Genomic DNA, 57671 nt, shown 5'->3' with positions numbered 1-57671 from the left:
CACGCCGCGGCCGTCCTGCTGTGCAGCACCGGAGCCTCCCATCTCACCGAGGACTCCCTGGTGATGCCCGGCCGCCGCAGCGCGCTGCGGACCCGGCTGAACCACGCGGTCCTGCGCTCCACGCTGCCGCTCGGCCCGGTCACCCCGCTCGGCCTCCCCCTGCTGCGCCATGTCGCCCTCAGCCGGGCCGCCACCCGGCAGCAGGTCGAGGAGTGCGCCCGGATCGTGCACGCCTGCCCCCGGATCCACCGCGCCGCCTGGGCCCGGGTCCTGGCGACCCTGGACCTGACCGCGTCCGTGGCGGCCCTGGACCTGCCCGCGGTCGTCCTCGTCGGCAGTGCCGACCGGCTCAGCCCGCCCGTCCACGCGCACCGGATCGCCGCCCGGCTCCCCGACTGCCGGGGGCTGACCGTCCTGGACGGCGCCGGTCATATGACCCCCGTCGAACGGCCCGACGAGGTCACCGCACACCTGCGGGAGCTGGCCAGGACCCATCTGCGCCGGGGCCCGGACGCCCTTCCGGCGCCCGGCGGAAGCGGGCCGGGCGAGCGGGAGACCGCCGTATGAGCGGACGGCCGTCCGCGGGGGCGGCGCCCGGTCCGCATCCCCGCCCGCCCGGTCCGCATTCCGGCGCGCCCGGTCCGCAGCCGGGCCCGCATTCCGGACCGCGCCCTCGCCCGCACCTGGGGCGGGGTACCCGGCCCGGGCGGGGTGCCGGTCTCGACGGGCGGGGTGCCGGTCTCGACGGGCGGGTCGTCGTGGTCACGGGGGCCGCCCGCGGCATCGGTGAACTGCTGGCCCGCAAACTGTCGGCGCGCGGCGCCCGGGTCGCCCTGGTCGGCCTCGAACCCGACGGGCTCAGAGCCGTCTGCGACCGGCTGCCCACCGAAGGCGCCTGGTGGCACGCCGATGTCACCGACCCCGCGGCGATGGCCGACGTCGCCGCCGGGGTCGCCGAGCGTTTCGGCCGGGTCGACTGCGTCGTCGCCAACGCGGGGGTCGCGCTGGGCGGCACCTTCGCCGACGACGATCCGGCGCTGGCCGCCTGGCGGCGGGTCGTCGAGGTCAATCTGATCGGCAGCGCGATCACCTGCCGGGCCTTTCTGCCCGCCCTGCTGGCCGGCCGCGGCTACTTCCTCCAGATCGCGTCCCTGGCGGCCGTCGTCCCCGCCCCGCTGATGACCGCCTACTGCGCCGCGAAGTCCGGCGCCGAGGCGTTCACGCACAGCCTGCGGGCGGAGGTCGGCCACCGGGGGGTCCGGGTCGGCGTCGGTTATCTGTCGTGGACCGACACGGACATGGTCCGGGGCGCGGACCGGGACGAGGTCATGCGCGAGCTGCGGCAGCGCCTGCCCTGGCCAGCGAACCGCACCTATCCGCCGGACCCCGCGGTGGACCGTCTGGTCACCGGCATCGAGCGCCGGTCGGCCCGGGTGTACGGGCAGTGGTGGCTGCGCGGGATGCTGCCCGTCCGGGGGGTGCTCCCGGCGCTCACCGCCGTGGCCGCCGCACGCGAGATGCGACGGGTCGAGAGCCGCCTCGGGAGCGTGCCGCGGGGCCTCGTCGGCGCGGGCGGCGCCGCGGACGAAGCGGCCCGCGCGAAGCCGCCTGCCGCGGGCGGGGACGGGGATACAGGAGCCCCGTCCCCGGGGCCGACGGCCCTCTGACGCGGCCCGGGACGGGCCACCAGGCCCACGTCAGCTCAGTTCCAGGACCTCCGCCAGCCTGCGCCACTGCTCCCGCGGCAGGGAGCTCGGGGTGCCGGTCATCACGTTCAGCGCGACATGGTCGGCGCCCGCGTCCAGATACTCCGCGATCCGCTCCCTGGCCCGCTCCGGGCCGCCCAGCGCGAAGACCGCGTCCAGCAGCCGGTCGCTGCCGCCGTCCGCGAAGTCCGCCTCCGTGAAGCCGGACCGCTCGAAGCTCCGCAGATAGTTGGGGAATTCCAGATACATCGCGAGGCCGCCGCGGGCGATCTCCCGGGCCCGGTCGAGGTCGGGCTCCAGCACCACCTTCAGATCGGGCGCGAGCAGGGTGTCCGGGCCCAGCGCCTCCCGGGCCTCGGCGGTCTGCCCGGCGGTGACCAGATAGGGATGGGCGCCGCCGGCCCGGTCCGCCGACAGTCTGAGCATCTTCGGGCCCAGCGCGGCCAGCAGCCGCCGGTCGGCAGGGACCGGCACCGGGGCCGCGTCCAGCGCGTCCAGATAGTCGACCATTGCCGCGTACGGCTTGGCGTACTGAGGGGTCAACTTCTCGTGGCTGACACCGAGTCCGAGGAAGAACCGGCCCGGCGCGGACTCCTCGATTCCGGCCGTCCCGGCGGCGACGTCCGCCGCCGAGTGCTGCCAGATCGACAGAATGCCCGTCGCGACCCGGATCCGCCGCCCGGCGGCCACCACGGGAGCGGCCTCCGCCAGGGACGGGCTGCCGCCGATCCACAGGGTGCCGAAGCCGAGTTCTTCCAGCTCGGCGACGGCCTCCGCGACCTCGGCCGACAGCGCCGGTTCGCCGGGGGCGGCGCGCAGCAGCACGCTCCAGACTCCTACCCGGCCGAGCTTCCCGTGTTCCGCAGTGAAGGTCATGCGGGTTCCAACGGCCGTGCGGGGCAGGGCTATTCCGGACTTCCTCCCTCGTTCGGGTGAAGTCCCGCCCCGGGTTCCGTCCCCGGGGCCTGCTACGCCCCCGGCCTCGGCGGCAGCGGCGGGCGGCTGCGGTCCGGGACGTCGTCGTAGCCCGGCGGGTCCAGCGCCGGGCGCTTCTCCAGCATCTCCAGCGCCACCCGTACCGCGTCGTCCAGCCCCGGGAACCGGCCCTCGGCCCAGTCCAGCGGGGTGCGCAGCGCCTCCAGATCGGGTTCGACGCCGTGGTTCTCCACCGACCAGCCGTAGTTGTCGAACCAGGCCGCGTTCATGGGGACGGTGATCACGGTCCCGTCGCCCAGCCGGTGCCGTCCGGTGATCCCGACCACCCCGCCCCAGGTCCGGGTGCCCACCACCGGCCCGATGCCCAGCAGTTTGAAGGCCGCCGTGATCATGTCGCCGTCGGAGGACGTCGCCTCGTCCGCGAGCGCGACGACCGGACCGCGCGGCGCGTTGGAGGCGTACGAGACGGGCCGGGCGTCCCGGGTGAGGTCCCAGCCGATGATCCGGCGGGTCAGGTTCTCCACCACCAGTTCGCTGATATGCCCGCCCGCGTTGCCCCGGACATCCACGATCAGGGCCGGCCGCGACACCTCCAGCCGCAGGTCCCGGTTGAACTGGGCCCAGCCCGAACCGCCCATGTCGGGGATGTGGAGATAGCCGCAGCGCCCGTCGCTCAGCTCCCTCACGACCTCCCGCCGTTTGGCCACCCAGTCCTGGTAGCGCAGTGGCCGCTCGTCGATCAGCGGGACCACCGCGACCCGCCGGGCGGGGGCGGGCGCGCCGGGCGGGCCCGCGGCGCCGTCCGCCGTACGGAACGTCAGCTCCACCGTCGTACCGCCCGCCGCCGACAGCATCGGGAACGGGCCCGTCACCGGGTTCACCGGACGGCCGTCGACATGGGTGAGGACCGCGCCCTCGCGGATGCCCGTACCCGCGAGCGGCGAACGGGCCTTGGAGTCCGAGGAGTCGCCCGGCAGGATCCGCCCGACCACCCAGCCCTCGTCCCGGCGCACCAGATTCGCCCCCAGCAGGCCCATCGGGCGCTGGTAGTGCGGCGGGCCCTCGTTGCGGCGGGCGGGGGTGACGTACGCGTGCGAGGTCCCCAGCTCGCCGACGGCCTCCCGCAGCAGATCGGCGAACTCGTCGGGGGACGCCACCCGGTCCAGCAGCGGCCGGTACTGGTCGAGTACGCCGTCCCAGTCGACGCCGCTCATGCCCGGATCCCAGAAGTAGGCGCGGATCAGCCGCCCGGCCTCCGCGTACGCCTGGCGCCATTCGGCGGGCGGCTCCACCTCGTGGTGGATACGCCGCAGGTCGATGTAGACGGTCGAGTCGCCGTCGCCGGACTCGGCCGACGGCTGGGCCCGCAGCTCGCCCTCGTCGACGACGACCAGCCGGGTGCCGTCGCCGCTGACCGCGAACCAGTCGAGGTGGTCGACCAGTTCGGTGCGGCGGGCCTTGGTGATGTCGAAGTGTTCGAGGGTGGGGCGGCCGGAGGTGTCGGCGGGGTTCACGAAGGTCTCGCCCAGCGCGCCCGAGATCGGCCAGCGCAGCCAGACCAGCCCGCCGCCGGCCACCGGGTGGAGCGCCGAGTACTTGGAGGCGGCCACCGGGAAGGGCGTCACCCGGCTCTCCAGCCCCTCGGTCTCCACCACGACCGTATGCGCACCGGCGCCCGGCCCCGGCTCGGCGCCCGGTCCCGCGTCGTCGTCCGTGCCGTCGCCGCCCGCGGGCTGCGGCACCGGGTCCGGTTCGTTCAGCGGGTCGAGACCGCCGGCCGCCGGGCGTCCGTCGGGCAGCAGGGCGAAGGGCGACGGGGTCGCCGACGACAGCGGTACGAGATAGGGGCGGCAGCCGAGCGGGAAGGAGAGGTCGCCGGTGTGGACGTCGTACACCGGGTCGAAACCGCGCCAGGAGAGGAAGGCCAGATAGCGGCCGTCGCTGGTGAAGACGGGGTTCTCGTCCTCGAACCGGCCGTTGGTGACATCGATGATCGTCCGGTCCTTTATCCGCGCCATGCGGATCTGGCGCAGACTGCGGCCGACACCCGGCTGGGACCAGGCGAGCCAGGCGCCGTCGGGGGAGAAGGCGAGGTCGGCGACGGGGCCGTTGAGGGAGTGGACGAGCTGGACGACGTCCGTGGCGGCGGCCCCGGCCCCGGAGCCGGAGGCGGTGCCGTCCGGGGCGTCCGTAACGTCAGTGGCTCCCGCGGCTCCCGCGGCTCCCGTGGTCCCCGAGGTCCCCGTGCCGTCCGGGGTGCCTGAGCCCTCCGCCCCCGCCTCTGCCCCTGCCCCCGCTTCCGCTTCCGCTCCGGCACCCTCCGCCCCCGCACCCTCCGCTCCGGCGGAAGCGACCGCCCCCGCCTCCGGCGGCCCGCCCGCCGGATCCGGCTCCTCCGCGTCCAGCAGCAGCAGCCGGCCGTCGTGCGAGGCCACCGCGAGCCACTTGCCCTGCGGGTCCGACACCAGCTCCCGCACCACCCCCAGCTGCCCGGAGGCCAGCCGCCGGGGCTCCCGGTCCCCGGTCGCCCGGGGCAGATGGGCGATCTCCACCGCGTCCGCGCCGTCCGCGTCCGTCACATACGCCACCCGGCCGCCGGTCCCGGGCATCACCGGCATCCTGACCCGTACCCCCGGGGTGTCCGCGATGGTGCGGGCGGGGCCGTCGCGGTGCGTCAGCCAGTAGAGGCTGCCCCGTACCGAGACCGCGCTCGCCCGCCCGGTGGGGTCCACCGCGATCGCGTTCACATGGTCCGATGCCGGGATCTGGTACGACCGCCGGCCCGTGCGCGGCCCGCCGAGCCGGACCGCCGCCCGCCGCGGCACCGCGTCCGGCACCGTCAGATCGTCGACGATCCACAGCTCGCCCGCGCACTGGTAGATCACCCGCTCGCCGTCGCTGGAGGCGTGCCGGGCGTAGAAGGCGTCGTGGTCGCTGTGGCGCCGCAGGCCGGAGCCGTCGGGACGGCAGGAGTAGAGATTGCCGACGCCTTCGTGGTCGGAGAGGAAGGCGATCCGGCCGCGGACGAACATCGGACAGTCGAGATGGCCCTCCAGGCCTTCGAGCAGCCGCTTGCCGTGCAGCCAGAGGCGGCCCATGGCCCCGCCCCGGTAGCGCTTCCAGGCCGCGGGCTCGTGCGGCGGTTTGCCGGTGAGCAGCAGGGTGCGCCGCTCGCCGCCGACATCGGCGACGGCGATGTCCGCGACCGGTCCCCACGGCAGCCTGCCGCCGGGTTCGCCGTCCAGGGGGACGCTGTACGCCCAGGAGAAGTAGGAGAACGGCTGGCCGTGCGAGGAGACGGCGAGGACATGGCCGTCGGGGCCCCAGCCGCAGACCCGGGTGTCGAGGGAGCCCCAGTAGCTGAGCCGCCGCGACTCGCCGCCCGCCACCGGGACCACATGGATCTCCGGGTCCAGGCTCCGCCAGGTCGTATAGGCGATCAGCCGCCCGTCGGGGGAGAACCGGGGATGGCCCACCCGGGTCCGGTCCGCGGTGAGCCGCCAGGCACGGCCCGGTTCGGCGCCCGGCGCGGCCAGCGGGGCGACCCAGAGGTCGTCCTCGGCGGCGAAGCACACCAAGTCGTCGTGGAGGTGCGGGTATCGGAGGTACGCCACGTCGTCGCTCACCCCCCAATGCTTTCCACCCCGGGGGCCGGGGGCAACTCGTGGGCCGGGACGAACCCGTTCCGGAGGGGAAGGGTTGAGCCCGTACCGGGTGAGGAAGGCCACAAGCGAAACGGAGGCGTTTCGCTCCGGCCCTCGCTTATCCTCTTATCAGTACGAAACCGTTTCGTTTGGAACGGTCGTGGTGAGGGCCCGGAGAGGGCCTTGGCGGACCGCCGGAAGGGAGGGCGACCCGATGTCCCGCAGCCGGCTGACCCCCGAGCGCGAGGCCGAACTTTTCGAGGCAGTGCTCGAACTGGTACGCGAAGTCGGATACGACTCCCTGACGATGGACGCCGTGGCGGCCCGGACCCGCTCCAGCAAGGCCACGCTCTACCGGCAGTGGCACAGCAAGCCCGAGCTGGTGGCCACCGCGCTCCAGCACGGCCAGGGCCCCGGTGCCGACGAGGTCGACACCGGCAGCCTGCGCGGCGACTTCCACGAGATGCTCTCGAAGACCGACGCGGGCCAGATGGAGAAGGACTCCGCGCTGCTGCGGGCCCTGGTCCACGCGGTCCACACCAACCCCGATCTGTACGACGCGCTGCGCACGAAGGTGATCGCACCCGAGGAGGCGGCGCTGCGGACGGTGATCGACCGGGCCGTCGAGCGGGGTGAGATCAGCGCGGACAACCCGGCCAGGGAGTTCGTGCCGCATATGCTCTTCGGCCTGTTCTTCTCGGTCCAGATGATCGAGGACCGGGTCCCGACCGTGGATTTCATGACGCGGTACGTCGACGCGGTCGTCCTTCCGGCGCTGGAGGCCCGATGACCAGGCCCCTCGCTGCCCTTCCGCCCCCGGAGCCGGCGGCGGCACAACGATGTGCCGCACCCACCCGCCGACAACCCTGAGGCCATACACCGAGGCGTCCCCAGCCCCGAGAGGTTCCCCGCCTCGCCCGACTCCCGCCGGACCGGACTCCCACCCCGGGCCACCGCGGGGCCTTCCCCACCTCCCCGTACGTTCCCGCAAGACCAGCACGACCCGTTCCTGACGCGCGCCGCTCTCGTCGTCGGGCCGACTCCCCCTGCCCTGTTCGTCGTCTCACCAACGGGAGAACGCCCTCGTGGCCACGTTCCTCTACAAGCTCGGGCGGTTCGCCTTCCGGCGCCGCAAACTCGTCGCCCTGATCTGGGTGGCCCTTCTCGTCCTGGCCGGTGTGGCGGCGTCCTCCGCCGCCAAGCCCACGGACCCCGGCTTCGCCCTGCCCGGCACCGAGTCCCAGAAGGCCTTCGACCTTCTGGAGGAGCGGATCCCGGGCGGCAGCGCCGACGGAGCCACGGCGCGGATCGTCTTCAAGGCCCCGGCCGGCCAGAAGATGACCGACGCCAAGAACAAGACCGAGGTCAACGAGGTCATCGCCGCCCTGAAGAAGGGCTCCACCGAGATCTCCGAGGTCGCCGACCCGTACGGCGCGGACGCCGTCTCCGAGGACGGCGGCACGGCCTATGTCTCGGTCACCTACAAGGTCACCTCCATGGAGCTGACCGACAAGACCAAGGAGTCGCTGACCGAGGTCGCCAAGGAGGCCAGGTCCTCCGGGCTCACCGTCGAGCTGGGTGGTGACGCCACCATGGTCGAGCACGACGCGGCCTCCAGCGAGATGATCGGCATCCTGATCGCCGCGATCGTGCTGGTGATCACCTTCGGTTCGCTGGTCGCCGCCGGTCTGCCGCTGCTGACCGCCCTGATCGGCGTCGGCGTCGGCATCTCCACCATCACCGCCCTGGCCAATGTGCTCGACCTGGGCACCACCACCTCCATGCTGGCGATGATGATCGGCCTCGCGGTCGGTATCGACTACGCGCTGTTCATCGTCTCCCGCTACCGCTCCGAGCTGGCCGAGGGCCGGGAGCGTGAGGAGGCGATCGGCCGGGCCGTCGGCACCGCGGGCTCCGCGGTGGTCTTCGCCGGTCTGACCGTGGTCATCGCCCTCGCGGGCCTCGCGGTCGTCAATATCCCGATCCTCAGCAAGATGGGCTTCGCGGCCGCCGGCACCGTCGTCATCGCCGTCGTCATCGCGATCACCCTGATCCCGGCGCTGCTGGGCTTCGCGGGCGAGAAGATCCTCGGCCGCAAGATGCGCAAGGCCCGCAAGGCCGGTACCGACACCGCTCAGTCCGGCCGCGGCGCCGGAAAGCCGAAGGCGGGCGTCCGCTGGGCCCAGTTCGTCCTGCGCCGCCCGGTCGCCGTACTGATCACCGCGGTGATCGGTCTCGGTCTGATCGCCGTGCCCGCCGCCTCGCTCCAGGTCGGTCTGCCGGACGAGGGCTCGTCTTCCCCGGCGTCCACCCAGCGCAAGGCGTACGACCTGCTCTCCGACGGCTTCGGCCCCGGCTTCAACGGTCCGCTGACCATGGTGGTCGACGTCAAGGAGAGCAAGGACCCGAAGGGCGCCGTCCAGAAGGTCGCCGACACCGTCGGCAAGATGGACGGAGTGGTGAGCGCCGGATTCTCCGGCGAGCTGAACAAGGCGGGCGACACCGGCATCGTCAGCGTGGTGCCCGAGGACCGGCCGTCGTCCGTGAACACGGAGAAGCTGGTCGAGAAGATCCGCGGCGAGAGCAAGACGTTCAAGGCCGACACCGGCGCGGTGGTCCTGGTGACCGGTGCCACCGCCCTGAACATCGACTTCTCGCAGAAGATGAGCGACGCCCTGGTGCCGTATCTGACGCTCGTCGTCGGACTCGCGTTCCTGCTGCTGGTGCTGGTCTTCCGGTCCATCCTGGTCCCGCTGAAGGCGGCCCTCGGCTTCCTGCTCTCGGTCGTGGCGGCGCTCGGCGCGGTCGTCGCGGTCTACCAGTGGGGCTGGCTGTCCGGCCTGTTCAACGTCGAGCAGCCCGGCCCGATCATGTCGATGATGCCGATCTTCATGATCGGTGTGGTCTTCGGTCTGGCCATGGACTACGAGGTCTTCCTGGTCACCCGGATGCGCGAGGCGCATGTCCACGGCGAGCGTCCGGCCGAGGCGATCGTCACCGGCTTCCGGGACGGCGCCCGGGTGGTCACCGCCGCCGCGGTCATCATGATCGGCGTCTTCGCCGGCTTTATGAGCGCGGGCGAGCAGATGGTCATGATGATGGGCTTCGGCCTGGCGATCGCGGTCTTCTTCGACGCGTTCGTCGTCCGGATGGCGATCGTCCCGGCGGTCCTGGCGCTGCTGGGCGAGAAGGCCTGGTGGCTGCCGCGCTGGCTGGACAAGGCGCTGCCGAACGTGGACGTGGAGGGCGAGAAGCTCCAGCAGGAGCTGGCCCACCGTCCGCAGGACCCGGACGAGGACCGGCGCCTGGTCGGCGTCTGACCTCCGGCCGGACGTGATCCCGGGGGCACCGGCCGGTGCCCCCCGGGACCGGCCACCTGAAACGAGCGGCGACGGGCCGCATCCCCGAGCGGGGATGCGGCCCGTCGGCCGTTCCGTCCCGGTCCCGTGGCGGCGGACCGCAGTGCCTGCCGGTCCCGCAGGGCCTGCCGGTACGGGTCCGGGCCCACCCGGCCGCCCGGCCTTCGGATACACCGGGCAGGGGGTTACGCCGTTCGGGCGACGCCGCTGGAGCGGGCCGCCGCCGCCCGGGCCCGTACGCCGTCCCGCGGCCCGAGGCCGCACGCCGGTGTCCCGGGCCGCCGCCCGCGCCGCCGCCCGCGACGCTACGCCGGCTCCGGCTCCGCCCCGGCGCCGCCCACCGCCGCCGCGTAGGTGTGCCGGAGGAAGCGGTTCAGCACATTCGAGTCGAACTGCACCACCGAGACGCCGTCGGCGGAGTGGAACTCCACCACGGCCTGGGCCCGGCCGCAGGGCCAGACCTCCACATCACCGCTGCGCGCGGGCCCCCGCAGCCCGCTCTCCAGCAGCTCGCGCGGGAACGTCCAGCCGGTGCCCCCGGGGAAGGCGAACCGTACGGCCCGGGGATCCCCGTCGGGCTCGTACGACATCGAGACCCGGACCGGCCGGTACTGGGGAGCGTCGGTGACGATCCGGCCCCAGACGTGATCTTCGACGGTGGTGGCGGACATTGCTCGCTCCTCACAACGTCTTCTTTGTCATCTAATGTCCCATATTTTGCGCGCAGGCTCGATCGCGCTTTGCTCTTTCTTGAGCAGAAGGCGCTCTTGCAAGCCATGTGCAGAAGAGCACAATCGATGCTGCCCGTCGCAGTCCACGCGTCCGCTCCACCCGTCGCCTTTCCGATCCGGAGCCCGCCATGCATGTTCCCGACGGATTCATCAACGCCCCCGTGTCGGCCGCCGCCGGTGCCGTCGCCGTCGCCGCCGTCGCGGTCGCCCTGCGCGGGGCCCGCCGCGAGGCGGCCGCCCCCGGCACACCCACCGGCCTCACCGGCCCCGGCGGCGAACGCACCGCGCCGCTCGCCGGTCTCGTCGCCGCCTTCGTCTTCGCCGTACAGATGCTGAACTTCCCGGTCGCCGCCGGGACCAGCGGACATCTCCTCGGCGGCGCGCTGGCCGCGGTCCTGGTCGGCCCGTACACCGCCGTCCTCTGCCTCACCGTCGTCCTGCTGCTCCAGAGCGTCCTCTTCGCCGACGGCGGCCTCACCGCGCTCGGCATCAACATCACCCTCATCGGGGTGGTGACCACCGCCGTCGCCTACGGGCTCTTCCGCGCACTGCTCGCGCTGCTGCCGCGCCGCCGGAGCTCGGTCACCGCCGCCGCCTTCGCCGCAGCCCTGGTCTCGGTGCCCGCGTCGGCCGTCGTCTTCACCCTGATGTACGGGATCGGCGGCACCACCGACGTCCCCTTCGGCACGGTGCTGGCGGCCATGACCGGCGTCCATGTCCTGATCGGCATCGGCGAGGCGCTGATCACCGCGGCGACCGTCGGCGCGGTGCTCGCGGTCCGGCCCGACCTGGTGTACGGCGCCCGCGGACGGGCCGGCGCACCGCTGAAACTGCGGGTGGCCGGACAGCTCGTCGACCTTCCCGCCGCCGCGCCCGCCCCGCGGACCGGCGGGCGCCGGTCCCGCGGCCTGCTGATCAGCGGGCTGTCCCTCACCGCGGTGCTCGCCGGGCTGGTCTCCTACTACGCGTCGACCAGTCCCGACGGCCTGGAGCGGGTCGCCATCGACAAGGGTTTCGCGGAGTCCGCCGAGGACCCGGCGACCATCGACTGGCCGCTGGCGGACTACAGCTTCTCCGCCGTCGCCGACGATCGGCTCGCGGGCGGTATCGCCGGACTCGCCGGGGTCGGCGCGACGGTCGCCGCGGGCACCCTCCTCCTGCGGGCCGCCGCCGCGCGCCGACGCGGCGGTACGGCTGCTTCAGGTGCGGTGGCTGCCGGTGCGGTGGCCTCCGGGACAGCGGCACCGGGTACGTCGGCTCCCGGGGCGGACCGGACCGGCGGCACCGGGCAGTCGCCCGCCTCCCCCGCCGCCCCCGCCTCTCCGGGCTCTCCGGGCTCCCCCGCCTCCCCGGCCGGACAGGACTGAGCGCGGTATGGGCGCGGGCCACGGCCACCGGCTGTACGTCCCCCGCAGCTCACCCGTCCACGCCCTGCCCGCGCACTGCAAACTCGTCGCCGTCCTCTGCTTCGTCCTGGTCGTCGTCTCCACCCCGGGCCGGGCGGTCGGGGCCTTCGTCCTGTACGCGGCCCTGCTGGCCGCCGTCGCGGCGGCCGCCCGGATCCCGCCCGCGACCGTCCTCAAGCGGCTGCTCGTGGAGACGCCGTTCGTCGCCTTCGCGCTGCTGCTGCCGTTCACCGTGCCCGCCGGCCCGGGGGAGCGCACCACCCTCCTCGGCCTGACGCTCAGCGAACCGGGGCTGTGGGGTGCCTGGACCCTCCTGGCCAAGGCCACCCTCGGCGTCGCCGCGTCCGTCCTGCTCGCCGCCACCACCGAACTCCGCGCCCTGCTGCTGGGCCTGGAACGGCTCCGGCTGCCGCCGCTGCTGGTTCAGATCGCCTCCTTCATGATCCGTTACACCGATGTGGTCGCCGACGACCTCCGGCGGATGGCGGTCGCCCGCCGCTCGCGCGGCTTCGAGGCGCGCGGCGTCCGCCACTGGGGCGTGCTCGCCCGCACCGCGGGAGCCCTCTTCATCCGTACCTACGAACGCGGTGAGCGGGTGCATCTCGCCATGCTCAGCCGGGGCTATACGGGCACCATGCCCGCACTCGGCGAGGGCACGGCGGCGGGCCGGGGCCAGTGGACCCGGGCCGCCGCTCTGCCCGCCGCCGCGCTCGCCGTCCGCCTCCTGGGAGGGAGCCCCCTGTGACCTCCGCCGTACCGCCCCCGTCCCCGTCCCCGCCGCCCTCGCTGAGCGTCGCCGGGCTCGCCTACGCCTATCCCGACGGCCACCAGGCCCTCTTCGGCGTCGATCTGACCATCGGGCGCGGGGAACGCGTCGCCCTCCTCGGGCCCAACGGCGCCGGGAAGACCACCCTCGTCCTCCATCTCAACGGCATCCTCGGCGGCGGCGCGGGCACGGTGACCGTCGGCGGACTGCCCGTCGAAGGCCGCCATCTCGCCGAGATCAGACGGCGCGTCGGCATCGTCTTCCAGGACCCCGACGACCAGTTGTTCATGCCGACGGTCCGGGAGGACGTCGCCTTCGGCCCGGCCAACGCCGGGCTGCGCGGCCCCGAACTGGAGCGCCGGGTCACCGCCGCGCTGGACCGCGTCGGTATGGCGGACCACGCCGGACGGCCCCCGCACCACCTCTCCTTCGGACAGCGGCGGCGGGTGGCGGTGGCGACCGTCCTCGTCATGGAGCCGGAGATCCTGGTCCTCGACGAGCCCTCCTCCAATCTCGACCCGGCGTCCCGCCGCGAACTCGCCGAACTGCTCCGGTCGCTGGACACGACGGTGCTGATGGTCACCCACGACCTGCCCTACGCCCTGGAACTGTGCCCGCGCTCGGTGGTGCTGGGCGACGGGGTGATCGCCGCCGACGGGCCGACCCGGGAACTCCTGTCGGACACCGCGCTGCTGCAAGCGCACCGGCTGGAGCTGCCGTACGGCTTCGACCCGGCCGCCGCCGTACCGCTGCCGGCCGGTCCCGGCCGGGCCCGCCCCGACTGACCTGGAAGTCCGCCCCGCCGCCCGGCGTTGCACCATGGAGGGGAGCAGGTCAGGGGCAAGCGGAGGGGCGGGGTCATGACGGACGTACGCGGCACGGTGGCGGACGGCTTCGAGCCGGTACGGGACGCCTTCGTACGCAACTTCGAACAGCGCGGCGACCGGGGCGCGGCGGTCGCGGTCTACCGGGACGGCCACAAGGTGGTCGACCTCTGGGCCGGTACGCGGGATGTGAACGCCGCCGCCGCGGGCGGCGGTCCGGGACCGGGCACCCGGCCGGGCACGGGCCCGGTTCCGGTGGCCGCAGACGGCGTTACGGGTGCCGGAGGGCCCGGCTCCGCCCCGGCACCGGTATCCGGCGCCCACGGCCCCGCGGCCGCCGCCCCGTGGGCGGTCGACACCGCGCAGATCGTCCGCTCCGCCACCAAGGGCGTCGCGGCCGCCGTCGTCCTGCTGCTGCACCAGCGCGGCCAGATCGACCTGGACGCCCCCGTCGGCACCTACTGGCCCGAGTTCAAGGCGGCCGGGAAGGAGCGGGTCCTGGTCCGCCATCTCCTCGCCCACCGGGCCGGACTCCCCGCCCTGGACCGCCCGCTGACCCCCGCGCAGGCCATCGACGGCAGCAGCGGCCCGGCCGCCCTCGCCGCCCAGGCACCCGTCTGGCGGCCCGGCACGGACCACGGCTACCACGCCCAGACCTACGGCTGGCTGCTGGCCGAACTGGTGCCCAGGGTCACCGGCCGCAGCATCGGCCGCTGGGTCGCCGAGGAGATCGCCCGCCCCCTCGGCCTCGACTTCTGGATCGGTCTCCCCGCGGAGGAGGCCCACCGGGTGGGGCGGATCGGCCCGGTGGAGGAGCCCCCGCCGGTCCGCAGCGGCGGGCTCGCCCTGCGGCCCAAGCGGTCGGTGGCGGAGGCTTACCGAGACCCCGGTTCGCTGACCCGCCGCGCCTTCGGGGTGGTGGACCCGCTGCCGGACGAGAACGACCCTGCGTACCGGGCCGCCGAACTGCCCGCGTCCGGCGGGATCTCCACCGCCCGCGCACTGGCCCGGTTCTACGCCTCGACGATCGGCGCGGTCGACGGCGGGCCGCGGCTCTTCGCCCCCGCGACCCTGACGCTGGCCCGGACCGAGGAGTCCGCGGGCCCGGACCGGGTCCTGGTCGTCCCCACCCGCTTCGGTCTCGGCTTCATGCTCCACGGCCCGGCCGCCCCCCTGCTGGGCCCCGGCTCCTTCGGCCACCCCGGGCGCGGCGGCTCCCTGGGCTTCGCCGACCCCGAATCCGGGGTCGCCTTCGGCTATGTGACCAACGCGCTGCGCAGGGGAGTCACCGCAGATCCCCGTGCTCAGGCGCTGATCCGCGCGGTACGTTCGGCGCTATGAAACGCTTCGAGGGATACGGGGTTCTGATCACGGGCGCGGCCCGCGGCATCGGCGCGGCGACCGCCCGCAGGCTCGCGGACGAGGGCGCACGCGTCCTGCTCACCGACATCGACGGACCGGCGGTGGAGAAAACGGCCGCCGGGATACCGGGCGCGGCCCATCTGGTGTGCGACGTCGCCGACCAGGCCCAGGCGGACGCCGCGGTCGCCTTCGCCGCCGACACCTTCGGCCGGCTCGACGTCCTGGTCAACAACGCCTTCGCCTGCACCCCGGACCGGGACGCCTTCGAGGACGAACCGGACACCACCTGGCGGCTCGACCTCGACATCACCCTGATGGGCGCGGTCCGCTGCGCCCGGGCCGCCCTGCCCCGGCTGGCGGAGGCCGACGGCCGCGGCGCGATCGTCAACATCGGCTCCGTGAACGCCGAGGCGGACTTCGGCAACCACGCCTACAGCGCCGCCAAGGCGGGCCTGGCCTCACTGACCCGGACCCTGGCGGGCGATGTCGCCCCGCGCGGCGTCCGGGTCAACCAGGTCAACCCCGGTACGATCCGCACCCCCAACTGGGACGGCCGCGAGGCGGCCCTCTCCGCCCTCGGCAGCCGCGCCTACCCCCTGGGCCGGGTCGGCGAACCGGACGACATCGCGGCGGCGGTGGCGTTCCTGGCCTCGCGGGACGCGTCCTGGATCACCGGGACGGTGCTGCGGGTGGACGGCGGACTGCTCGCGGTGAACCGGATGTTCGCCGAGATCACGGCGGAAACGGAAGGCTAGCCTCTCGATTGTCGGACCGTCCGGCTACAACTGGCCGTATGAGCGCGACACATATCGAACCCGGTGAGCTGGAGTCCTTCGTGGTCCGGGCGAAGGCGGCGACGTACGCGGGCGGCGGCGGCAAAGTGCCCTCCGTCCGTGTCGCGTCGCACGATCTGGAGTACCGGGAGGGCGAGCTGGTCTACCGCGACAGCTATTTCGGCGGCACCGATTTCCTGGGCCAGGAGACGGTCCATCTGCAAGGCCGCCCGCTGTGGGGCATGAACTACTACGGATACGTCCTGGGCGGCGGCATCGACGCCGCGGTGGCGGGCCGCGTCGTCACCGCGGCCCTCTCCGCGCTCTATCGGGAGGGCCGGTTCCTCGGCGGCTTCCGGTACACGGTCGACGGACTGACCTACACGGACGAGTCGACGGGGGACGTCACCCGGTTCCGGGGGGTGGAGCACATCACGACGCCCTCGGGGATACGGGCGTACGAGCTGCGCTACCACGGGGGCCGGATCCTGGACTGACGGCGGACGGCCCGGGGCGCCGCCCGCCGGGCCCGGTCAGCCGCGGGTCAGGTCCGCCACCCGCGGGACCACCCGTCCGTACAGATCGCCGATGGTGGTCAGTGCCGCCGTCTGGAGGGCGGCAGCGGACAGGGGGGTCCCGTCGGGGGCGGCGAGGGCACGGGTGGCGGTGGCCTCGGCGACGACGGTGGGCCGGTAGCCGTGGTGGGCGGCGCCCTGGGCGGTGAACGCGACACACATATGGGTCATGAAACCGGCGAGTACCAGCTCGGGACCCGCATCCAGACCGCGCAACACCTTCTCCAGCTCCGTCTCGTGGAAGGAGTCGGGGCGCTGCTTGACCACCACCGGCTCCCCGTCGCGCGGGGCGACCTCGGGGCAGATGGCCCCGCTCTCGCCGCCGAGGTCGTACGGGGAGCCCGGGCCGCCGTCCTGGACGACGTGCACCACGTGCGCGCCCGCGGCCCGTGCGGCGGCGAGCAGTTCGGCCAGGGCGGTGAGGGCCTCCTCGGCACCCTCCAGAGCGAGGACTCCGGTGCGGTAGGTGTGCTGGACGTCGATCAGTACGAGGGTTGCGTCGGCGAGCCGCGGAAGGCTCTCGTCGACACCGAAAATCTGGCGCAGGGTGGGCGAAACGGGCATGGCTGAGCTCCTCATGGCGGTATGCCGGTATGCCGGTATGCCGGTATGCCGGTATGGCGGGTTGGCGGTATGACGGCGTGATGGTGCGGCGGTGGTGACCGATGACGGACGGGCGGCTCAGAGCACGGCGGAACCGGTGGTCCTCGCGGTGCGGAAACGCCGCCGGTAGGCCGCCGGGCCGGTGGAGATCCGCCGCCGGAAGGCGCGGTGCAGGGTCTCCACCGAGCGGAGGCCGGTCGCCAGCGCGATCTGCTCCAGCGGCCGGTCGGTGGTCTCCAGCAGCCTGCGGGCGGTCTCGACGCGCAGCGCCTCCACATAGGCGGCCGGGGTGGTCCCGGTCTCCCGGCCGAAGACCCGGGCGAAGTGCCGCTCGCTCAGACACATGCGTGCGGCCAGCGCGGCCGCCGAGAGGTCGGCGTCGAGGTGGTCCGCGATATGGCGGCACAGCTCGTCGATGTCCCGCCGCCCGGCGGCCGGCCTGCTGATCGGCACGCTGAACTGGCTCTGCCCGCCCTGCCGTTTGAGATAGACGACGAGCTGCCGGGCGATGTCCAGGGCCAGTTCCTCACCGTGGTCCTCGGCGACCAGGGCCAGGGCGAGGTCCAGACAGGTGCTGATGCCGGCGCCGGTCCACACCCGCCCCGAGCGGATGAAGATCGGATCGGGGTCGACGGTGACCTCGGGGTGGTCCGCGGCGAGCCGGGCCGCGGTGGACCAGTGCGTGGTCGCGGTCAGTCCGTCCAGCAGTCCGGCGGCGGCGAGCAGATGGGCACCGACACAGACGGAAGCGATCCGGCGGGCGTACGGCGCGGTCTCCCGGATCCACGCCACGATCTCCGGGTCCACCCTGGGCCGCAGCCCACCGCCCGGCTCGTCGTCCACGGCCCCGGGCACCAGGAGGGTGTCGACGGCGGACCCGATGTCACCGAATCCGGCGTCGGTGACGATCCGTACCCCGGCGGAGGTCGTCACCGTCTCGCCGCCCTGCCCGGGACCGGCCAGCCGCACCTCGTACCGGGCGCGCCCCCGGGACGCGCGGCGGGCGAGGGAGAAGACCTCGGCCGGCCCCGTGACATCGAGCAGGTCGACGCCGGGGAAGACCGCGATCACGACGCGGTGACTGATCTCGGGCATGCGTCCATCGTCGGCCGCGGACCGGACGGCCGCAATGACGGCGTTCTGTCAGATCCGGACACCGGGGCGCGGAGGCCGGCCGACGGCCTCCGCGCCCCGGTGTCCGGGGAGCCCGGCCGGTCCGGGGCCACTGCCGGATCCCCACCCCGGGCCCTGGCCGTAGCGGGTAACCGGTCAGGCCGGCCCGGTCCAGTACGCGTCGTCCCAGCTTCCGGCGTCCGGGCTGAACGAGACCTCGATCTCGTGGGCCGCCGCGGGCGGGACGGAGAAGGCGTAGCGGCCGACGGCCTGTTCGCCGGGCGGGACCCGGCCGAGGAGGATCTTCTGGCGGCCGCTGCCGTCGATCAGCAGCTCCACGGCGGTACCGGTGGCGTCGGTGACCTCGGGCAGGCCCGTTTCGACCGGGATCCGCGCCTTGGTGGTGTTGTGGACGGTGATGACCAGCTCGATCGCCTTGTTGCCCTTGGCATGGCCGTTGGCGAACGCGTCCGGAGTGAACTTCTTCGGCTTGTGGACCGTGACCTTCAGACCGTTCTCGAAGAGGAAGGGCTCGCCGAAGGACAGCTCCCGGGCCGCGGCGGTCGCGGCCGCCTCCTCGCGTTCCTGCTGGTCCTGCCGGGCCTCGGCGGAGGCGGACGCCTCGGCCTTCCGCTCCGCGGCCCGGTCCTCGTCGTGGGACTCCTTCACCAGCAGCACGGTGACCGCGGCGGTGATCAGGGCTATCACCAGGCCGACCGTGCCCGTGATCACTCCGGCCAGGGCCATGCCCCGGTTGTTCGCCCGGCCCGAGCGGACGAAGCTCAGTCCGATGATGCCCAGCACCAGGGCCGCCAGGGACGGCAGCCAGGACAGCCAGAACAGGATGACGGCCAGACAGAGGACGAGCCCGATGATGCCGAGGACCATGGCGGTGACCCCGACGGCGTTACGGCTCTCCCCGCCCGTTCCGGGGTGCGGGGGGTGCCACTGCGGCGGGGCCTGCGCCCACGGCGGGGGGACCGCGGGTGCGGGGGGCTGCTCGGCGCCGGGCTGCTGCTCGCCGGGCGGCGGCGGGGGCATGGTCATACGGGGTCCTCGAAGACGTGTCGAACGTGTCGAACATTCGACCTTACCAGCGCTTTTTACCGTTTCCTTAGGGATTTTCCGCAGCGGGTGGGCAAGGGGCGAGCGGGGAGAGCGGGACGGTTCCGGTGGGGGGTAAGGCTCTTTACCAGGAACGATTCCGCCGCTTTTCCCCGCCCGGCGGGGGTGTGACGGTGAAGGGGACCGCGGCGGAGCAGCGCTCCGCCCCGCACTCGCAGGGAGACCCGATGAACACCCCCGTGAACACCACCATGAACACCCCCGTAAAGACCGATGTCGCTTTCGTCGGCAACGGGCTGAAGCTCGCCGGACACCTCTATCTCCCCGGCGGAGACCTGTCCGGCGGAGACCACCGGGCCGGAGACCTCCCCGCCGTCGTCGTGGCCCATCCCTTCGGCGGCGTGAAGGAGCAGACCGCCGGTCTGTACGCCGAGCGCCTCGCCCGGGAGGGCTTCGCCGCCCTCGCCTTCGACGCCTCCCACCAGGGCGAGAGCGAAGGCGAGCCGCGTCTGCTGGAGGACCCCTTCGTCCGTGCCGAGGACGTCCGCGCCGCCGTGACCTTCCTGGCCGGGCGGGAGGACATCGACCCGGAGCGGATCGGCGCCCTCGGGATCTGCGCCTCCGGCGGCTACGTCCCCTTCGCCGCCCAGACCGATACGCGGATCAAGGCGGTCGCCACCGTCAGCGCCGCCGACATCGGCTCCCTCTTCCGGGACGGCCTCGGCGGCGGGCAGGACGAGAGCGTCATCCGCGGGATGCTGGCCCGGGCCGCCGAGGACCGGAACGCCGAGGCCCGCGGGGCGGCCCCCCGCCTGGAGCCCATCGTCCCGGAGACCGCCGAGGAGGCGGCGGGATGGCCGGTCCTCTACCAGGAGGGCCGTGAGTACTACCGCACCCCGCGCGCCGGGCACCCCCACTCGCCCAACCGGTACCTGGCGCGCAGCGTCGACCGGATCGCCCAGTACTCCTCGTACGACCTGATCCGGCTGATCGCGCCCCGGCCGCTGCTGATGGTCGCCGGGACGGAGGCCGACACGGCGTACTTCAGCCGCGAGGCGGTCGACCGGGCCACCGGGCCCAAGGAACTGTTCGAGGTCGAGGGCGCCACCCATATCGACCTCTACGACCGGGACGAGTACGTCACCCCGGCCGTCGCCCGGCTGGCCGGCTTCTTCCGGGAGCATCTCGCCGCCTGAGCGCCCTCCGGCGCCCCCGGGCCCCTCACCCGGACGGGTCAACGGCGGCCGCTCCGGCCGCCCCGCCGTGGCTACGCTGCGCGCCATGGCCGGACTTGACCCCCCGAGGTGCCCCGTCTGCCCGGCGCGCCCGTGGCTGTGGAAGGACACCACGGCCGCCGTACCGGGCCGGCCCGATCAGTGGAGCTGGTACTGCACCGGCTGCCGTACCCGCCGGGAGCCGGGCTTCGCCGAGCGGATGGCGTTCACCTACGGCCCGCCGCCCGCCGCCGCCCCGCTCCCTCAGTCCTCCTCGTAGTGGAGCGTGCCGTCGTCGTCCATCGTGGGGTGCAGTTTCATCGGCCCCCAGCTGTCGAGGTCGGAGGGCCGCGGCGGCTCCGGTCCGTCCGGACCGCAGCGGATCACCCGCTCGATACGGCAGATCCGGTAGAGGGAGTCCCCGACCCGGGCCTCGTCCGCCCGTCCCGCCGCCTTGAACTCCGCGGCCGCCAGGGCGTGCGCCGCCCGCTGTGCCGCGTCGAACCGGTAGATCATGGGCCAGAACTCGTTCATCCCGTCGAACAGGGCGCGCCGGGCGTCGTGCGGCGACGGCAGCAGTGCTCCCCGGGGCGTCCAGTCCCCGTCCGCCAGCTCGGCCAGGCTGAACCCGACCGGCAGCAGGGCGATATCGGGGTAGCGCTCGACGGCCAGTTCGGAGTCCCGGCTGACATGGTCGGGGAAGAGCGGCCCGCTGTACGAGAAGGACCGCAGGCCGAGTTTCATGGCGCCCGCCATCAGCCCCTCCTCCCGGTCCGGGTCGATGTCCTGGCCGACCTCGGGCCACTCCCGGCTGCGGCCGCGCTCCCAGGAGTGGTCGTTGCCCGGCTCGGGGTCGGTGGGGCGGGGCGGCTCCATTCCCTCCTCGCCGCGGCGGGCGAACTCGTCGGCCCGCACCACCCGGTAGCGGCAGCCGGGTACCTCGACCTCGTTGACGGGCTCGTTCTCCAGCAGGGTGACGGCGTCGAGGAGCCGGCGGCGCACCCGGGGGTCGTCGGTCTCGTCCTTGGCCCGGAACCAGAGGAAGGAGTTGAGGCTGTCCCTGGCTTCCTGCGGGGAGCCGCTGACCACGGGCCGCAGCACTCTCCAGGCACCGTTCTCGCCGCCGTCCCGCCAGGGGCCGCGCGCGTCGTGGCCCGCGGTCCCGCCGGGTCCATGGCCGGGGACGCCCGGTGTTCGCTCACCGCAGTGGCCGCCGTGTCCGCCGTCGCCGGTGTTCTGCGCGGCGAGCCCGAACACCGGTCCGCGCACCAGGAGATCGGGATAGCGGTACGAGGCCTCGACGGCGTCGGCCTCGGTCACCCAGGCCGCCGGGTCGTCGCGCTTCACCAGATTCTCGTGCAGCCGGTCGATCCGTCGCTTCCAGTCATCAGCCATGCGCACATTGTTGTGGGGGCGGGCCCGGTTGGACGGGGAGCGTACGTCAACTGGCCTGAAGCGTACGGGCTGTACGGGCTCCCTTCGAACGCCCGCCCAGTCCCCGGGCGGGGAACGGCCGTGCGTTCGAACGCCCGTTGCGGCGCCCGCCCCGGCCGCGACGCCCCGGAGACCGTACCGGCGCCCGGACCAACGCCCGTACCGCCGCTCGCCCCCGCCTGCGTAGTCCCGGCTCCCGCCCCGCCGCCCGCCCCGCCTACGGAGCCCCGCCGCCCGTCCCCGCCTCGGCCAGTGCCGCGCGCTGTGCCGGGGTCAGCCGGCCGGGCCGGGCCGCCACCGTCCAGGTGTCCGGCGCGGTTTCGCACAGCGCCAGCGGATCGGTCAGCTCCGGATGTTGTACGGCCGTGGCCACGGCCCCCGCGACCCGCTCCCGCGGCCAGCCGAGGGCCGCCGCCAGGGCGGCGGTGGTGCACGGGACGCCCGCTTCGGCCAGGGCCGCCAGGACGGTCAGGGCCCGGTCGCCGTCGGCGGCCGGGACCGGCCCGCCGTCCATATCGGCCGCGAGCCTGCCGAAGAACAGCGCGGTCTGGTGCAGCCGGGCGCCCGCGGGAGTGCCGGTGCCGAGCAGTCCGGCACCGCGCAGGGCGGTCTCCGCCCAGCGGGCGGTGGAGTCGGCGCCCGAGGTCCACGCCGAGAACCACAGGTCCTCGTCGATGACATAGCGGTCGCGCCGCCGCCCCGGCTCCCGGTCCCGTTCGCGCCGGATCGTGCCCAGCTCCTCCAGACAGCCGACGGCCTTGGAGACCGAAGCGGGGCTGACGCGCAGCCGCCGCACCAGCTCGGCCGACGTCAGGCTCCCGGCGTCGGTGGTGAACAGCTCGGTCAGCACCCGGGAGGCCATCCGGGGCAGCCCGGTCGCCGCCATGGCCGCCGCGAACTCGGCCCAGAAGGCACGGGTTTCCGCCGGTTCGCCGTCCTCCGGGGGCGCGGACGCGGCCGGGCCCGCCGTACGGCCGCCGGAGCGGCGGGCCCGCCAGGCCGTGGCCCGGTGCGCATGGTCCGCGCGATAGGCGCCCGGCCCGCCGTTACGGGCCACCTCCCGGCTCACCGTGGACGTCGGCCGCCCGAGCCGCCGGGCCGCCTCCGCGTACCCGAGACCCTCGGACAGCCATCCGGCGATCAGCCGCCGCTCGTCCCCGGTCAGTCTGCCTCCCGGCATCGGACACCCCTTCCCCTTCCGCGGCAGTATGCGTTCACCCGCAGCCCATTGCAACGGAAGCCGGGACGCCCCGATGCGTTCACCGGCAGACTCGTTGCAACAAACCGTCAAAAAACCCTATTTCAGAGGGAGAAAGAGCCTCGGTGAGCTGTTGACGGCGGCGGAACGCAACGTAGCTTTCAGCGCACTGTGAAGAGAAGGGCAGTGCAATGAACGACCGACCCGAACCGGAACCTGCCGCCCGGCCGCCCGTCGTCCTCGACGTCGAAGGACTGCGGATGCGGTACGCCACCCACGAGGTGCTGCGCGGCGTCACCTTCCGGGCCCACCGGGGCGAAGTGCTCGCCCTCCTCGGCCCGAACGGCGCGGGCAAGACCACCACCGTCGAGATCCTCGAAGGCTTCCGGGCCCGGTCCGGAGGCCGTGCCGAGGTCCTCGGCACCGACCCCGCGACCGGCGGCGAGAACTGGCGCGCCAGGACCGGAATCGTCCTCCAGTCCTGGCGCGACCACGGCAAATGGCGGGTCCGGGAGCTGCTCGCCCATCTCGGTTCGTACTACGCGCCCTATGCGTCGCCCGGCACCCCCCGGCCCTGGGACCCCGACGATCTGCTCGCCGCCGTCGGCCTCACCGGGGACGCCGGCCGGAAGATCCGAACCCTCTCCGGCGGCCGGCGCCGCCGGCTCGACGTCGCCGTCGGCCTCGTCGGCCGGCCCGAGGTCCTCTTCCTCGACGAACCCACCACCGGCTTCGACCCCGAGGCCCGGGCCGCCTTCCACGCCCTGGTGCGGCGGCTGGCCGCCGAGGACGCCACCACCGTCCTGCTCACCACCCACGACCTCGACGAGGCGGAACGCCTCGCCGACCGCATCCTGGTCCTGGCCGGGGGCCTGATCGTCGCCGACGGGACCGCCGCCGAACTCGCCGGCCGGTACGCCCCCGGGGACGAGGTGCGGTGGACGGCGGGCGGCCGCGGACACCGCGCCACCACCGACGACTCCACCGCCTTCGCCCGGGAACTGTTCCGCCGCCACGGCGAGGGGATCACCCGGCTGGAGATCCGCCGGGCGTCCCTGGCGGACACCTACGCGGGTCTCCTCCGCGGCGGCGAGGCCGCACCGTCCGCGGGGCCCGGCGGGGACGGGACCCGCGGTGGGGAGGCCGCCCGGCCCGCGGAGAACGCGCGGCGCCCCGAGCGCGCCCGCCGCTGCCCGGGGAGCAGGCGGTGATCCCCCCGCCGCCCGCCCCCGGCCGTCCGGCGCCCGCCCCCGGGGCACCCCGGCCCCCGGGCGCGGCCGGGGCGCCCGGCCGCGCCGCTTTCCGCGCCGGATGGCGGCGCGGACTGACCGAACTCCGGCAGTCCTTCACCAACGGCGCCGACCTGGTCTCGCACTTCCTCTGGCCGGTCCTCCTGCTGACCGTCCTGTTCTTCCTGCGGGACCGCGAATTCGGCACGGAGGGAATCCCCTTCGGCACCTTCGCCCTGCCGGGCATCCTGGGCATGAACATCGCCATGGGGATGGTGACCATGAGCCAGATCCTCACGGCCGACCGGGAGGACGGCACCCTGCTGCGGGCCCGCGCCACCCCGTACGGACTCCGCGGCTTCTTCACCGGCAAGGTCGTCTCGGTGGGCGGCGGCCTCCTCGCCGATCTGGCGATCCTGCTGATCCCCGGGCTGCTGCTGGTGGACGGACTGGCGGTGGACGGCACCGGCGACCGGCTGACCCTGCTCTGGGCGCTGCTCCTCGGCATGCTGGCGACCCTCCCGGCCGGTGCGATCCTGGGTTCGCTGGCGGGCTCCGCCCGCGCCCAGGGCCTGGTCCAGCTCCCCGTCCTCGGCATGATCGCGATCTCGGGGATCTTCCACCCGGTCACCGCTCTGCCCGACTGGCTCCAGTGGCTCGCCCAGGCCACCCCGGTCTACTGGCTGGGCCTCGCGATGCGCTCGGTGTTCCTGCCCGATACGGCGGCGGCCGCCGAGATCGACGGCTCCTGGCGGCTCTGGGAGGCGGCCGGGGTGCTGGGTCTCTGGGCGGCCCTGGGCCTGCTGCTGGCACCGGCCGTACTGCGCCGCACGGCCCGGCGCGAGTCGGGCTCGGGCCTGGCCGCCCGCCGGGACCGTGCCCTGCGCCGCAGCGTCTGACGCCGGGCCGCCACCACCGCGGGGGTTAGTCCGTGCGCTCCCGGACGTCGGCAATGGTGGCGCCCGCGTGCTTCACGAGCGTCCCGGGGTCCAGCGGGAAGACGGTGTGCGGGGTCCCGGCCGCCGCCCACACCACCTCGTGGGCGAGCAGTCCGCGGTCGGCCAGGACCCGCGTGCGGGTCAGATGGCCGAAGGGCGGCACCCCGCCGATGGCGTAACCCGTCGCCGCCCGGACCAGATCGGCGTCGGCGCGCTTCACGGCACCGGCACCCAGCTCCGCCCGTACCCGCTCCACATCGACCCGGGAGGCCCCGTCCATCAGCACCAGGACCGGCTCCCCGTCCGCCGCGAAGATCAGCGACTTGACGATCTCGCTCACATCGCAGCCCAGGGCGGCGGCCGCCTCGGCGGCCGTCCGGGTCGCCTCCGGGAAGCGGCGTACCGGGACGTCGAGCCCCAGCTCCGTGAGGGCGGCGGCGAAACGGGGGTGGGCTTCGGAGGCGGATCCGGGACGGGGCGCGGTGCTGTCATGAGTGCTCATGCCCCGGGACGGTACCGACGCCGCCGGGCGGGCGGCGACCCGAATACGCCCTCCGCGGGCCCGGTTCGCCGCCCCGGCCCCGGCGCACCCCCGACGCGATCCGGCCCCTACGCGATCCGGCCCCGGGCGCCCGCCCCTGCGCCCGGCCGGGCGCCCGGTGTCCCCGCTCAGCGCGCGTTCAGGACCGCCGCCACCACCGGGCCCGCCGCCGCGCCGCCCCGGCCGCCCGACTGGACGACGGCCGCCGCCGACAGATCACCGGCGAATCCGGTGAACCACGAGTTGCTCTGCGCCTGCCCGGCCACCTCCGCCGAACCGGTCTTCGACCCCTTGTCGCCGCCGACCGGCGCCATCGCCTGCTTTCCCGAACCACCGCTCGCGTCCGCCCGCATCAGGGCGCGCAGGGTGTCCGCCATCGCCGGGGGCAGGGGATCCGCGGTGGCGAAGTCCGACCTGTCCGGCCGGTCCGCGATGAACGTCGGCTGCTTGAAGGCGCCGTTCTTCACCGTCGCCGCCACGGACGCCATGTTCAGTGCGTTCATGGTGATGCGGCCCTGCCCGATGTACGAGGCGGCGGTCTCCGTCCCGCTCGACTGCGGCACCTTGCCGTCGTGGGTGGGTGCCCCGGTCTTCCAGTCCAGCCCGAGGGCGAAGTACTTGCGGGCCGTCTCGCCCAGCGCGTCGCCCGCGACGCCCTTGTCGGTCAGCGGTTTGATCGCCTTGATGAACGTGGTGTTGCAGGAGCGGGCGAACGCCTGCCGGAAGGTGGCGTCCGGCACCGAGAACTGCTTGAGGTTCTCGAAGGTCCGGCCGTCCCACTGCACGGTCTTCGGGCACTCCACCTTGCTGTCCGGGCCGGTCACCAGCCCGTGCTCCAGCATCATCGCCGCCGTCACGATCTTCATCGTCGACCCGGGGGCCTGGGCGCCCATCAGCGCCGTGTTGAAGCCCTCCGCGGGGGTGTTGGCGACCGCCCGGATCTCGCCCGTCGAGGACTGGATCGCCACCACCGAGGCCTTGGCGTGCCCCTTCACCGCCTTCTCCGCGGCGGCCTGCACCCCGGCGTCGAGGGTGGTCTTCAGCTTGCCCGGCTTCCCCTCGGTGAGGGCGAGCAGCGTCCGGTCCGGTACCCCCGCTCCCGCGGACTCCACCACCAGCTCCACCCCCGCCGTACCGCCCGCGGCCGCGCCGTACCGCTCCCGCAGCGCGTCCAGCAGGACCGCGAGCGACGGGTACGCCGCCTTGGGCAGCTCCCGGCCCTTGCGGTCCACGGCGGTGATCGGCGGATTGTCCGCGGGGCCGGTGACCAGTTTGGCGCCCTTGGTGAGCTGCGGATGGAGGACCGAAGGCTGCCAGTCCACCAGCGCCCTGCCCGAGGTCGCGCCGCGTACCACGGTCAGCTGCGAGCGGTACGTCAGCGGTTTGCTCACGCCCTCGTGCGTCACGGTCGCCGTCACGGTGAACGGCACCACCGGGCCGGTGGCCGGCCCCGGCACGATCTCGGCGGCCGACACCTTCGCCTCCGAGCGGAAGCCGGATATCAGGATCCTGGCCTCGCCCGCCTCGTCCGTCAGGGCCGCGGCGGTCTCCGACTCGCCCTTCGCCCAGGCGGCGAGGAAGTCCCGGGCCGTCCGCTCGGTCTCCTCGGCGCTCGGCGGGCCGGTCTTCTTCGTCACCGACAGGTCGGTCCCGCCGCCGTCCTGCAGTCCGTCGTAGAGCCGGTAGCCCCCGTACGCGACCCCTCCGGCCACCACCGTGAACACCACTCCGACGACGGCGACCTTCGCTCCGCTGCGCATGCCCAGCGCCCTCCCCATTTCCTGTCCTGCGGCTTGTGCCCGCGCCCGCGGACCGCCGTTCGCGGCCGCCGGGCGCCCACCGACAGTAGGCCGGACCGGCGGCGGAACCCCGGTTCCGTTACCCGACCGGGACGAATCACCGCCGGGCGGCCGGTGCCGGGAGGACCGTCTTCACCCAGGTGCCGCTACACCCAGGTGTCCAGCCACATCCGGTCCTGCCATTCGCTCATCGGAATGACCGCACCCGTGTAGAGGGGGTGGAAGTAGATGAAGTTCCAGACGATCAGCAGCACCAGGACACCGGCGCCGATCGCGCCCGCCGCCCGCCGTGATTCGCTCGACCCCCGTGGCCCCAGGATCGCCCCGACCATCATCGCGACCGCCAGACAGAGGAACGGCACGAAGACCACCGCGTAGAAGACGAAGATCGTCCGCTCCTGGTAGAAGAACCACGGCACCCAGCCCGCCGCGATGGCGCAGGCGATCGCACCCGCCCGCCAGTCGCGCCGGAACAGCCAGCGCCACAGCAGATAGACGATCGCGGCGCACCCGGCCCACCACAGCAGGGGGGTGCCGAGGGCCAGCACCTCGGAGGCGCAGTTGCCCGTGGTGTCCGCCGGACAGCCGCCGGTGCCCGGCTTCGGATCCTTGTAGTAGTACGAGACCGGGCGGCCCATCACGATCCAGCTCCACGGGTTGGACTGGTACGTATGGCCCGAGGTGAGGTTCACATGGAACTCGTACACCTCGGCCTCGTAGTGCCACAGACTGCGCAGCCAGTCCGGGACGAACGGCCAGGCGGTCTCCCGGCCCGGACCGGTCGAGGCCCAGTTCCGCAGGTGTCCCCGGTCCGTGAAGATCCACCCGGACCAGGAGACGAGATAGGTGACGACGGCGACCGGGACCGTCGCCGTGAAGGCGGGCAGCAGATCGCGCCGCGCCACCGCCGCGTACGGCCGTACCGCGCCCGCCGTGCGGCGCGCGCCCACGTCCCACAGCACGGTCAGCAGTCCGAAGGCGGCCAGGATGTACAGACCGTTCCACTTGGTTCCGGCGGCCAGGCCCAGCATCACGCCCGCCGCGATCCGCCAGGGGCGGGCGCCGAGCCGCAGGGTCTCCGCGATCCCCGCGTCCGGCCGCAGCACCCCCTCGTCGTCCACCGGCAGGGCGGCGGCCAGCCTTGCCCTGGCCCGGTCCCGGTCGATCAGCAGACAGCCGAAGGCCGCGACCACGAAGAACATCAGCACCAGGTCGAGCAGGGCGGTACGGCTCATCACGAAGTGCAGCCCGTCCACCGCCAGCAGCAGCCCCGCCACACAGCCCAGGAAGGTGGAGCGGAAGAGCCGCCGGCCGATGCGGCAGATCATCAGCACCGAGAGGGTGCCGAGCAGGGCCACCATGAAGCGCCAGCCGAACGGCTCGAAGCCGAACATCTTCTCGCCCAGGCCGATGACCCACTTGCCGACCGGGGGGTGGACCACGTACCCCGGATCGGCGGGGATCGCCACGGCCGACGGGTCCTGGAGGATCCGCTCGTCGACCTTCTTGGGCCACTGGCCCTCGTAGCCCTGGTTGACCAGCGCCCAGGAGTCCTTGGCGTAGTACGTCTCGTCGAATATCACCGCATGCGGTTTGCCCAGGTTCCAGAACCGGATGACCCCGGCGAACAGCGCGACCAGCAGCGGGCCCGCCCAGGCGGAGATCCGCAGCAGCGGTTCGACGCGGTGCGGGGGGATACCGAGCACCGGCCAGAGCTTCCCGGACGGCCGGGCGTACGGCGGGACGAGCCGTTCGCGCAGTCCGGTCACCGCCCGCGGCGCGTATCCGAAGCGCCGCAGACGCGCGGGCCAGGCGGCGGGGGGCGGCGGGTCATCGGCCCCGCGCTGGAGGGGAGGAGGCGCGGTACTGGTCACCGCGCCATCGTAGGGACATCGGCCGGGGCCGCGGTCCGCGCCGGGGCGGTCGGTGGCCGTGTTCCGCGCGGGAACCGGGCCGGAGGCGGCGGGAAGCCCGTCGGAGCGGCGGGAGAGCGGGCAGGAACCGGGAGGAAAGCGGCGGGCGGACGGCTCCGGCCCGGGGCGGGCCCGGCCTTCCGGTACGGCCCCCGGGTCGACCCCCGCGCGGCACCGGTCCGGGGCGGGCCCGGCCTCCCGTACGACCCCCGCGCGGCACCGGTCCGGAGCACGGGACAATGACGGGGTGACTCAGAACGCCGGAACGGCCACCGGAGCGACCCCCGGAACCCTCGTACTCGCCGGGACGCCCATCGGCGACCCCGACGACGCCCCGCCGCGCCTCGCCGCCGAACTGCGCGTCGCCGATATCGTCGCCGCCGAGGACACCCGGAAGCTGCGCCGGCTCACCCAGGCCCTCGACGTCCGGCCCGCCGGCCGGGTCGTCTCCTACTTCGAGGGCAACGAGGCGGCCCGCACCCCGGAGCTGGTCGAGGCGCTCGCGGGCGGTGCCCGGGTGCTGCTGGTGACCGACGCCGGGATGCCGTCGGTCTCGGACCCGGGCTACCGGCTCGTCGCGGCCGCCGTCGCCGCGGACATCAGGGTCACCGCGGTCCCCGGCCCGTCCGCCGTACTGACCGCGCTCGCACTCTCCGGGCTGCCGGTCGACCGGTTCTGCTTCGAGGGCTTCCTGCCGCGCAAGGCGGGCGAGCGGCTCGCCCGGCTCCGGGAGAACGAGCAGGAACGCCGGACCATGGTCTACTTCGAGGCCACCCACCGTATCGAGGAGACCCTCGCCGCGATGGCCGAGGTCTTCGGCGCCGGGCGGCGGGCCGCGGTCTGCCGGGAGCTGACCAAGACGTACGAGGAGGTCAGGCGCGGTGGCCTGGCCGAGCTGGCGGCCTGGGCGGCGGACGGCGTACGCGGTGAGATCACCGTGGTCGTCGAGGGCGCCCCGGCCCCCGGGCCCGGCGACCTCACCCCCGCCGAGCTGGTCGCCCGGGTCCGGGCCCGCGAGGAGGCGGGGGAGCGGCGCAAGGAGGCGATCGCCGCGGTGGCCGCGGAAGCCGGGCTGCCGAAGCGCGAGGTGTTCGACGCGGTGGTGGCGGCGAAGAACGAGAGCCGCTGACCGGCTCCGGCCGACCGGCTCCGCGTGGGTCCCCGGCCCGTCCTGCGGACCGGTCCGCAAGGTCGGTAAAGGACTAGCCTGGAAGGGCAAAGTGCGGACCTCGTCCGGGGGCTCCCGGGCATGGGAAGTCCCAAGTCCGCACCATCTTTCTACAGGCGCTGATGCGCTCCCGCCGGAATGGGCGTCCACTGGATCAGTGGAGAGGAGCTGGCATGAGTGAGATCACCGGTGCGGCCAGGGTTCACGAGGCCTATGCCTTCGCGTGCATGCGCTGCGGGCACGGCTGGGAACAGGCGTACGAGATCGAACACCACCTCGACGCGGAGGGGCGGGAGTACGTGGTCTACCGGGCGGACGGCATCCGGGTGCCGTCCCCGCTGTCCAGTCCCACCTGCGAGAACTGCGGGGGGCACGTCGTCAGGATCATGCGCGCGGGCCAGGTTTCGTCCGTGCTGGACCGGGTGGCCAGGGCGGGCCGGCCGGGCCGGATCGTCGAGGAGCGGCCGGTGCCGATCGCCGGTCCGATCGGAGCCGCCGACTACCGGCTGGAGCCGGTCCGGGACCCGGAGGCCGCGGTGCCGCCGCCCGCGGACCCGCCGGGCGAACCGCGCCACCACTGGCATCTGTCGGACCTGCTCCACCCCTTCCAGCACCGCAACCGCTGAACCCCCCGTGCCGGGGCGCCGCGACCCTTCCGGGGCCGTGGGCCCCCGGCGCGGGTGTCCGTTGCGGCACCGGCCCCGGTGGTCGGCACCGCCTCCCGCCCGGGCCGCCCGCCCGGGGGTTCCCTGCGGGGCCGGCCCGCCGTCCCGGCCCCGCAGAGCCCTGGTCCCCGGGGCCCGGGGCGCCGAGGCCACCGCCCCGCAGGCCCCCGGGCCCCGCCGCCCTGTCCCGTCCCCGCCCGGGCCGGAGGCCGCCCGGTCCGTAGGATCGCGTCCATGAGTTCGAAGTCCGCCCCGCCGCCCCTGCCCGAGCCGCTCCGGGTCCCCGTCGCCGACTCGCACACCCACCTCGACATGCAGGAGGGAACCGTCGAGGAGGCGCTGGCCCGGGCGGCGGCCGTGGGGGTGACCACGGTGGTCCAGGTCGGCTGCGATATCGAGGGGTCCCGCTGGGCCGCCCGCACCGCCGCCGCCCACGAAGCGGTCCACGCGGCCGTGGCGCTGCACCCCAACGAGGCCCCGAGGATCGTCCTCGGCGACCCCGGGAACGGCGGGCCCCGGGGCTCCGTACGGCCGCCCGGCGGCGACGCCGCCCTCGACGCGGCGCTCGCCGAGATCGACGCGCTCGCGGCCCTGCCGCACGTGAAGGCCGTCGGCGAGACCGGCCTCGACTACTTCCGCACCGGCGAGGAGGGCGTCGCCGCCCAGGAGCGGTCCTTCCGCGCCCATATCGAGATCGCCAAACGCCACGGCAAGGCGCTGGTCATCCACGACCGCGACGCCCACGCGGACGTCCTGCGGGTCCTCGCCGAGGAGGGCGCGCCGGAGCGCACGGTCTTCCACTGCTACTCCGGCGACGCGGAGATGGCGAAGGTGTGCGCCGAGGCCGGCTACTACATGTCGTTCGCGGGCAACGTCACCTTCAAGAACGCCCGGCCGCTGCGCGAGGCCCTTGCCGTCGCCCCGCGCGAACTGGTGCTCGTCGAGACCGACGCGCCGTTCCTGACGCCCGCGCCGTACCGCGGACGGCCTAACGCTCCGTATCTCATTCCGGTCACGCTGCGGGCGATGGCAGAGGTGACGGGGCTGGACGAGGACGTGCTGGCCGCGGCCGTGGCGGCCAATACGGCGGCGGCCTTCGGCTACTGAAGGATCACGGCGCGATAACGCTCCGTAGCCCGTACGGGGGTAGCGCGCCCCCGACCCGCAACACGTCGTGACCGGATGGCTTTGGAGAGTGATCGCGGCTCGGCTAGCGTCCCGGCGCACCACAGAGCGGGCGTCGGACGGAGCACGTCGTGAGCAGCGAAGAGAGCACCCGCGGGAACGGCCCCGCCCGGGACCGGCGGCGCAGGCGGGCACGGGCGGCGGGCGGTCTGCCCGCCGGTTCCGAGGTGCTGCGGAAGCTGCTGCCGCAGGCCCTGGTGGTGGTCTTCCTCGCGGGCGGCACCTCCGCCTTCCTGGTCAGCGACAAGGCCGTCCGGCTCACGGTCGACGGGGTTCCGCGCACCCTGCACACCTTCGCCGCCGATGTCGGGCAGCTCCTCGGCGCCGAGGGGGTGGCGGTCGGCGCGCACGACATCGTGGCGCCCGGCCCGGCGGCCCCGCTGGCCGACGGCGACGAGGTGATCGTCCGGTACGGCCGCCCGCTGGCCCTCACCCTCGACGGCAGCCGCCGCACGATCTGGACCACCGCCGACACCGTGGAGGACGCGCTGCGGCAGCTCGGCGTCCGTGCCGAGGGCGCGTATCTGTCGGCGTCCCGGTCCGCCGGGATCACCCGCTCCGGGCTCGCCCTCGATGTCCGCACCGAACGTGCGGTGACCGTCCTGGCCGACGGCCGGGCCCGCACCCTGCGGACGAACGCGGCGACCGTCGCCCAGGCGCTGGCGGAGGCGGGCATCGCGCTGACCGGCGAGGACACCGCGTCCGTACCGCTCGACGCCTTCCCGCGCGACGGGCAGACGATCACGGTCCTGCGGATCACCGGCTCCCGGCAGGTGCGGGAGGAACCCGTCCCGTACCGCACTGTCCGCTCGGCGGACCCCGGGGCCTTCGCGGGCACGGAGACCGTGGTCCGGCAGGGCCGCACCGGCACCCGCCGGGTGACCTATGTCCTGCGGACGGTGAACGGCGTCCGCGAACGGCCGCGGAAGGTCGCCGAAGAGCTGGTCCGGCGGCCGGTCACCCAGCGGATCCGCTACGGCACCCGCCCCCTGCCCCGGTCGGTCGCCGGTGCCGACGGCCTGAACTGGGCCGCGCTCGCCCACTGCGAGTCCGGCGGCCGCCCGGCCGCGGTGGACCCCTCGGGCACCTACGGCGGCCTGTACCAGTTCGACGTCCCCACCTGGCGCTCCCTGGGCGGCACCGGCCGCCCCCAGGACGCCCCGGCGTCCGAGCAGACCTTCCGCGCCAAGAAGCTCTACGTCCAGCGCGGCGCGGCGCCCTGGCCGCACTGCGGCCGCCGGCTGTAGTCCGCGCTCGTCGCCGCGACGGCGGCCTCTGCGGCTCGGGGATCCGGGTCGCCGAGGTCCGAGGGTGCCGCCCCGCCCCGCCCGAGGTCCGGCGGGACGGGCGGGGGAGCGCGGAGGCTTAGGCTGTAGCGGTGAGCAGCACTGAGCCCGAGGCCCCCCACAGCACCGACCGCACCGACCGCACCGACCGCACCGACGGCAGCGACGACCGCACCGGCGACGGGTCCGGCGGGTCCGGCGCGGCGGGGGCGGCCGGGGGGACCGACTCCCTTCTGGGGCCCGCCGACATCCGTGAACTGGCGGCCGCGCTCGGCGTACGGCCCACCAAGCAGCGCGGCCAAAACTTCGTCATCGACGCGAACACCGTCCGCCGGATCGTCCGCACCGCGGGCGTCCGGCCCGACGACACCGTCGTCGAGGTGGGCCCCGGGCTCGGCTCGCTCACCCTGGCGCTGCTGGAGGCCGCGGAGCAGGTCGTCGCCGTGGAGATCGACGATGTCCTGGCGGCCGCGCTGCCCGCCACGATCCTGGCCCGGCTGCCGGAGCGGGCGCCCCGGTTCTCGCTGGTGCACTCCGACGCCATGCTGGTGGAGGAGCTGCCGGGGCCGCCGCCCACCGCGCTCGTCGCCAACCTCCCGTACAACGTCGCCGTACCCGTACTGCTGCATATGCTCGACCGCTTCCCCAGCATCGAGCGGACCCTCGTCATGGTGCAGGCCGAGGTCGCGGACCGGCTCGCCGCCGAGCCGGGGAACAAGGTGTACGGGGTTCCCTCCGTCAAGGCGAACTGGTACGCCGACGTCAAGCGCGCCGGGTCCATCGGCCGGAACGTCTTCTGGCCCGCGCCCAACGTCGACTCCGGGCTGGTCTCCCTGGTCCGCCGGGAGCCCCCGAAGACGACCGCGACGAAGCGCGAGGTCTTCGCCGTCGTCGACGCGGCCTTCGCCCAGCGCCGCAAGACCCTGCGCGCGGCCCTCGCCTCCTGGGCGGGCTCCCCGGTCCTCGCCGAGCAGGCGCTGGTCGCCGCCGGGATCTCGCCGCAGGCCCGCGGGGAGGCCCTGACGGTCGAGGAGTTCGCCCGGATCGCCGAGGCGAAGCCCGCGGGGGTGACCGCGTGACCGCCCCCGAGCCGCGTACCGAGTCCCGTGACCTCGTGAGCCCCGCCCCTGAGGCCCGTACGGCGCCCGCCGGAGCCGTCACCGTACGCGTCCCCGCCAAGGTCAACGTCCGGCTCGCGGTCGGCGCCGCCCGCCCCGACGGCTTCCACGACCTGGCCAATGTCTTCCTCGCCGTCTCCCTCTTCGACGAGGTCACCGCCCACCCCGCCGACACCCTCACCGTCACCTGCGAGGGCCCCGGCGCCGACCAGGTGCCGCTGGACCACAGCAATCTCGCCGCCCGCGCCGCGCTGCTGCTCGCCGCGCGCCACGGCATCGAGCCCGCCGTCCACCTCCATATCGCCAAGGACATCCCCGTCGCGGGCGGTATGGCGGGCGGCAGCGCCGACGGAGCCGCCGCGCTGCTCGCCTGCGACACGCTCTGGGGGCTGGACTCCACCCGCGCCGAACTCCTCGACATCTGCGCCGAACTGGGCTCCGACGTCCCGTTCAGCCTGGTCGGCGGTGCCGCGCTGGGCACCGGCCGCGGCGAGAAGCTCACCCCCCTCGACACCGGTGGCACCTTCCACTGGGTGTTCGCCCTCGCCGAAGGCGGACTGTCGACCCCGGCGGTGTACGGCGAGTTCGACCGGCTCACCGAGGGCACGGACGTCCCGGTCCCCGAGGCCACCCCGGAACTGCTGGCCGCCCTGCGCTCGGGCGACGCCCCCGCGCTGGCCGCCGCGCTCGCCAACGACCTCCAGCCCGCCGCGCTCTCCCTCCGCCCGGATCTGCGCGGAACCCTCGACACGGGCCTGGCGGCGGGGGCGCTCGCCGCCATTGTCTCCGGCTCGGGGCCGACGACCGCGTTCCTGGTGAAGGACGCTGACACGGCGGCCTCCGTCGCCGCCGCCCTGCGGGCCTCCGGAACCTGCCGTACGGCCCGTGCCGCGTCGTCCCCCGCGCCGGGGGCGACCGTCGTCTGACCCGGGGGCGGGCCCGGCCGGCCTCCCGGACGGCCCTTCACCGGACCCGCCCGTACCCCCGAGCCGCCCTGCCCGTACCCCCGGGCCGCCCTGCCCGCGCCGCTGCCCGCGCCCTCGCGCTGCCGGGCACGCGCCGCCCACGCCTCCCCGGACGCGCCGCCCGCGCCCGCCCCGCCCGGTCGACCCTCCGGACATGCGTGCGTCCATGGGCCGTACGCCGCCGGAATCTTTTCGGGTGATCGGCGCGGCGCGCCCGGTGTGTGGTGCCGTCACCACCTGCTGCCCCGTGGTCGATTGGGCCCGAGCCCCGTTCCGATGACCGGGCTCGGAGAGGAACCCATGAAGAGCATCCTGGGCAAGGCACTGGTGACCGCCGGTGCCGCGCTGGCCCTGGCCGCCGTCGCGGCTCCCGCGCAGGCGCACGAGCCCGTGACCGCGGGCGGCGGCGGGCAGTACGTCGCCTCCGGCGACCCGCACAACATCTTCGCCGCGGGCGAGTGGTTCGGCTTCGCGGAGACGCCGCACTCCTACGCCTCGGGCTTCGGCTTCGGCTGGGCCACGGACGTCGACTCCGGCGGCGGCTTCGAGGGCGTCGCGGGCACCCGCTGACCCTGGGCACAGGAGGGGCTCCACCGGCCGTCCCGGCCGCTGGGGCCCCTCCGCATGTCCGGCCGGAGACCATCAGCGGTTAGCATCCGAACGCATCACCCTTGAGGAGTGGAGAGTTCATTGGTGCGTCAACCGCGCGTCGGCGTCGCGATCCTGACCATGGGCAACCGCCCCGCCGAACTGGGGGAGCTGCTCGACTCGGTCGCGCGGCAGGACACCCCGGCGAGCCGGATCGTGGTCGTCGGCAACGGCGCGCCCCTGCCGCCGCTGCCCGACGGGGTCACCGGCGTCGAACTGCCCGAGAACCTCGGAGTCACCGGCGGCCGTAACGCCGCCATCGCCAAACTGCGCGAACTCGGCGACGTCGACATCCTCGTCGACCTCGACGACGACGGTCTGCTGATCGACACCGATGTCTTCAGCAGACTGGTGAAGCTGTACGAGGCGGACGAGGCCCTCGGCGTCGTCAGCTTCCGGATCGCCGACGAGCAGGGCCGTACCGCCCGCCGCCATGTCCCGCGGCTGCGGGCGAGCGACCCGATGCGCCGCGGCTATGTCACCACCTTCCTCGGCGGCGGCCACGGCATCTCCATGAAGATGCTGGAGCAGACCGGGGACTGGCCCGAGGCGTTCTTCTACGCCCACGAGGAGACCGACCTCGCCTGGCGGGCCCTCGACCACGGCTGGAAGATCCTCTACGAGCCGGAGCTGGTCCTCCGGCACCCCTGGACCTCGCCCACCCGGCACGCCGTCTTCCACCGCATGGTGGCCCGCAACCGCGTCTGGCTCGCCAAACGCCACCTCCCCGCCCTGCTGGTCCCGCTCTATCTGGGCGTATGGACCGCGCTCACCCTGCTGCGGACCCGGTCCGCGAGCGGGCTGCGCGCCTGGTTCGGCGGTTTCGTGGAGGGCGTGCGGACGCCCTGCCCGCCGCGCCGCCCGATGCGCTGGCGGACCGTATGGCGGATGACGAAGCTGGGCCGCCCGCCGGTCATCTGACCGGGCCGGGCACCTGTCCGCCGAAGGGTCCCGGGCACGCGCCCGCCGCAGGTCCCCGGGCGCCCGTTCACCACAGGGTTCCGGGGACCTGTTCACCGCGCCGGACCCCGGGCACCTGTTCACCGCGCCGGACCCCGGGACCGGCGCCCGGCCCCGGGGTACTCAGTCCGGAACTGAGTAGCGGCACCCTGACGGCCGGGCCCGCGCCCGGGCGACCGTGGGCGGATGACCACCGCAGTCCGCGTGCTCGCCGACGCCACCCCCGCCACCCGGGACCGCTACGTCGACCTGCTCAGGGTCGCCTCCCTCGCTGTCGTGGTCCTCGGCCACTGGCTGATGGCCGCGGTCGACGACGGCAACGGTGACGGCGGTGGTGACGGTGACGGCGCGCGGATCGGGAATCTGCTCGCCGTCGTCCCCGGCCTCCAGATACTGACCTGGGTGCTCCAGGTGATGCCGGTGTTCTTCTTCGTCGGCGGCTTCGCCCACGCCCTGTCGTACCGCTCCCTCGCCCGCCGCGCCCCCGGCCGCTCCGTCTACGCGGACTTCCAGCGGGCTCGCCTCCAGCGGCTGCTGCGGCCCACGATGGTCTTCGTCCTGGTGTGGGGCGCGCTGGCGCTGGCGGTCCAGTGGGCGGGCGGCGGCGACGCGGGCCCGGCCGGGCCCGCGCTCCGGCTGATCACCCAGCCGCTCTGGTTCATCGGCGTCTATCTCGCGATGGTCGCCCTCACCCCGCCGCTGCTGAGGCTGCACGAGCGCTACCGCTGGGGCGCCTTCGGCGGGCTGCTCGCCGCGGCCGCCGCCGTCGACACGGCCCGGTTCGTGTTCGGCGTGGAGTACGCCGCGTTCCTGAACTTCGCCTTCGTCTGGCTCGCCGTCCACCAGCTCGGTTTCCTCGCCGCCGACGGGCTCCTCACCCGGCCCGCCCTGCTCGCGGGCGGCGGCCTGGCGGGCGCGGCGGCCTTGGTGGCCCTCGGGCCGTACCCCCTCTCGATGGTCGGGATGCCCGGCGAGAAGGTCTCCAACATGGCACCGCCGACGCTGGCCCTGCTCTGCCACGGCCTCTGGCTGGTCGGCGCGGCCTGCCTGCTGCGCGGGCCGGGCACGCGGTTCGCCGGGCGGGCCCGGGTATGGCGCGGGGTGGTCGCCGCGAACGGCGTCGCGATGACCGCGTTCCTCTGGCATCTGACCGCACTGCTGGGGGTGTACGCCGTACTGCTCGGGCTGGGCACCGCGCTGCCGGAGCCCGCCTCGGGCGCCTGGTGGGCGCAGACCCCGCCGAGGCTGCTGGCGGCGGCCGTCCTCACCGCCGCCCTGGTGGCCGCCTTCCGCCGCTTCGAACGCCCCGCGCCACGGCCCGCCCCGCCGGGGGCCGGGGCATCCGGCAGCCCCGCGACCTGCGGGCCGGCCGGGTCGGCCGGAATCCCGGGCCCGCCCTCCGGCACCCCGAGCGGGTCCGGCACCCCCGAAGCCCCCGGCGGGCCCGGCACCCCCGGCGGGTCCGGCCCGCTCGCCGCCGCCGGGATCACGCTCTGTCTCGCCGGGATCCTCGGGCTGTCGCTGGTGGGGTACGACGGACTGCTCGACGGCAGGTCCGCCACCCTGATCGCGGTCCCGGTCACCGCCCCGGCCGCCGTCGCCGCGGCCCTCGCGGGCTGGTTCCTGGTCGAACGCGCGGGCCGCGGACTCCGCCCGCCCCGGCACGGCTGAGCCCTCCCGGCGCCTCCCGCCGTACGGCGTACCGCCGAACCCGGCCGCCGCGCGCTGCCGAGCCCGGCCCGTCCGCCCGCCCGCCCGCCTACCCGCCCGCCCGTCCGTCCGCCCGCCGGGGTGATCACCCGGCCGCGCGGGGGCCGTCCGCGGCCCGACTACCCTGGGAGGCCGATCCGCCCGCCCCTACGCAGGAGAGTAATGGCCGTCAATCTGGTCAATGTCGAGGCAGTCAGCAAGGTGTACGGAACGCGTGCCCTGCTCGACTCCGTGTCCCTCGGCGTCTCCGAAGGGGACCGCATCGGTGTCGTCGGCCGCAACGGCGACGGCAAGACCACCCTCATCCGCATGCTGGCCAAGCTGGAGGAGCCCGACACGGGCCGGGTCACCCAGAGCGGCGGGCTGCGGCTCGGCGTGCTCACCCAGCACGACTCCCTGGACCCCGAGGCCACCGTCCGCCACGAGGTCATCGGCGATCTCGCCGACCACGAGTGGGCGGGCAGCGCCCGGATCCGCGATGTGCTCACCGGCCTCTTCGGCGGGCTCTCGCTGCCCGGCTTCCCCGACGGGCTCGACACCGTCATCGGCCCGCTCTCCGGCGGTGAGCGGCGCCGGATCGCCCTGGCCAAGCTGCTGATCGCCGAGCAGGACCTGATCATCCTCGACGAGCCCACCAACCACCTCGACGTGGAGGGCATCGCCTGGCTCGCCGAACATCTGCGGAACCGCCGCTCGGCCCTGGTCTGCGTCACCCACGACCGCTGGTTCCTGGACCAGGTCTGCACCCGCATGTGGGACGTCCAGCGCGGCTCGGTCTACGAGTACGAGGGCGGCTACAGCGACTACGTGTTCGCCCGGGCCGAGCGGGAGCGGATCGCCGCCACCGAGGAGACCAAGCGGCAGAACCTGATGCGGAAGGAGCTGGCCTGGCTGCGGCGCGGCGCCCCGGCCCGGACCTCCAAGCCCCGCTACCGCATCGAGGCCGCCAACGAGCTGATCGCCGACGTCCCGCCGCCGCGGGACACCAGCGAGCTGATGAAGTTCGCCTCCGCCCGGCTCGGGAAGACCGTCTTCGACCTGGAGGACGTGACCGTCCAGGCCGGGCCGAAGCTGCTGCTGAAGCATCTGACCTGGCAGCTGGGCCCCGGTGACCGGATCGGCCTGGTCGGCGTGAACGGCGCGGGCAAGACATCGCTGCTGCGGGCGCTGGCCGAGGCCGCTCGGACCGAGGGCGAGGTACAGCCCGCCGCCGGGCGGATCACGGTCGGCAAAACGGTACGGCTGGCCTATCTCTCCCAGGACGTGACCGAGCTGCCGCCCACGCTGCGGGTGCTGGAGGCCGTCCAGCAGATCCGCGACCGCGTCGACCTCGGCAAGGGCCGGGAGATGACGGCGGGACAGCTCTGCGAGCAGTTCGGCTTTGTGAAGGAGAAGCAGTGGACGCCGGTCGGCGACCTCTCCGGCGGTGAGCGCCGCCGGCTCCAGTTGCTGCGGCTGCTGATGGACGAGCCGAACGTGCTCTTCCTCGACGAGCCCACCAACGACCTGGACATCGAGACCCTGACCCAGCTGGAGGACCTCCTCGACGGCTGGCCCGGCTCGATGGTGGTCATCTCCCACGACCGGTTCTTCGTCGAGCGGACCACGGACCGGGTGCTGGCCCTGCTGGGCGACAAGACCCTCCGGATGCTGCCGCGCGGAATCGACGAGTACCTGGAGCGGCGGCGCGCCGCCGCGGAGTCCGCCGCCCCGGCGCCCGCCCCCGCGAAGTCCGCCGCCGCGCCGGAGACGAAGACCCGGTCGGCGGGTGAGCTGCGGGCCGCGCAGAAGGAGCTCCAGCGCATCGAGCGCCAGTTGGACAAGCTCGCGGAGAAGGAGACGGCGGTCCACGACAAGATCGCAGCCAATGCCACCGACTTCGCGCGGGTCGCCGAGCTGGACGCCGAACTGCGGTCCCTCGCCGGGCAGCGGGAGGAACTGGAAGGCCGCTGGATGGAGTTGGCCGAGGACGTCTGAAGCCCCGGTTCCGTACGGCCCCGGCCGGTCCGTGAGGGTCGTGTGCGGGCTTCATAACGGCGCCGTCACGAGCCGGTCCGCCCCTGGTGACAGGCGCGGACCGGCCCCTTTTGCGAACTGACCCGGGTGATAGAAAGAAGCTCCGCTCGACTGCCGTGAGAATACGGCTCCAGGTTCGCAACGCTCCTCTCCGGAACACGGATACCGGCCGGCAGTGCACGGTCCGGGTACCGGAGAAGCGGGGGAGGCCGCCGGACCCAGGACCGTACGAAGGGGGATGCGCTGATGTCCCAGCGTCCCAGCCAAGACGTACCGGGGGACGGCGACGCCCCCGGGGATCCCCGGTCCGCGGACCCGCGCTACGGCTACCCGGAACCCGGTTCCGGCGCCGCCCCGGGGACCGGTCCGCAGCCGGGCCCGGAACCCGTCCCCGGCGCCGGTCCGGGGTATGCGTACGGGGAGCGGCACGGGGCCCCGGCCCCGGCACAGCCGCCGTACATACCCCCGCCGCCGCCCGGCCCCCCGCCGGCCCCTCCGGCCCCGTACGACCCGGCCCCGCAGGACCCGGCAGCGCACGGCCAGGCACCGTACAGCCAGGCCCCGTACGGTCGGGCGCCGCAGGATCCGGCCCCGTACGGCGGGTTCCCCGGCGCCCCCGGCGCGGGCCACGAGACCGCCCCCGGCGCGGCCCCCGGCGCCGCCGCCGGTCCGTACGCCGGTGCCCCGCAGGGCGGGTATCCGCAGGCCCCGTACCAGCAGGCCCCGTACCAGCAGACCGGGCCCTATGCGGGCCCGCCGCAGTACGGCCAGGCGTACCCGTACCAGCAGACCGGCCCGTACGGCCCCACCGGCCCCGCCACTCCCACCACCCCCGCCACCTCCACCGGCTCCGCCGGAAAGCGGCGCACCCCGCTGCTGATCGCCGCGGGCGTCGCCGCCCTGCTGGTCGCCGGAGCCGGTACGTACGCCGTCGTCGGCAACGACGACGGCAAGGACGACCGGAAGACCGGCGCGGGCGAACCGGCCACCCCCGGACCCTCCGCCGGCTCCTCGCCCTCCGGCAGCCCGTCGCCCGGCGGCGGCCGAGGTGCCGGTACGGAGCGCGATCCGGACGGCACCGACCTCAACGCCGACCGCGCGCCCGGGGACGCCCGGGCCCTCTTCGTCACCCGCAACGATGTCGACCTGCCCCGCGGCGGTGCCGAGGTCCACGGCCCGTGGAGCCATCGGGGCATCATCGCGAAGGCCATGTACAAGCAGGTCGTCGGCTACTCGGCCACCGACGGTGCCAAGAAGTGGACCGTGCCGCTGGAGCGGGAGGCCTGCTCCGCGACCCCGCGGCCGTCCACCGGCGGAACCGTCGTCGTCGGCATCAAGGACCGCGACGGCGACGGCGCCCGCTGCCGTGAGCTGCGCAGCATCGACCTCGCCTCGGGCAAGGTGCTCTGGAAGGCGCAGATCCCGGAGGAGAAGGGCTTCCTCGGACTCTCCGACCACACCCTCGCCATCAGCGGCGACACGGTCGCCGCGGGTGCCACCGGAGTCTCGTACGGCTTCTCCGTGAAGGACGGCCGCAGGCTCTTCACCGGCCCCCGGACCGGCTGCAAGCCGTTCGCCTACGCGGGCGGCGCCCGGCTGCTGGCCGCGGTGAGCTGCCCCACCGGCGACTACAAGAAGCCCAAGCACCGGCTCCAGCAGGTCGACCCGGCCACCGGCAAGGCGCGCTGGTCCTTCGACGCACCGGCCGGCTGGGAGATCGACAAGGTCTACTCCGCCGACCCGATCGTCGTCTCGCTGGTCAAACGCGAGCCCAAGTCGTGGACCGTGGTGGCGCTCAAGCCGGACGGCACGATGCGCGCCCCGATCTCGGGCGGCAAGGAGAAGTTCCGGGTCGGCTGCGGCGGCTCCTTCGTGATCTTCGGGCAGAACCTGGAGGGCTGCCAGGGCGTCGTCGCCGATCCGAAGACCCTCTATCTGGCCACCGAGCCCGCGCGCGGGACCGGCGCGGGCGGCAACGAGATCATCGCCTTCGACCTCGACACCGGCCGCCCCAAGTGGCGGGCGCCCTCCGGCGGCGACACCGCCGCGGTGCCGGTCCGGATGAACGGCCGCGACCTGATCGTCTACCGCGAGCCGTCGTACGACTCCGGGGGCTCGGTCGCGGCGATCGGCCCGGCGGGCGGCGCGCCCAGGACCCTGCTGCGCCACCCCGAGGCCGCCGCCAAGACCGAGAACTCCTTCTACTCGGTGGATGTGCTGTACGAAGCCGGACGCGTGTATCTGGTGGCGCGCCGGGTGAGCGCGGCGAACGACGCGGAGGAGCTGAAGACTCCGACGATGCTGGCGTTCGGCCCCTGACGCACGGGGGCGGGCACCCGCTGCCCCGCCCCCGCCGTGCCGTACCGCCGCCTCCCGGCTTTCGGCCTCCTGCCCGGCCACTCGGCCGCCCACCGGACGGCCCCTTCTCGCTTCTCCTCCCACCCCCCGCGCAACCGCTCCTTCGTTCCTCTGCTCCTCCGCTCCTCCGCTTCTTCGCCGACGAGGTGTTCTGCTCATGAGCCAGCCGCCCCCGCCCCCTCCGCCCCCGCCCGGCGGTGTGGGGGGACCCCCGCCGCCGCCGTCCGGTCCGCCCCCGCAGGGCGGTGGGTTCGGCGCGCCCCAGGAGCCGCCGCCGGGCGGCTTCGGCCCGCCGCAGGCACCCCCCGTGGCGCCGCCCCCCGGCTACGGCTACCCCGGGCAGCAGCCACCCCCGCCGCCCGGCTACCCGGCACAGCCCCAGGGCTACGGCTTCCCGCCGGGCCCGCCCGGGTCCCCGTACGGCTATCCGACCCAGCCCACGGCCGCCGTGCCGCCCGGCGGGCCGCAGCCTCCCGGGAAGAAGCCCGGCACCCGGACGAAGATCGTCATCGCCGCGGTCACCGCGGTCGTACTGATCATCGGCGGCGGGGTGCTGTACAGCGCGACCGACGGCGGCGGCCGCAAGGGCAAGAAGGACACCACCGCCGACAGCGGGGGTGGCAAGGGCGGCAAGGACGACGGCGGGAAGGGCAGCGGCGGCAAGGACTCGGACGGCACCGGGAAGGCTCCCGGGAACACCGCGTCCCGGCTCGCCTTCACCCTGCCCCAGCCGGCGAACAAGGAGGTCTCCTCGTTCAAGGGCTCCTGGGTCACGGACAAGGCGTTCGTGAAGCCGGGCCTGAACGAGATCACCGGCTACGACCGGGACAAGGGCACCGTGCTCTGGCGGGTCCCGCTGCCCGGCCAGACCTGCGGCGCCTCGCGCCACAAGTCGGCCGACGACAAGACCGCGATCCTCTTCGAGCCCGCGCCCCGGGCCGCCTCCGGCACCGGCCGCTACCAGCCGTGCTCCGAGGTCGGCGTCGTCGACCTGGCGGGCGGCAAGCTGCTGTGGCGCAAGTCCGTCACCTCCCCGCTGCGCGGTGACACCCCCATCCGCTTCGAGGAGGTCACGGTCAGCGGGGCCACGGTCGCCGCGGGCGGTCTCAGCGGCGGCGCCGCCTTCGACCTCGCCACCGGTGCCGTCCGCTGGAAGCCCACCTCGTCCGACGCGGACTGCGAGGACCGCGGCTACGGCGGCGGGCCCGCGCTGGTCGCCGTCCGCTCCTGCGGCACCTACGGCAACGAGCAGCTCACCATCCAGCCCGTCGACCCGGTCAGCGGGCAGCCCCGGTTCTCGTACAAGATGCCGAAGGGCGTGGAGTACGCCAGCATCGTCAGCACCAAACCGCTGGTCGTCGCGGCCGATGTCGGCGACACCGGGAAGTACGGCATCTCCGACTTCTTCTCCATCGACGACCAGGGCAAGCTCCTGGCGAAGGTGCCCGCGACGGGCGACCGCTACGAGGCGCGGTGCGGCGCGACGGACGTCGAGTCCTGCACCAGCGTCGTCGTCGGCAACGGCCGGCTCTATCTGCCGACCTCCCCGCACGAGAGCGGCGGGAGCGGTTACGGGCGGACCAACGAGATCGTGTCGTTCGACCTGACCACCGGGAAGCCGCTGCCGGGGCGGGCCGACGCGGGCGAGGGCTACACCCTGGTGCCGCTGCGGATGGAGGGCGGTTCCGTGATCGCCTACAAGCAGCCGCCGTACCGCAAGGGCGGCCAGGTGGTCAGCCTCGACGGCAACGCCCTCCGGGCCACCCTGCTGATGGAGAATCCGGCCGACGAACAGTCGATCGACAAGGAACGCAAGTTCCTCGTCAGCGGTTCCGAGTATCTCTATGCCGACGGGCGGCTCTATCTGAGCGAGGAGTTGATGGGCGCCGCCGGAACTTCTACGTTCACGAGTTATCTGGCAGTTGCATTTACGACAGAAAGTTGAAAAGGCGACCGGTTTTCGCCCTACGGTCCCCCTGGTACTGCTGCGGGGAAGCCTGATTCGCGGAACAGTAGTGGCCCGGTACGGGGAGTTCCCGTACCGGGCCGCCGTCTTTTGGTCATGGGGCGGTCATGCCATGGTCATAAGTGGCCCTGATGTGCGGTGTATTCGGCAGTCTTGGGTACTTCCGCCGACTCGGGGCGCGCGATGTCGAACAGGCGTGTAGCTTGCCGGGGCAGGTTGCACCGGGGGAGGGGAGTTGCTCGATGGGCGTGCGGCTCATGGTGGTCGACGATCACCGACTGCACGCCGAGGCGCTCGCCTCGGCGTTGAAGCTGCGGGGACACCGGGTGCTGGCCGCGACGGCGCCCGTCGCGGGCGCGGCGGACCTGGTGGTCACCCGGGCTCCCGAGGTGTGCCTGCTGGGGACCGCGTGCCCGGCCGAGCCGGGCGTCTTCGACCCGATCGTCCGGATCCGGCGCGAGCGCCCCCAGGTCGCGGTGGTGGTGCTGGGCCCGGTGCCCAGCCCCTGGGGCATAGCGGCCGCGTTCGCCGCGGGCGCGGCGGGCTATGTCCGCCACGACGAGCGTATCGAGGGCGTCGAGCGCGCCATGGTCAAGGCCCGCGCGGGCGAGGCGGTGGTGGCCCCCGCCCTGCTCCAGGGGGCGTTCGCCGAACTGCTCAACCCGGTCTCGCAGCCCGACGACGAGGGCCAGCGGCTGCTGCGCCTGCTCACCCCGCGCGAGGTGGAGGTCCTGGTGCGGGTCGCCGAGGGCGAGGACACCCGGCTGATCGCGGCGGGCATGGGCATCGCGCCGAGCACGGCGCGCACGCATGTGCAGCGGGTGCTGATGAAACTCGGGGTGGGCTCGCGGCTGGAGGCGGCGGCGCTGGCGGCCCGCACGGGCCTCCTCGACCGCGCCGCCCCACCCCCGCGCTGAGCCCCGGGGGCCCGCGCCACCCCTGAGCGGCGGCCCCCGGGCCCCGTACCGCCCGTGCGCGCCGCCAGCCTCAGGGCCCTGCACGCCCCTGAGCGCCGATAGCTGCCGGGGCCCTGCGCCCCGGGGCCCCGCGACCCGGCGCCGCCCTGCACCTGCCCGCGGCGCCGCGCCCAGCGGGGTGATGTCTGTGTGAGCGTCCGCACGCCGCCCGTGGCTTGTCGCGCAGTTCCTCGCGCCCCTAAAAGCGTTCTCGCGCCGTCGCCGGCAGAGGGAGAGGCACCTCCTCGTGCGGTACGGAAACAGGGGCGGTGAGAGCAAGAAGGGGCACCCGGCACAGCACTCCACCGGGTGGAACACGTTGTCGCCCCGACGCCCCGGAGGGTGAACGGCCCGCGCGCCTCCGCCGTACCCAACTCGCCTTGCCCCAAGGGTGGATGCACACCCCCCGCCCGCCCCGGAGGGGACCCGGCTCACCGCGAGAGGCGCTGGCAATATGACCCATGGCCGCAAGTACCTGGTCACCGGAGGAGCCGGCTATATCGGGGGGATCGTCGGCCGCCGGCTCCTGGAGGCCGGGCACCGGGTCGTCGTCCTCGACGACCTCTCCACCGGATTCCGCGACGGCGTGCCCGAGGGCGCGGATTTCACCGAGGGAGACATCCGGGACGCGGCCCGCCTGCTGGACCCCTCCTTCGACGGGGTGCTGCACTTCGCCGCCTCCTCCCAGGTCGGCGAGTCCGTCGCCGACCCCGGGAAGTACTGGGAGAACAACGTCGGCGGCACGATCGCCCTGCTCGCCGCGATGCGCGCGGCCCGGGTCCGTACCCTCGTCTTCTCCTCCAGCGCCGCGGTGTACGGGGAGCCCGTCCGCACCCCCGTCACCGAGACCGACCCCACCGCGCCCACCAATCCCTACGGCGCCACCAAACTCGCCGTCGACCATATGATCGGCGGCGAGGCGCGGGCCCACGGCCTGGCGGCGGTCTGTCTGCGCTACTTCAACGTCGCCGGGGCGTACGGGGGGCTGGGGGAGCGCCACGAGCCCGAGTCGCATCTCATCCCGCTCGTCCTCGATGTCGCCCTCGGGCGGCGGGAGTCCGTCGCGGTCTACGGCGACGACTACCCGACCCCCGACGGCACCTGCGTCCGCGACTACATCCATGTCGCGGATCTCGCCGAGGCCCATGTACGGGCGCTGGCCGCGGCCCGCCCCGGTGAACAGCTCGTCTGCAACCTGGGCAACGGCAGCGGCTTCTCGGTCCGCGAGGTGGTGGAGACCGTACGGAAGGTCACCGGGCACCCGGTGCCGGAGACGCTCGCGCCGCGCCGCCCGGGGGACCCGGCCGTACTGGTCGCCTCGGCGGCGGTGGCCCGGGACCGGCTGGGCTGGGTCCCGTCCCGTCCGGCGCTGGCCGATATCGTCGCGGACGCCTGGGAGTTCGCCCGCACCCGCACCCGCACACTCGTCTGAGGCATCAGCCCGCGCCGCACAAGCCCGCGCGGAGCGGCCGCCGGGCCCGGGGGAACGGTCCGGCCGGAGAGGAGGGCCGGGCACTGCGGCACGGCCGGCCGGCGGGACCGTTCCCGGGCGCGCACGGGGATGTGCGCCTCGGCGGGCGCGGACGGTGCGCCGCGAAGACGCTCCGCCCGCCGGACCGGGCCCGGCGGAGGGGCTCAGGCTCCGCCGGGACTTCCGGACAACCGAGGGACGGATCCCAGGATGTGGTGACACATCAGGATCCCCCGGTCCGGCTTCCAGCCTCTTCGGCACCGCTCCAGCGTGTCAAGAAATCCCGCCCCGGCGAAGGAAATCACGCGCTCCGCCATACCCCGGAAACATCACGCGCCCGCGGCCCCGCCCGCCCGGGAGCCGGGGCGGCCCGCCGGGGGCGACGGGCCGGAGCGACGGGATCCGGCCGACCCCGCGGCTTCCGGTTCTGCCCCGGCCCGCGATCACCCTGCGATGGGCCCGCCGGCCGGGATCGGGGGCCGCCGAACACCGGTTGCCCCTTCCTTCCCACTCAACCCACCGGTAACTTCCTAGTACAACTCATTCCCCAGACCTGGTCATCAGTTCTGCAAATACGCTTCCGCTTCCGCCTGCCGTCCGTACTCTGATGCTCAACACCGGTGGGGGCCGGTGTTGATCAGGGGACGAGACAGCGGGGTACGCGGCCCGAGGCGGGGTATTTCAGTCACAGCGCGGCGACGGCCGGGCGGGACCGAGGTCCGTCTCGGACGATCTGTTCGCACCGAGCCGTCCTCCGACACAGGGGGTGTGTCTGTGATCCGTATCCGGGTCCTGGTGGTGGACGACCACCGAATCTTCGCCGAGTCGCTCGCCGCAGCCATGGCTGCCGAGCCCGATGTGGACGTCGGAGCCGCGGGCAGCGGGCCTGCCGCGTTGCGATGTCTGGAGCGAGCGGTTGCCGACGGGCGGCCGTTCGACGTGATGCTGGTCGATGCCGACCTGGGGGCCGTGGTGCCACCGGGGCCCGGCGCCCGTGCGCCGGTCCCGCGGGCCGTTCCCGACGACGGGGGTGACGCCCTGGACGGTCTGGTGGACGGACTGAGCCTGGTGGCGGGGGTGCGATCCGGCCAGCCCGCGGTCCGCTGTGTGGTCCTCGCCGAGAAGGACGACCCGCGCCGCGCGGCCCTCGCCCTCCAGGCGGGTGCCTCCGGCTGGGTTGCCAAGGACTGTTCACTCCAGCGACTGCTGGCCGTGATCCGGGGTGTGCTGCGCGACGAGACCCATCTGCCGCCCGCTCTCCTCACCGGCGTACTGCGGGAGCTGACCGCCGCGCGCAAGCACCGGACCGAGAGCGAGCGTCTGGTCGAGTCGCTCACCCCGCGCGAGCGCGAGGTGCTGCGGTGCATGGTCGCGGGGCTGGGGCGCAAAGCGGTGGCCGAGCGCCTCTTCCTCTCCCCGCACACCGTCCGGACGCATATGCAGAACGTCCTCGGCAAGCTGGGGGTGCACTCGACGCTCGCGGCCGTCGCCCTCGCCCGCAGAGCGGGTGTCGGTCCCGCCGATCCGGCGGTCAAACTGGCCGGCGGACTAGCCGGGAATGTTGTCGAACGGGGCGGTCAGCTGGCGTAGCAGGGCGGCCAGCTCAGCCCGCTGGGCGCGGGAGAGCTCCGCGAGGATCGCGCGCTCCTGGGCGAGCAGCCCGGCGAGCGCGCGGTCCGCGCGGTCGCGCCCCTCCGGGGTGAGCCGGACCAGCACGCCACGCCGGTCCGTGGGGTCCGGCAGCCGCTCCACCAGGTCCCTCTTGGCCAGGCGGTCGATCCGGTTGGTCATCGTGCCCGAGGTCACCAGGGTCTGGGTGAGCAGCTGGCCGGGGGAGAGCTGATAGGGCGCGCCCGCGCGCCGCAGCGACGTCAGGACGTCGAACTCCCAGGGCTCCAGATCGTGCTCCGAGAAGGCGAGCCGCCGGGCCCGGTCGAGATGACGGGCCAGCCTGGAGACCCGGCTGAGCACCTCAAGCGGTTCCACGTCGAGGTCGGGGCGCTCGCGGCGCCAAGCTGCGACCAGTCGATCGACCTCGTCCTCCATGACGATCAGTGTAGAGGGTCTGTCGATGTGAAGTCTCTTGACGTCAAGAGATAATGTGGTGGATGGTAGGGCAGGGACGGGCGGTAACCCCGTTCCGTATCTGCCCCGTGTTCCTTCCGAGGGAGCTGCCACCGTGACTTCCGCGCCCGTCTGGGACCCCCGTCAGTACCTCCGCCATTCGGGTCACCGGGCCCGTCCGTTCCTGGACCTGCTGGCCCGGATCCCCGACCCGGTCGCACCGGCGGCCGGCGGCGGGCCGGCCCGGATCGCCGACCTCGGCTGCGGCCCCGGCAATGTCACCGCCCTGCTCGCCGACCGCTGGCCCGCCGCCGGGATCACCGGCTTCGACAATTCGCCCGAGATGCTCGCCCTCGCCGAGAAGGACTACGCCGGGCTCACCCCGGGCGGCGGCCGGCTCGCGTTCGGCGAGGCCGACATCACGGACTGGACGCCCGACGGGCCGTACGACCTGATCGTCTCCAACGCGGCGCTCCAGTGGGTCCCCGGCCACGCCGGTTCCTTCGCCCGCTGGGTCGACGCGCTCACCCCCGGCGGCAGCTTCGCCTTCCAGGTCCCCGGCAACTACGACGCCCCCAGCCACGCCCTGCTGGGCACCCTGTGCGGCCGGCCGGAGTGGCGGGAGCGGCTCGGCGACCGCGGGCGGAACTTCGCCCATGTGCTCGCCCCGGCGGAGTATCTGGACCTGCTGACCGGACTCGGCTGTACGACCGACGTCTGGGAGACCACGTACTACCAGCTGCTGACCGGCGAGGACCCGGTCCTGGACTGGGTCAAGGGCACCGCCCTGCGGCCCGTGCTGACCGAGCTGGGCGAGGACACCAGGGCCACCGAGGCCTTCCTCGGCCAGTACCGCGAACTGCTGCGGGAGGCGTATCCGCCGGGGCCGCGGGGGACGGTCTTCCCGTTCCGCCGTATCTTCGCCGTCGCAACGAAGCCGCTGCGCTAGGTCGTCTCTTTCGGATCTTGCCGGGCTCCCCAGCCCGCGGACCGGCGCCCCGCCCGGTCCCGGGTCGCTCCGGGGAGCAGCCGGGACGGCCCCGGGCCACCCGTCCACCGGGCCACCCGGCCACCCGGCTCCCGCCCCGCGCCCCCGCGCCGAGCGTCAGTTCTTGCGGTGGCCCACCAGCCGCGGCTTCTGCTCCAGGCCGTCGAGGCCGTGCCAGGCCAGATTGACCAGATGCGCCGCCACCTCCGCCTTCTTCGGGCGGCGGGCGTCCAGCCACCACTGGCCGGTCAGTGCGACCATGCCCACCAGCGCCTGGGCGTAGAGCGGGGCCAGCTTGGGATCGAAGCCGCGGTGCTTGAACTCCAGGCCCAGGATGTCCTCGACCTGCCGGGCGATATCGCTGATCAGCGAGGCGAAGGTGCCCGTCGACTGGGCGACCGGCGAGTCCCGGACCAGGATCCGGAAGCCGTCCGTATAGGTCTCGATGTAGTCGAGCAGCGCGAAGGCCGCCTGCTCCAGCAGCTCCCGGGGGTGCCCTGCGGTCAGCGCCCCCGTCACCAGGTCCAGCAGCTGGCGCATCTCGCGGTCGACCACCACCGCGTACAGCCCCTCCTTGCCGCCGAAGTGCTCGTACACCACCGGCTTGGACACCCCCGCCTTCGCGGCGATCTCCTCCACCGACGTGCCCTCGAAGCCCTTCTCGGCAAAGAGCGTGCGACCGATGTCCAGCAACTGCTGGCGGCGCTCGGCGCCGGTCATCCGCACCCGGCGCCCGCGCCGCGCCGCGGGCCGGGGCTTCCCGGCACCTGCCGGAGTCGCCGCGCCCGCCGCGTTCGCCGGGTCTATCGGGGTACGGGTACTGCTGCCGTCGGTCGCCACGTCGTCCATCATGCCGTGTCGGCGGCCCCGGCGGTCCCGGGGGACGCCGCCCGCCGGGCGGCGAGCCGGTCCTCGCTGGGCCAGCGGACGTCGTACGCCCACCCCAGCTTCTCGAACCAGCGGATCAGCCGGGCACTGGAATCGACCTGGCCGCGCAGTACGCCGTGGCGCGCGGACGTCTGATCGGCGTGGTGCAGGTTGTGCCACGACTCACCGCACGACAGCACCGCGAGCCACCACACGTTCCCGGACCGATCACGTGATCGGAACGGCCGCTTCCCGGCCGCGTGGCAGATGGAATTGATGGACCAGGTGACGTGGTGGAGCAGCGCGACCCGGACCAGCGACCCCCAGAAGAAGCCGGTGAACGCGCCCCACCAGGACCAGGTCACCAGCCCGCCGACCACGGCCGGGAAGGAGAGGGACACGACCGTGTAGAGGAGGAAGTGGCGGGAGATCCGGCGGATCGCCGGGTCCTTGATCAGATCCGGGGCGTACTTGTGCTGCGGTGTCCGCTCCGTGTCGAACATCCAGCCGATATGGGCCCACCAGAGGCCCTTCATCAGGGCGGGCACCGTCTCGCCGTACCGCCACGGCGAGTGCGGGTCGCCCTCGACGTCGGAGAACTTGTGGTGCTTGCGGTGGTCGGCGACCCAGCGGACCACCGGGCCCTCGACGGCCAGCGAGCCCGCCACCGCCAGCGCGATCCGCAGCGGCCGCTTCGCCTTGAAGGAGCCGTGGGTGAAGTAGCGGTGGTAGCCGACGGTGATGCCGTGGCAGGCGATGAAGTACATCGAGACCAGCAGCCCGAGGTCCAGCCAGCTCACTCCCCAGCCCCAGGCCAGCGGCACCGCCGCGATCAGCGCCAGGAAGGGGACCGCGATGAAGAGCATCAGCGCCAGCTGCTCGGCGGACCGCTTCTCGTCACCGCCGAGCGTCGCGAACGGCAGGGCACCGCCGGCCGGGTCCGGCCCCGCCGCCCCGGGAGCGCCGTCCCGGTCCGGGCCGGAGTCCGTATCCGGCGGCTCCTCCCCGGAACCCGGTCCGGTTGCCGCGCCGGGTCCCGTATCCGGGCCGGCATCGGGGCCCGGACCCGGTCCCGGGACGTCGTCGAGCAGGTCGGGGCTGGTCGTCATGAAGGATCCCCTGGGGGGTGGAGGGACGGGCGGGATATCCGCAATGGGAGCCGTAACCGAGCCGGGCTACGGCTGCGTAACCTACGGCGACGTAAGTATGGCAGCGCTCGGCCCGGGGGCAAGAGCCCCTCCTGGCGGCGCCGGACCGCCGGACACCTATCCTGGGAGCTGCCGGACAGCGCGGTCCGCCGACTCCAGAACCCCTCCAGACGTGCTCAAACACCGCAAGGAGCAGCACCTGTGAGCAGTGCCGACCAGACACCCACGGCCAGCGCAGAACTCCGGGCCGACATCCGCCGACTGGGCGACCTCCTGGGCGAGACCATCGTCCGGCAGGAGGGATCCGAACTCCTCGATCTCGTCGAGCGCGTACGCGCCCTGACCCGCAGCGACGGGGAGGCGGCCGCCGCGCTGCTGGGCGACACCGATCTGCCGACCGCGGGCAAGCTGGTCCGCGCGTTCTCCACCTACTTCCACCTGGCCAATGTCGTCGAGCAGGTGCACCGCGGCCGGGAGATGCGCGAACGGCGGGCCGCCGAGGGCGGGCTGCTGGCCCGGACCGCCGACCGCCTCAAGGACGCCGACCCCGACCATCTGCGGGCCACCGTCCGCAACCTCAACGTCCGGCCCGTCTTCACCGCGCACCCCACCGAGGCCGCCCGGCGCTCCGTGCTCAACAAGCTCCGGCGCATCGCCCAGCTGCTGGAGAGCGACGCCGCCGGCGCGGGCGGGTCCGCCGAGCGCCGCCGCTGCGATCTGCGCCTCGCGGAGAACATCGACCTCGTCTGGCAGACCGACGAACTGCGCGTGGTCCGCCCCGAGCCCGCAGACGAGGCCCGCAACGCCATCTACTACCTGGACGAGCTGCACGCGAACGCCGTCGGGGACGTCCTGGAGGACCTCGCCGCCGAGCTGGAGCGGGTCGGCGTCGAGCTGCCCGCCGGCACCCGGCCGCTGACCTTCGGCACCTGGATCGGCGGTGACCGCGACGGCAATCCGAACGTCACCCCCGCCGTCACCTGGGACGTGCTGATCCTCCAGCACGAGCACGGCATCACCGACGCCCTCGCCCTCGTCGACTCGCTGCGCGGACTGCTCTCCAACTCCATCCGCTACGCCGGGGCCACCGACGAGCTGCTCGCCTCGCTGGAGACCGATCTGGAGCTGCTGCCCGAGATCAGCCCCCGCTACAAGCGGCTCAACGCGGAGGAGCCGTACCGCCTCAAGGCCACCTGCATCCAGCAGAAGCTGGAGAACACCCGGACCAGACTCGCCAAGGGCACCGCCCACGAGCCCGGCCGCGACTACCTCGGCACCGCCGAGCTGCTCGCCGACCTCACCCTGATCCAGACCTCGCTCCGGGCCCACCGCGGCGGGCTCTTCGCCGACGGCCGGATGGACCGCACCATCCGGACCCTGGCCGCCTTCGGGCTCCAGCTCGCCACCATGGACGTCCGCGAGCACGCCGACGCCCACCACCACGCCCTCGGCCAGCTCTTCGACCGGCTCGGCGAGGAGTCCTGGCGGTACGCGGACATGCCCCGCGAGTACCGGCAGAAGCTGCTCGCCAAGGAGCTGCGCTCGCGCCGCCCGCTGGCGCCCACCCCGGCCCCGCTGGACGCCGCCGGGGAGAAGACCCTCGGCGTCTTCCACACCGTGAAGTCGGCGTTCGAGCGGTTCGGGCCCGAGGTCATCGAGTCGTACATCATCTCCATGTGCCAGGGCGCCGACGACGTCTTCGCCGCCGCGGTCCTCGCCCGCGAGGCCGGACTGCTCGACCTGCACGCGGGCTGGGCGAAGATCGGCATCGTGCCGCTGCTGGAGACCACGGACGAGCTGCGCGCCGCCGACGTCATCCTCGACGAGATGCTCTCCGACCCCTCCTACCGGCGGCTGGTCTCGCTCCGCGGCGATGTCCAGGAGGTCATGCTCGGCTACTCCGACTCGTCGAAGTTCGGCGGCATCACCACCTCGCAGTGGGAGATCCACCGGGCCCAGCGGCGGCTGCGCGACGTCGCCCACCGGCACGGCGTACGGCTCCGGCTCTTCCACGGCCGCGGCGGCACCGTCGGCCGCGGCGGCGGCCCCACCGCCGACGCGATCCTGGCCCAGCCGTGGGGCACCCTGGACGGCGAGATCAAGGTGACCGAGCAGGGCGAGGTCATCTCCGACAAGTACCTGATCCCCTCGCTGGCCCGGGAGAACCTGGAGCTGACGGTCGCCGCCACCCTCCAGGCGTCCGCGCTGCACACCGCGCCCCGCCAGTCCGTGGAGTCCCTGGCCCGCTGGGACGCGGCGATGGACACCGTCTCGGACGCGGCCCACGCGGCGTACCGCAGGCTCGTCGAGGACCCCGATCTGCCCGCGTACTTCTTCGCCTCCACCCCGGTCGACCAGCTCGCCGACCTCCACCTGGGCTCCCGCCCCTCCCGCCGCCCCGACTCCGGGGCCGGGCTCGACGGGCTGCGGGCCATCCCGTGGGTCTTCGGCTGGACCCAGTCCCGGCAGATCGTCCCCGGCTGGTTCGGCGTCGGCTCGGGCCTCAAGGCGCTGCGCGAGGCCGGTCTGGACTCCGTGCTGGAGGAGATGTACGAGAAGTGGCACTTCTTCCGCAACTTCCTCGGCAATGTGGAGATGACGCTGGCCAAGACGGACCTGCGGATCGCCCGCCACTACGTCGACACCCTGGTCCCGGAGGAGCTGAAGCACGTCTTCGCCGATATCGAGGCGGAGCACGAGCTGACCGTCCGCGAGGTGCTGCGGATCACCGGCGGTGAGCGGCTCCTCGACTCCCACCCGGTCCTCCAGCAGACGTTCGCCATCCGCGACGCCTATCTGGACCCGATCTCCTACCTCCAGGTCTCCCTGCTGGCCCGCCAGCGCCGGGCCGCGGCCCGCGACGAGGCCCCCGACCCGCTGCTCGCCCGCGCCCTGCTCCTGACGGTCAACGGCGTCGCGGCCGGCCTCCGCAACACCGGCTGACGCCGGGCCTCGGCCACGGCACGTCAAGGCGCTTCCGGCCTCGTCACCCGATGGGGGGACGGGGCCGGAAGTGTCCGGCTACCGTGGACGGGGTAGGCCATGATCCCGTCCATGGGAGGAACGATGACTGCTGAGCCCGTGCAGCACTGGCCTGTGCCGCCCCTGGACGGATACACCGTGGACGATCTGCTGACGCTGCCCGGCCTCCCGCCGCATACGGAGTTGATCGACGGGAGTCTGGTTTTTGTGAGTCCGCAGCGTGACTTCCACAGCGTGGTGATCGACCTGCTGGTGAGCGGCCTGCGCCAGACAGTGCCGAGTCATCTGAGGGTGCGCCGTGAAATGACCGTGGTGCTCGATCGGCGGAATGGTCCGGAACCCGATGTGCTCGTGGTGAGCGCGGAAGCTGTGACCGGACCCGACGCGACGTCTTTCGCCGCGGCCGACGTTCTCCTCGCGGTCGAAGTGGTGTCTCCTGATTCCCGGGCGCGGGATACGGAGACCAAGCCGAGAAAGTATGCGGCTGCGGGCATTCAGCATTTCTGGCTGGTCGACCGTACAAGCAATGGCTCACGACCGGTCGTGCGCGTCTATGAGCTCGACCCCGTGACCAAGGCATATGTTCTCGCCGGCGTCTACCACGACAGGTTGAAGCTGGACAGCCCCTTCGGCCTCGACCTGGACTTGACGGCGGCCGACGACTTCTAGGCATTCGTCCGCCCTACAGCAGGGTGAACGTCGCCACCGCGATCCCCGCCCCCAGGGTGGCCGTCCCCAGCGCCACCCGCGGCAGCGCCAGGCCGCCCGCGATGATGATCGACGCCAGCAGCAGCGCGCCCGCGAAGGGGAGCCAGGCGTGGACGGCGCCCGCCGGGCCGGTGCGGACGACCTCCTTCGTACCGGGCTTCAGGACCACGTTCAGCACCGCGCCCTTCTCGACCGCGATCGACTTCTCGATCGTCAGCCCGGTCCTGGCCGGTGCCGGGGCCTTCGGCGCGTAAGGGCCCGTACAGGTCTCCTCGCCGCAGGCGGCGACGGTCAGGGTGCCGTGCTCACGGCCCTTGGCCAGGACGACGTGCTGGGCGGACTCCCAGGAGGCCCAGAACCCTGCTACCAGGATCAGCAGGGCGATGGCGCCCATCACGGCCCGGCGGCCGTGCAGGAGCGCCCGGTTCATGGACGGCATGAGCCCGGATCTTTGGCCATGGGGGCACGCCCCGTCAACCGCCGTCCCGTCCGTCCCGTGCTTCCCTCAGGAGTTGTACGTGCTCTGCGCACGCTCCAGACCCTCGGTGACCAGGGCTTCCACCGAGTCCGCCGCCCGGTCCACGAAGTAGTCCAGCTCCTTGCGCTCGGCGCCGGAGAAGTCCTTCAGGACGAAGTCGGCGACCGGCATCCGGCCCGGGGGGCGTCCGATGCCGAACCGCACCCGGTGGTAGTCGGGGCCCAGCGACTTGGTGATCGACTTCAGCCCGTTGTGGCCGTTGTCCCCGCCGCCGGTCTTCAGCCGCAGTACGCCGTAGTCGATGTCCAGCTCGTCGTGGACGGCGATCACCTGCGCCAAGGGGATCTTGTAGAAGTCGCGGAGCGCGGTGACCGGACCGCCGGAGAGGTTCATGTACGACATCGGCTTCGCCAGCACCACCCGCCGGCTGCCCGGCCCCGGCATCCCCAGTCGGCCCTCGACGACCTGGGCCTGCGCCTTCTGGGCGCGCTTGAAGCTGCCGCCGATCCGGTGGGCCAGCAGATCGGCGACCATGAAGCCCACGTTGTGGCGGTTGGCGGCATAGCCGGGGCCCGGATTGCCGAGACCCACGATCAGCCAGGGGGCGTCGGTGCCGGTCGTCGCGTCGGTGGTCGTCATGGGGTGATTCTCTCCGTCGAAAGGTCGGGAGGCCGGGAGATCGGGAACGGCGGGCAGGCACGGCCGGGAGCGCGGGCCGGAGTGTCCCGGGCGGGGCGTACGGGGCGGCCGGCGACCTGAAGAAGCTGATCGCCTACTCCTCCGTCGGCCATATGGGCTTCGTCCTCCTCGGCATCGCCACCATGACCCCGACCGG

Annotated in this window: 48 protein-coding genes and 1 pseudogene (1 of these 49 running past the window's edge); 33 read left to right on the top strand and 16 right to left on the bottom strand. The window is 73.8% G+C overall.

Going from position 1 to position 57671, the window contains the following annotated elements; translation table 11 throughout:
• Both ACWDR0_RS14540 and ACWDR0_RS14535 read left to right on the top strand, forming a co-directional pair.
• Positions 1–567 carry the 3' portion of an alpha/beta fold hydrolase gene (locus tag ACWDR0_RS14540; protein WP_456352007.1) on the top strand. The gene continues 372 nt to the left of window position 1, outside the view, so the window shows 567 of its 939 coding nt (coding positions 373–939); the start codon falls outside the window, past its left edge; it ends in the stop codon at positions 565–567.
• Between the two features lie 116 nt (positions 568–683).
• Positions 684–1667 carry an SDR family oxidoreductase gene (locus ACWDR0_RS14535; RefSeq protein WP_456352042.1) on the top strand — a complete coding sequence of 328 codons (984 nt, stop codon included), beginning with the start codon at positions 684–686 and terminating at the stop codon, positions 1665–1667.
• 30 nt (positions 1668–1697) lie between these two features.
• Here ACWDR0_RS14535 and ACWDR0_RS14530 read toward each other — a convergent pair whose 3' ends face one another.
• Positions 1698–2582, bottom strand: coding sequence for an LLM class F420-dependent oxidoreductase (locus ACWDR0_RS14530; protein ID WP_456352006.1), 885 nt, complete (start codon positions 2580–2582; stop codon positions 1698–1700).
• A 92-nt stretch (positions 2583–2674) separates the two neighbouring features.
• Positions 2675–6268, bottom strand: coding sequence for a S41 family peptidase (locus ACWDR0_RS14525; RefSeq protein ID WP_456352005.1), 3594 nt, complete (start codon positions 6266–6268; stop codon positions 2675–2677).
• 232 nt (positions 6269–6500) lie between these two features.
• Here ACWDR0_RS14525 and ACWDR0_RS14520 point away from each other — a divergent pair, with 232 nt between their 5' ends.
• Entirely contained in the window at positions 6501–7076 is a 576-nt protein-coding gene (locus tag ACWDR0_RS14520) for a TetR/AcrR family transcriptional regulator (protein ID WP_456352004.1), read from the top strand.
• Positions 7077–7371: 295 nt separating this feature from the next.
• The gene (locus tag ACWDR0_RS14515; RefSeq protein WP_456352003.1) at positions 7372–9606 is read left to right on the top strand and encodes an MMPL family transporter; all 2235 of its coding nucleotides are present in this window, start codon (positions 7372–7374) and stop codon (positions 9604–9606) included.
• A 344-nt stretch (positions 9607–9950) separates the two neighbouring features.
• On the opposite strand, the gene ACWDR0_RS14510 is transcribed toward ACWDR0_RS14515, so the two are convergent.
• Positions 9951–10316, bottom strand: a complete 366-nt coding sequence (locus ACWDR0_RS14510; RefSeq protein WP_456352002.1) for an SsgA family sporulation/cell division regulator — start codon at positions 10314–10316, stop codon at positions 9951–9953.
• 188 nt (positions 10317–10504) lie between these two features.
• On the opposite strand from ACWDR0_RS14510, the gene ACWDR0_RS14505 reads away from it, so the two are divergent.
• The 6 genes from ACWDR0_RS14505 to ACWDR0_RS14480 all read left to right on the top strand — a co-directional run bounded on the left by ACWDR0_RS14505 (position 10505) and on the right by ACWDR0_RS14480 (position 16004).
• Positions 10505–11743, top strand: a complete 1239-nt coding sequence (locus ACWDR0_RS14505; protein ID WP_456352001.1) for an energy-coupling factor ABC transporter permease — start codon at positions 10505–10507, stop codon at positions 11741–11743.
• Between the two features lie 7 nt (positions 11744–11750).
• On the top strand, positions 11751–12527 hold the full coding sequence (gene cbiQ, locus ACWDR0_RS14500; RefSeq protein WP_456352000.1) for a cobalt ECF transporter T component CbiQ: 777 nt from the start codon (positions 11751–11753) through the stop codon (positions 12525–12527).
• Positions 12524–13333: an energy-coupling factor ABC transporter ATP-binding protein gene (locus ACWDR0_RS14495; RefSeq protein WP_456351999.1), complete on the top strand. Its 810-nt coding sequence runs from the start codon at positions 12524–12526 to the stop codon at positions 13331–13333. The genes cbiQ and ACWDR0_RS14495 overlap by 4 nt, the downstream gene beginning before the upstream one ends.
• Positions 13334–13408: 75 nt before the next feature.
• Positions 13409–14713, top strand: coding sequence for a serine hydrolase domain-containing protein (locus ACWDR0_RS14490; RefSeq protein WP_456351998.1), 1305 nt, complete (start codon positions 13409–13411; stop codon positions 14711–14713).
• Positions 14710–15489: an SDR family NAD(P)-dependent oxidoreductase gene (locus tag ACWDR0_RS14485; protein ID WP_456351997.1), complete on the top strand. Its 780-nt coding sequence runs from the start codon at positions 14710–14712 to the stop codon at positions 15487–15489. Before ACWDR0_RS14490 ends, ACWDR0_RS14485 begins: the two co-directional genes overlap by 4 nt.
• A gap of 38 nt (positions 15490–15527) precedes the next feature.
• On the top strand, positions 15528–16004 hold the full coding sequence (locus ACWDR0_RS14480) for a DUF5680 domain-containing protein (RefSeq protein WP_456351996.1): 477 nt from the start codon (positions 15528–15530) through the stop codon (positions 16002–16004).
• A 36-nt stretch (positions 16005–16040) separates the two neighbouring features.
• On the opposite strand, the gene ACWDR0_RS14475 is transcribed toward ACWDR0_RS14480, so the two are convergent.
• The 3 genes from ACWDR0_RS14475 to ACWDR0_RS14465 form a co-directional block, all read right to left on the bottom strand.
• Positions 16041–16646: an isochorismatase family protein gene (locus ACWDR0_RS14475; RefSeq protein ID WP_456351995.1), complete on the bottom strand. Its 606-nt coding sequence runs from the start codon at positions 16644–16646 to the stop codon at positions 16041–16043.
• A gap of 117 nt (positions 16647–16763) precedes the next feature.
• On the bottom strand, positions 16764–17780 hold the full coding sequence (locus ACWDR0_RS14470) for a GlxA family transcriptional regulator (protein ID WP_456351994.1): 1017 nt from the start codon (positions 17778–17780) through the stop codon (positions 16764–16766).
• 174 nt (positions 17781–17954) lie between these two features.
• Entirely contained in the window at positions 17955–18845 is an 891-nt protein-coding gene (locus ACWDR0_RS14465) for a DUF4190 domain-containing protein (protein WP_456351993.1), read from the bottom strand.
• Between the two features lie 245 nt (positions 18846–19090).
• Here ACWDR0_RS14465 and ACWDR0_RS14460 point away from each other — a divergent pair, with 245 nt between their 5' ends.
• On the top strand, positions 19091–20059 hold the full coding sequence (locus ACWDR0_RS14460) for an alpha/beta hydrolase (RefSeq protein ID WP_456351992.1): 969 nt from the start codon (positions 19091–19093) through the stop codon (positions 20057–20059).
• An 85-nt stretch (positions 20060–20144) separates the two neighbouring features.
• Entirely contained in the window at positions 20145–20357 is a 213-nt protein-coding gene (locus tag ACWDR0_RS14455) for a hypothetical protein (RefSeq protein WP_456351991.1), read from the top strand.
• On the opposite strand, the gene ACWDR0_RS14450 is transcribed toward ACWDR0_RS14455, so the two are convergent.
• Both ACWDR0_RS14450 and ACWDR0_RS14445 read right to left on the bottom strand, forming a co-directional pair.
• Complete coding sequence (locus ACWDR0_RS14450; protein ID WP_456351990.1) at positions 20342–21472, bottom strand: DUF5954 family protein; 1131 nt, start codon at positions 21470–21472, stop codon at positions 20342–20344. The genes ACWDR0_RS14455 and ACWDR0_RS14450 overlap by 16 nt on opposite strands.
• Before the next feature lie 256 nt (positions 21473–21728).
• Positions 21729–22691: a MarR family transcriptional regulator gene (locus ACWDR0_RS14445; RefSeq protein WP_456351989.1), complete on the bottom strand. Its 963-nt coding sequence runs from the start codon at positions 22689–22691 to the stop codon at positions 21729–21731.
• 209 nt (positions 22692–22900) lie between these two features.
• Here ACWDR0_RS14445 and ACWDR0_RS14440 point away from each other — a divergent pair, with 209 nt between their 5' ends.
• Together ACWDR0_RS14440 and ACWDR0_RS14435 are read left to right on the top strand one after the other, a co-directional pair.
• Positions 22901–23920 carry an ABC transporter ATP-binding protein gene (locus tag ACWDR0_RS14440; protein WP_456351988.1) on the top strand — a complete coding sequence of 340 codons (1020 nt, stop codon included), beginning with the start codon at positions 22901–22903 and terminating at the stop codon, positions 23918–23920.
• A 113-nt stretch (positions 23921–24033) separates the two neighbouring features.
• Positions 24034–24837: an ABC transporter permease gene (locus ACWDR0_RS14435; RefSeq protein WP_456352041.1), complete on the top strand. Its 804-nt coding sequence runs from the start codon at positions 24034–24036 to the stop codon at positions 24835–24837.
• A gap of 25 nt (positions 24838–24862) precedes the next feature.
• Here the strand turns inward: ACWDR0_RS14435 and ACWDR0_RS14430 are convergent, their stop codons facing one another.
• The 3 genes from ACWDR0_RS14430 to ACWDR0_RS14420 all read right to left on the bottom strand — a co-directional run bounded on the left by ACWDR0_RS14430 (position 24863) and on the right by ACWDR0_RS14420 (position 29090).
• On the bottom strand, positions 24863–25378 hold the full coding sequence (locus ACWDR0_RS14430) for a YbaK/EbsC family protein (protein ID WP_456351987.1): 516 nt from the start codon (positions 25376–25378) through the stop codon (positions 24863–24865).
• 167 nt (positions 25379–25545) lie between these two features.
• Positions 25546–27177: a penicillin-binding transpeptidase domain-containing protein gene (locus tag ACWDR0_RS14425; RefSeq protein ID WP_456351986.1), complete on the bottom strand. Its 1632-nt coding sequence runs from the start codon at positions 27175–27177 to the stop codon at positions 25546–25548.
• Between the two features lie 185 nt (positions 27178–27362).
• Positions 27363–29090 (bottom strand): dolichyl-phosphate-mannose--protein mannosyltransferase, encoded by a 1728-nt coding sequence (locus tag ACWDR0_RS14420; RefSeq protein ID WP_456351985.1) that lies wholly within the window; start codon positions 29088–29090, stop codon positions 27363–27365.
• Between the two features lie 286 nt (positions 29091–29376).
• Between ACWDR0_RS14420 and rsmI the strand changes: the two genes are divergently transcribed.
• The 15 genes from rsmI (at position 29377) to ACWDR0_RS14345 (ending at position 49191) form a co-directional block, all read left to right on the top strand.
• Complete coding sequence (gene rsmI, locus ACWDR0_RS14415) at positions 29377–30258, top strand: 16S rRNA (cytidine(1402)-2'-O)-methyltransferase (RefSeq protein ID WP_456351984.1); 882 nt, start codon at positions 29377–29379, stop codon at positions 30256–30258.
• Positions 30259–30470: 212 nt separating this feature from the next.
• Positions 30471–30923: a hypothetical protein gene (locus ACWDR0_RS14410; protein WP_456351983.1), complete on the top strand. Its 453-nt coding sequence runs from the start codon at positions 30471–30473 to the stop codon at positions 30921–30923.
• A gap of 273 nt (positions 30924–31196) precedes the next feature.
• Positions 31197–32069, top strand: coding sequence for a TatD family hydrolase (locus tag ACWDR0_RS14405; RefSeq protein WP_456351982.1), 873 nt, complete (start codon positions 31197–31199; stop codon positions 32067–32069).
• Positions 32070–32218: 149 nt separating this feature from the next.
• On the top strand, positions 32219–33394 hold the full coding sequence (locus ACWDR0_RS14400; RefSeq protein ID WP_456351981.1) for a ubiquitin-like domain-containing protein: 1176 nt from the start codon (positions 32219–32221) through the stop codon (positions 33392–33394).
• A gap of 272 nt (positions 33395–33666) precedes the next feature.
• Positions 33667–34512 (top strand): 16S rRNA (adenine(1518)-N(6)/adenine(1519)-N(6))-dimethyltransferase RsmA, encoded by an 846-nt coding sequence (gene rsmA, locus ACWDR0_RS14395; protein WP_456352040.1) that lies wholly within the window; start codon positions 33667–33669, stop codon positions 34510–34512.
• A 35-nt stretch (positions 34513–34547) separates the two neighbouring features.
• On the top strand, positions 34548–35477 hold the full coding sequence (locus tag ACWDR0_RS14390; protein ID WP_456351980.1) for a 4-(cytidine 5'-diphospho)-2-C-methyl-D-erythritol kinase: 930 nt from the start codon (positions 34548–34550) through the stop codon (positions 35475–35477).
• 339 nt (positions 35478–35816) lie between these two features.
• Positions 35817–36086 (top strand): hypothetical protein, encoded by a 270-nt coding sequence (locus tag ACWDR0_RS14385; protein WP_456351979.1) that lies wholly within the window; start codon positions 35817–35819, stop codon positions 36084–36086.
• Positions 36087–36209: 123 nt separating this feature from the next.
• Positions 36210–37085, top strand: a complete 876-nt coding sequence (locus ACWDR0_RS14380) for a glycosyltransferase family 2 protein (protein ID WP_456351978.1) — start codon at positions 36210–36212, stop codon at positions 37083–37085.
• Between the two features lie 225 nt (positions 37086–37310).
• The gene (locus ACWDR0_RS14375; RefSeq protein WP_456351977.1) at positions 37311–38795 is read left to right on the top strand and encodes an acyltransferase family protein; all 1485 of its coding nucleotides are present in this window, start codon (positions 37311–37313) and stop codon (positions 38793–38795) included.
• A gap of 201 nt (positions 38796–38996) precedes the next feature.
• On the top strand, positions 38997–40811 hold the full coding sequence (locus tag ACWDR0_RS14370) for an ABC-F family ATP-binding cassette domain-containing protein (RefSeq protein WP_456351976.1): 1815 nt from the start codon (positions 38997–38999) through the stop codon (positions 40809–40811).
• A 285-nt stretch (positions 40812–41096) separates the two neighbouring features.
• A complete protein-coding gene (locus tag ACWDR0_RS14365; protein WP_456351975.1) occupies positions 41097–43169 on the top strand; it encodes an outer membrane protein assembly factor BamB family protein in 2073 nt (690 codons plus the stop codon).
• A 196-nt stretch (positions 43170–43365) separates the two neighbouring features.
• A complete protein-coding gene (locus ACWDR0_RS14360) occupies positions 43366–45153 on the top strand; it encodes an outer membrane protein assembly factor BamB family protein (protein WP_456351974.1) in 1788 nt (595 codons plus the stop codon).
• A gap of 263 nt (positions 45154–45416) precedes the next feature.
• Positions 45417–46091 carry a LuxR C-terminal-related transcriptional regulator gene (locus ACWDR0_RS14355; protein ID WP_456351973.1) on the top strand — a complete coding sequence of 225 codons (675 nt, stop codon included), beginning with the start codon at positions 45417–45419 and terminating at the stop codon, positions 46089–46091.
• 493 nt (positions 46092–46584) lie between these two features.
• On the top strand, positions 46585–47562 hold the full coding sequence (gene galE, locus ACWDR0_RS14350; RefSeq protein ID WP_456351972.1) for a UDP-glucose 4-epimerase GalE: 978 nt from the start codon (positions 46585–46587) through the stop codon (positions 47560–47562).
• Between the two features lie 813 nt (positions 47563–48375).
• On the top strand, positions 48376–49191 hold the full coding sequence (locus ACWDR0_RS14345; protein ID WP_456352039.1) for a LuxR C-terminal-related transcriptional regulator: 816 nt from the start codon (positions 48376–48378) through the stop codon (positions 49189–49191).
• Here ACWDR0_RS14345 and ACWDR0_RS14340 read toward each other — a convergent pair.
• Entirely contained in the window at positions 49150–49647 is a 498-nt protein-coding gene (locus tag ACWDR0_RS14340) for a MarR family winged helix-turn-helix transcriptional regulator (protein ID WP_456351971.1), read from the bottom strand. The two genes, ACWDR0_RS14345 and ACWDR0_RS14340, sit on opposite strands and share 42 nt — an antisense overlap.
• Before the next feature lie 133 nt (positions 49648–49780).
• Between ACWDR0_RS14340 and ACWDR0_RS14335 the strand changes: the two genes are divergently transcribed.
• Positions 49781–50614 carry a trans-aconitate 2-methyltransferase gene (locus tag ACWDR0_RS14335; RefSeq protein ID WP_456351970.1) on the top strand — a complete coding sequence of 278 codons (834 nt, stop codon included), beginning with the start codon at positions 49781–49783 and terminating at the stop codon, positions 50612–50614.
• 156 nt (positions 50615–50770) lie between these two features.
• Here ACWDR0_RS14335 and ACWDR0_RS14330 read toward each other — a convergent pair whose 3' ends face one another.
• A complete protein-coding gene (locus ACWDR0_RS14330; protein ID WP_456351969.1) occupies positions 50771–51505 on the bottom strand; it encodes a TetR family transcriptional regulator in 735 nt (244 codons plus the stop codon).
• Positions 51502–52629, bottom strand: a complete 1128-nt coding sequence (locus ACWDR0_RS14325; protein ID WP_456351968.1) for an acyl-CoA desaturase — start codon at positions 52627–52629, stop codon at positions 51502–51504. Before ACWDR0_RS14325 ends, ACWDR0_RS14330 begins: the two co-directional genes overlap by 4 nt.
• A 240-nt stretch (positions 52630–52869) precedes the next feature.
• On the opposite strand from ACWDR0_RS14325, the gene ppc reads away from it, so the two are divergent.
• Together ppc and ACWDR0_RS14315 are read left to right on the top strand one after the other, a co-directional pair.
• On the top strand, positions 52870–55611 hold the full coding sequence (gene ppc / locus ACWDR0_RS14320; protein WP_456351967.1) for a phosphoenolpyruvate carboxylase: 2742 nt from the start codon (positions 52870–52872) through the stop codon (positions 55609–55611).
• A gap of 123 nt (positions 55612–55734) precedes the next feature.
• The gene (locus ACWDR0_RS14315) at positions 55735–56319 is read left to right on the top strand and encodes a Uma2 family endonuclease (protein ID WP_456351966.1); all 585 of its coding nucleotides are present in this window, start codon (positions 55735–55737) and stop codon (positions 56317–56319) included.
• 13 nt (positions 56320–56332) lie between these two features.
• On the opposite strand, the gene ACWDR0_RS14310 is transcribed toward ACWDR0_RS14315, so the two are convergent.
• Positions 56333–56797, bottom strand: coding sequence for a hypothetical protein (locus ACWDR0_RS14310; RefSeq protein ID WP_456351965.1), 465 nt, complete (start codon positions 56795–56797; stop codon positions 56333–56335).
• A gap of 66 nt (positions 56798–56863) precedes the next feature.
• On the bottom strand, positions 56864–57475 hold the full coding sequence (gene pth / locus ACWDR0_RS14305; RefSeq protein ID WP_456351964.1) for an aminoacyl-tRNA hydrolase: 612 nt from the start codon (positions 57473–57475) through the stop codon (positions 56864–56866).
• Between the two features lie 101 nt (positions 57476–57576).
• Between pth and ACWDR0_RS14300 the strand changes: the two are divergent.
• Positions 57577–57671, top strand: a pseudogene (locus ACWDR0_RS14300) (proton-conducting transporter transmembrane domain-containing protein); the annotation flags it as partial.

The organism is Streptomyces sp. NPDC003691 (assembly GCF_053981115.1).
This window is presented reverse-complemented; position numbering and strand designations above follow the sequence as displayed.

Bases quoted from the DNA above. Each gene is read 5' to 3' on its own strand.
- ACWDR0_RS14520 (WP_456352004.1), top strand. From the start codon at position 6,501: ATGTCCCGCAGCCGGCTGACCCCCGAGCGCGAGGCCGAACTTTTCGAG.
- ACWDR0_RS14425 (WP_456351986.1), bottom strand. From the start codon at position 27,177: ATGCGCAGCGGAGCGAAGGTCGCCGTCGTCGGAGTGGTGTTCACGGTG.
- ACWDR0_RS14455 (WP_456351991.1), top strand. From the start codon at position 20,145: ATGGCCGGACTTGACCCCCCGAGGTGCCCCGTCTGCCCGGCGCGCCCG.
- ACWDR0_RS14370 (WP_456351976.1), top strand. From the start codon at position 38,997: ATGGCCGTCAATCTGGTCAATGTCGAGGCAGTCAGCAAGGTGTACGGA.
- ACWDR0_RS14490 (WP_456351998.1), top strand. From the start codon at position 13,409: ATGACGGACGTACGCGGCACGGTGGCGGACGGCTTCGAGCCGGTACGG.
- ACWDR0_RS14450 (WP_456351990.1), bottom strand. From the start codon at position 21,472: ATGGCTGATGACTGGAAGCGACGGATCGACCGGCTGCACGAGAATCTG.
- galE (WP_456351972.1), top strand. From the start codon at position 46,585: ATGACCCATGGCCGCAAGTACCTGGTCACCGGAGGAGCCGGCTATATC.
- ACWDR0_RS14475 (WP_456351995.1), bottom strand. From the start codon at position 16,646: ATGCCCGTTTCGCCCACCCTGCGCCAGATTTTCGGTGTCGACGAGAGC.
- ACWDR0_RS14385 (WP_456351979.1), top strand. From the start codon at position 35,817: ATGAAGAGCATCCTGGGCAAGGCACTGGTGACCGCCGGTGCCGCGCTG.
- ACWDR0_RS14485 (WP_456351997.1), top strand. From the start codon at position 14,710: ATGAAACGCTTCGAGGGATACGGGGTTCTGATCACGGGCGCGGCCCGC.
- pth (WP_456351964.1), bottom strand. From the start codon at position 57,475: ATGACGACCACCGACGCGACGACCGGCACCGACGCCCCCTGGCTGATC.
- ACWDR0_RS14355 (WP_456351973.1), top strand. From the start codon at position 45,417: ATGGGCGTGCGGCTCATGGTGGTCGACGATCACCGACTGCACGCCGAG.
- ACWDR0_RS14510 (WP_456352002.1), bottom strand. From the start codon at position 10,316: ATGTCCGCCACCACCGTCGAAGATCACGTCTGGGGCCGGATCGTCACC.
- ACWDR0_RS14405 (WP_456351982.1), top strand. From the start codon at position 31,197: ATGAGTTCGAAGTCCGCCCCGCCGCCCCTGCCCGAGCCGCTCCGGGTC.
- ACWDR0_RS14505 (WP_456352001.1), top strand. From the start codon at position 10,505: ATGCATGTTCCCGACGGATTCATCAACGCCCCCGTGTCGGCCGCCGCC.
- ACWDR0_RS14430 (WP_456351987.1), bottom strand. From the start codon at position 25,378: ATGAGCACTCATGACAGCACCGCGCCCCGTCCCGGATCCGCCTCCGAA.
- ACWDR0_RS14310 (WP_456351965.1), bottom strand. From the start codon at position 56,797: ATGCCGTCCATGAACCGGGCGCTCCTGCACGGCCGCCGGGCCGTGATG.
- ACWDR0_RS14325 (WP_456351968.1), bottom strand. From the start codon at position 52,629: ATGACGACCAGCCCCGACCTGCTCGACGACGTCCCGGGACCGGGTCCG.
- ACWDR0_RS14480 (WP_456351996.1), top strand. From the start codon at position 15,528: ATGAGCGCGACACATATCGAACCCGGTGAGCTGGAGTCCTTCGTGGTC.
- ACWDR0_RS14360 (WP_456351974.1), top strand. From the start codon at position 43,366: ATGAGCCAGCCGCCCCCGCCCCCTCCGCCCCCGCCCGGCGGTGTGGGG.
- ACWDR0_RS14470 (WP_456351994.1), bottom strand. From the start codon at position 17,780: ATGCCCGAGATCAGTCACCGCGTCGTGATCGCGGTCTTCCCCGGCGTC.
- ACWDR0_RS14340 (WP_456351971.1), bottom strand. From the start codon at position 49,647: ATGGAGGACGAGGTCGATCGACTGGTCGCAGCTTGGCGCCGCGAGCGC.
- ACWDR0_RS14440 (WP_456351988.1), top strand. From the start codon at position 22,901: ATGAACGACCGACCCGAACCGGAACCTGCCGCCCGGCCGCCCGTCGTC.
- ACWDR0_RS14330 (WP_456351969.1), bottom strand. From the start codon at position 51,505: ATGATGGACGACGTGGCGACCGACGGCAGCAGTACCCGTACCCCGATA.
- ACWDR0_RS14315 (WP_456351966.1), top strand. From the start codon at position 55,735: ATGACTGCTGAGCCCGTGCAGCACTGGCCTGTGCCGCCCCTGGACGGA.
- ACWDR0_RS14375 (WP_456351977.1), top strand. From the start codon at position 37,311: ATGACCACCGCAGTCCGCGTGCTCGCCGACGCCACCCCCGCCACCCGG.
- cbiQ (WP_456352000.1), top strand. From the start codon at position 11,751: ATGGGCGCGGGCCACGGCCACCGGCTGTACGTCCCCCGCAGCTCACCC.
- ACWDR0_RS14365 (WP_456351975.1), top strand. From the start codon at position 41,097: ATGTCCCAGCGTCCCAGCCAAGACGTACCGGGGGACGGCGACGCCCCC.
- ACWDR0_RS14530 (WP_456352006.1), bottom strand. From the start codon at position 2,582: ATGACCTTCACTGCGGAACACGGGAAGCTCGGCCGGGTAGGAGTCTGG.
- ACWDR0_RS14460 (WP_456351992.1), top strand. From the start codon at position 19,091: ATGAACACCCCCGTGAACACCACCATGAACACCCCCGTAAAGACCGAT.
- ACWDR0_RS14410 (WP_456351983.1), top strand. From the start codon at position 30,471: ATGAGTGAGATCACCGGTGCGGCCAGGGTTCACGAGGCCTATGCCTTC.
- ACWDR0_RS14465 (WP_456351993.1), bottom strand. From the start codon at position 18,845: ATGACCATGCCCCCGCCGCCGCCCGGCGAGCAGCAGCCCGGCGCCGAG.
- ACWDR0_RS14445 (WP_456351989.1), bottom strand. From the start codon at position 22,691: ATGCCGGGAGGCAGACTGACCGGGGACGAGCGGCGGCTGATCGCCGGA.